This is a genomic window from Pseudomonas sp. FYR_2 (genome assembly GCF_043106425.1).
Lineage (GTDB): Bacteria > Pseudomonadota > Gammaproteobacteria > Pseudomonadales > Pseudomonadaceae > Aquipseudomonas > Aquipseudomonas monteilii.
In genome coordinates this window covers 1-56596 of the sequence record NZ_JBICMM010000040.1, presented here as the reverse complement: position 1 = coordinate 56596, position 56596 = coordinate 1, and the positions used below count along the sequence as shown (strand labels likewise).

50 protein-coding genes, 5 pseudogenes and 1 riboswitch (1 of these 56 cut by a window edge) are annotated in these 56596 nt (G+C 62.7%); of the genes and pseudogenes, 27 read left to right on the top strand and 28 right to left on the bottom strand.

Annotated elements, in window-relative coordinates; translation table 11 throughout:
* On the top strand, window positions 1–72 hold the 3' end of the coding sequence (locus ACF8R4_RS16520; protein WP_104834679.1) for a sigma-54 dependent transcriptional regulator. The gene continues 1356 nt to the left of window position 1, outside the view; only the last 72 of its 1428 coding nucleotides appear in the window; the start codon falls outside the window, past its left edge; its stop codon occupies window positions 70–72.
* A gap of 9 nt (window positions 73–81) precedes the next feature.
* Here ACF8R4_RS16520 and ACF8R4_RS16515 read toward each other — a convergent pair whose 3' ends face one another.
* The 3 genes from ACF8R4_RS16515 to ACF8R4_RS16505 form a co-directional block, all read right to left on the bottom strand.
* Window positions 82–381, bottom strand: a complete 300-nt coding sequence (locus ACF8R4_RS16515) for a hypothetical protein (RefSeq protein WP_060499879.1) — start codon at window positions 379–381, stop codon at window positions 82–84.
* An 84-nt stretch (window positions 382–465) separates the two neighbouring features.
* Window positions 466–1818 (bottom strand): GntP family permease, encoded by a 1353-nt coding sequence (locus ACF8R4_RS16510; protein WP_060499880.1) that lies wholly within the window; start codon window positions 1816–1818, stop codon window positions 466–468.
* Window positions 1819–1928: 110 nt separating this feature from the next.
* On the bottom strand, window positions 1929–2468 hold the full coding sequence (locus ACF8R4_RS16505; protein WP_060499881.1) for a gluconokinase: 540 nt from the start codon (window positions 2466–2468) through the stop codon (window positions 1929–1931).
* Window positions 2469–2675: 207 nt separating this feature from the next.
* On the opposite strand from ACF8R4_RS16505, the gene ACF8R4_RS16500 reads away from it, so the two are divergent.
* From ACF8R4_RS16500 to ACF8R4_RS16490, 3 genes and pseudogenes are all read left to right on the top strand, one after another.
* Window positions 2676–3695, top strand: a complete 1020-nt coding sequence (locus ACF8R4_RS16500; protein ID WP_060499882.1) for a LacI family DNA-binding transcriptional regulator — start codon at window positions 2676–2678, stop codon at window positions 3693–3695.
* A 171-nt stretch (window positions 3696–3866) separates the two neighbouring features.
* Window positions 3867–4688, top strand: a pseudogene (locus ACF8R4_RS16495) (PAS domain-containing protein); the annotation flags it as partial.
* Between the two features lie 39 nt (window positions 4689–4727).
* Entirely contained in the window at window positions 4728–5222 is a 495-nt protein-coding gene (locus ACF8R4_RS16490) for a methyl-accepting chemotaxis protein (protein WP_371105382.1), read from the top strand.
* Here the strand turns inward: ACF8R4_RS16490 and ACF8R4_RS16485 are convergent.
* From ACF8R4_RS16485 to ACF8R4_RS16450, 8 genes are all read right to left on the bottom strand, one after another.
* Entirely contained in the window at window positions 5197–8472 is a 3276-nt protein-coding gene (locus ACF8R4_RS16485) for a transporter substrate-binding domain-containing protein (protein ID WP_392492933.1), read from the bottom strand. The two genes, ACF8R4_RS16490 and ACF8R4_RS16485, sit on opposite strands and share 26 nt — an antisense overlap.
* A gap of 13 nt (window positions 8473–8485) precedes the next feature.
* Entirely contained in the window at window positions 8486–9100 is a 615-nt protein-coding gene (locus ACF8R4_RS16480; RefSeq protein WP_060499885.1) for a response regulator transcription factor, read from the bottom strand.
* A 221-nt stretch (window positions 9101–9321) separates the two neighbouring features.
* Window positions 9322–9564, bottom strand: a complete 243-nt coding sequence (locus ACF8R4_RS16475) for a DUF1272 domain-containing protein (protein ID WP_200929379.1) — start codon at window positions 9562–9564, stop codon at window positions 9322–9324.
* A gap of 65 nt (window positions 9565–9629) precedes the next feature.
* Window positions 9630–10382 carry a precorrin-4 C(11)-methyltransferase gene (gene cobM, locus ACF8R4_RS16470; RefSeq protein WP_164524561.1) on the bottom strand — a complete coding sequence of 251 codons (753 nt, stop codon included), beginning with the start codon at window positions 10380–10382 and terminating at the stop codon, window positions 9630–9632.
* 32 nt (window positions 10383–10414) lie between these two features.
* Complete coding sequence (locus tag ACF8R4_RS16465) at window positions 10415–10801, bottom strand: cobalamin biosynthesis protein (RefSeq protein WP_156866923.1); 387 nt, start codon at window positions 10799–10801, stop codon at window positions 10415–10417.
* Window positions 10801–11487 (bottom strand): CbtA family protein, encoded by a 687-nt coding sequence (locus tag ACF8R4_RS16460; protein WP_200929378.1) that lies wholly within the window; start codon window positions 11485–11487, stop codon window positions 10801–10803. Before ACF8R4_RS16460 ends, ACF8R4_RS16465 begins: the two co-directional genes overlap by 1 nt.
* A gap of 9 nt (window positions 11488–11496) precedes the next feature.
* Window positions 11497–11685, bottom strand: coding sequence for a CbtB domain-containing protein (locus ACF8R4_RS16455; RefSeq protein ID WP_060499890.1), 189 nt, complete (start codon window positions 11683–11685; stop codon window positions 11497–11499).
* Between the two features lie 92 nt (window positions 11686–11777).
* Window positions 11778–12002, bottom strand: a riboswitch (cobalamin riboswitch).
* 53 nt (window positions 12003–12055) lie between these two features.
* Complete coding sequence (locus ACF8R4_RS16450; RefSeq protein WP_060499891.1) at window positions 12056–13102, bottom strand: LacI family DNA-binding transcriptional regulator; 1047 nt, start codon at window positions 13100–13102, stop codon at window positions 12056–12058.
* 261 nt (window positions 13103–13363) lie between these two features.
* Between ACF8R4_RS16450 and ACF8R4_RS16445 the strand changes: the two genes are divergently transcribed.
* The 6 genes from ACF8R4_RS16445 to ACF8R4_RS16420 all read left to right on the top strand — a co-directional run bounded on the left by ACF8R4_RS16445 (window position 13364) and on the right by ACF8R4_RS16420 (window position 20732).
* Window positions 13364–15580: a TonB-dependent receptor gene (locus tag ACF8R4_RS16445; RefSeq protein WP_392492929.1), complete on the top strand. Its 2217-nt coding sequence runs from the start codon at window positions 13364–13366 to the stop codon at window positions 15578–15580.
* 70 nt (window positions 15581–15650) lie between these two features.
* Window positions 15651–16985: an LLM class flavin-dependent oxidoreductase gene (locus ACF8R4_RS16440; protein WP_392492927.1), complete on the top strand. Its 1335-nt coding sequence runs from the start codon at window positions 15651–15653 to the stop codon at window positions 16983–16985.
* Window positions 16982–18025 (top strand): L-glyceraldehyde 3-phosphate reductase, encoded by a 1044-nt coding sequence (mgrA, locus tag ACF8R4_RS16435; protein WP_060499894.1) that lies wholly within the window; start codon window positions 16982–16984, stop codon window positions 18023–18025. Before ACF8R4_RS16440 ends, mgrA begins: the two co-directional genes overlap by 4 nt.
* Window positions 18026–18028: 3 nt before the next feature.
* The gene (locus ACF8R4_RS16430; RefSeq protein ID WP_392492925.1) at window positions 18029–18958 is read left to right on the top strand and encodes an aliphatic sulfonate ABC transporter substrate-binding protein; all 930 of its coding nucleotides are present in this window, start codon (window positions 18029–18031) and stop codon (window positions 18956–18958) included.
* A 136-nt stretch (window positions 18959–19094) separates the two neighbouring features.
* Window positions 19095–20222 carry a hypothetical protein gene (locus ACF8R4_RS16425; RefSeq protein WP_392492924.1) on the top strand — a complete coding sequence of 376 codons (1128 nt, stop codon included), beginning with the start codon at window positions 19095–19097 and terminating at the stop codon, window positions 20220–20222.
* A gap of 126 nt (window positions 20223–20348) precedes the next feature.
* Window positions 20349–20732: a YkgJ family cysteine cluster protein gene (locus tag ACF8R4_RS16420; RefSeq protein WP_016501425.1), complete on the top strand. Its 384-nt coding sequence runs from the start codon at window positions 20349–20351 to the stop codon at window positions 20730–20732.
* Between the two features lie 94 nt (window positions 20733–20826).
* Here ACF8R4_RS16420 and ACF8R4_RS16415 read toward each other — a convergent pair whose 3' ends face one another.
* Window positions 20827–21306 carry a GNAT family N-acetyltransferase gene (locus ACF8R4_RS16415; RefSeq protein ID WP_392492922.1) on the bottom strand — a complete coding sequence of 160 codons (480 nt, stop codon included), beginning with the start codon at window positions 21304–21306 and terminating at the stop codon, window positions 20827–20829.
* 124 nt (window positions 21307–21430) lie between these two features.
* Between ACF8R4_RS16415 and ACF8R4_RS16410 the strand changes: the two genes are divergently transcribed.
* The 4 genes from ACF8R4_RS16410 to ACF8R4_RS16395 all read left to right on the top strand — a co-directional run bounded on the left by ACF8R4_RS16410 (window position 21431) and on the right by ACF8R4_RS16395 (window position 24431).
* Entirely contained in the window at window positions 21431–22060 is a 630-nt protein-coding gene (locus ACF8R4_RS16410) for a LysE family translocator (RefSeq protein ID WP_060499898.1), read from the top strand.
* A 21-nt stretch (window positions 22061–22081) separates the two neighbouring features.
* Window positions 22082–22954, top strand: coding sequence for an alpha/beta fold hydrolase (locus ACF8R4_RS16405; protein ID WP_200929376.1), 873 nt, complete (start codon window positions 22082–22084; stop codon window positions 22952–22954).
* Between the two features lie 96 nt (window positions 22955–23050).
* Window positions 23051–23938, top strand: coding sequence for a pirin family protein (locus ACF8R4_RS16400; protein ID WP_060499900.1), 888 nt, complete (start codon window positions 23051–23053; stop codon window positions 23936–23938).
* Window positions 23939–24170: 232 nt separating this feature from the next.
* The gene (locus tag ACF8R4_RS16395; RefSeq protein ID WP_200929375.1) at window positions 24171–24431 is read left to right on the top strand and encodes a DUF1652 domain-containing protein; all 261 of its coding nucleotides are present in this window, start codon (window positions 24171–24173) and stop codon (window positions 24429–24431) included.
* A gap of 58 nt (window positions 24432–24489) precedes the next feature.
* On the opposite strand, the gene ACF8R4_RS16390 is transcribed toward ACF8R4_RS16395, so the two are convergent.
* The 6 genes from ACF8R4_RS16390 to ACF8R4_RS16365 form a co-directional block, all read right to left on the bottom strand.
* Window positions 24490–24777, bottom strand: a complete 288-nt coding sequence (locus ACF8R4_RS16390) for a hypothetical protein (protein ID WP_016714040.1) — start codon at window positions 24775–24777, stop codon at window positions 24490–24492.
* A 146-nt stretch (window positions 24778–24923) separates the two neighbouring features.
* Window positions 24924–25571: a DNA oxidative demethylase AlkB gene (gene alkB, locus ACF8R4_RS16385; protein ID WP_104835455.1), complete on the bottom strand. Its 648-nt coding sequence runs from the start codon at window positions 25569–25571 to the stop codon at window positions 24924–24926.
* Between the two features lie 109 nt (window positions 25572–25680).
* Entirely contained in the window at window positions 25681–27126 is a 1446-nt protein-coding gene (locus ACF8R4_RS16380) for a curlin (RefSeq protein ID WP_392492920.1), read from the bottom strand.
* A 16-nt stretch (window positions 27127–27142) separates the two neighbouring features.
* On the bottom strand, window positions 27143–27616 hold the full coding sequence (locus tag ACF8R4_RS16375) for a curlin (RefSeq protein WP_104834689.1): 474 nt from the start codon (window positions 27614–27616) through the stop codon (window positions 27143–27145).
* 15 nt (window positions 27617–27631) lie between these two features.
* Window positions 27632–29863 (bottom strand): Ig-like domain-containing protein, encoded by a 2232-nt coding sequence (locus tag ACF8R4_RS16370; protein ID WP_392492918.1) that lies wholly within the window; start codon window positions 29861–29863, stop codon window positions 27632–27634.
* A gap of 32 nt (window positions 29864–29895) precedes the next feature.
* Window positions 29896–31224, bottom strand: a complete 1329-nt coding sequence (locus tag ACF8R4_RS16365; RefSeq protein ID WP_060499905.1) for a hypothetical protein — start codon at window positions 31222–31224, stop codon at window positions 29896–29898.
* 246 nt (window positions 31225–31470) lie between these two features.
* Between ACF8R4_RS16365 and ACF8R4_RS16360 the strand changes: the two are divergent.
* From ACF8R4_RS16360 to ACF8R4_RS16350, 3 pseudogenes are all read left to right on the top strand, one after another.
* Window positions 31471–31641: pseudogene (locus ACF8R4_RS16360) on the top strand (LysR family transcriptional regulator); the annotation flags it as partial.
* Between the two features lie 32 nt (window positions 31642–31673).
* Window positions 31674–32091: pseudogene (locus tag ACF8R4_RS16355) on the top strand (hypothetical protein); the annotation flags it as partial.
* Window positions 32092–32553, top strand: a pseudogene (locus ACF8R4_RS16350) (OprD family outer membrane porin); the annotation flags it as partial.
* A gap of 3 nt (window positions 32554–32556) precedes the next feature.
* Here ACF8R4_RS16350 and ACF8R4_RS16345 read toward each other — a convergent pair.
* From ACF8R4_RS16345 to ACF8R4_RS16315, 7 genes are all read right to left on the bottom strand, one after another.
* Window positions 32557–33696: a DUF6708 domain-containing protein gene (locus ACF8R4_RS16345; RefSeq protein ID WP_164524558.1), complete on the bottom strand. Its 1140-nt coding sequence runs from the start codon at window positions 33694–33696 to the stop codon at window positions 32557–32559.
* The gene (locus tag ACF8R4_RS16340) at window positions 33697–36375 is read right to left on the bottom strand and encodes a T6SS effector BTH_I2691 family protein (protein WP_200929372.1); all 2679 of its coding nucleotides are present in this window, start codon (window positions 36373–36375) and stop codon (window positions 33697–33699) included.
* Between the two features lie 10 nt (window positions 36376–36385).
* Window positions 36386–37264: a DUF4123 domain-containing protein gene (locus tag ACF8R4_RS16335; protein ID WP_392492915.1), complete on the bottom strand. Its 879-nt coding sequence runs from the start codon at window positions 37262–37264 to the stop codon at window positions 36386–36388.
* Window positions 37264–39444, bottom strand: a complete 2181-nt coding sequence (locus ACF8R4_RS16330) for a type VI secretion system Vgr family protein (protein ID WP_060499909.1) — start codon at window positions 39442–39444, stop codon at window positions 37264–37266. The genes ACF8R4_RS16335 and ACF8R4_RS16330 overlap by 1 nt, the downstream gene beginning before the upstream one ends.
* Before the next feature lie 13 nt (window positions 39445–39457).
* A complete protein-coding gene (gene icmH, locus ACF8R4_RS16325; protein ID WP_060499910.1) occupies window positions 39458–40306 on the bottom strand; it encodes a type IVB secretion system protein IcmH/DotU in 849 nt (282 codons plus the stop codon).
* 246 nt (window positions 40307–40552) lie between these two features.
* Window positions 40553–41371 (bottom strand): phosphatase PAP2 family protein, encoded by an 819-nt coding sequence (locus tag ACF8R4_RS16320; RefSeq protein WP_060499911.1) that lies wholly within the window; start codon window positions 41369–41371, stop codon window positions 40553–40555.
* A gap of 2 nt (window positions 41372–41373) precedes the next feature.
* Window positions 41374–42063 (bottom strand): histidine phosphatase family protein, encoded by a 690-nt coding sequence (locus ACF8R4_RS16315; protein WP_060499912.1) that lies wholly within the window; start codon window positions 42061–42063, stop codon window positions 41374–41376.
* A gap of 276 nt (window positions 42064–42339) precedes the next feature.
* Here ACF8R4_RS16315 and ACF8R4_RS16310 point away from each other — a divergent pair, with 276 nt between their 5' ends.
* The 8 genes from ACF8R4_RS16310 (at window position 42340) to ACF8R4_RS16275 (ending at window position 51496) form a co-directional block, all read left to right on the top strand.
* Window positions 42340–43089 (top strand): gluconate 2-dehydrogenase subunit 3 family protein, encoded by a 750-nt coding sequence (locus tag ACF8R4_RS16310; protein ID WP_060499913.1) that lies wholly within the window; start codon window positions 42340–42342, stop codon window positions 43087–43089.
* A 3-nt stretch (window positions 43090–43092) separates the two neighbouring features.
* Window positions 43093–44877 (top strand): GMC family oxidoreductase, encoded by a 1785-nt coding sequence (locus ACF8R4_RS16305; protein WP_060499914.1) that lies wholly within the window; start codon window positions 43093–43095, stop codon window positions 44875–44877.
* 12 nt (window positions 44878–44889) lie between these two features.
* Window positions 44890–46137: a cytochrome c gene (locus tag ACF8R4_RS16300; protein ID WP_060499915.1), complete on the top strand. Its 1248-nt coding sequence runs from the start codon at window positions 44890–44892 to the stop codon at window positions 46135–46137.
* Window positions 46138–46357: 220 nt separating this feature from the next.
* Window positions 46358–47377 (top strand): transcriptional regulator PtxS, encoded by a 1020-nt coding sequence (gene ptxS / locus ACF8R4_RS16295; RefSeq protein WP_060499916.1) that lies wholly within the window; start codon window positions 46358–46360, stop codon window positions 47375–47377.
* 66 nt (window positions 47378–47443) lie between these two features.
* A complete protein-coding gene (locus tag ACF8R4_RS16290) occupies window positions 47444–48217 on the top strand; it encodes a sugar phosphate isomerase/epimerase family protein (RefSeq protein WP_392492911.1) in 774 nt (257 codons plus the stop codon).
* Window positions 48210–49160 carry a sugar kinase gene (locus tag ACF8R4_RS16285; RefSeq protein ID WP_060499918.1) on the top strand — a complete coding sequence of 317 codons (951 nt, stop codon included), beginning with the start codon at window positions 48210–48212 and terminating at the stop codon, window positions 49158–49160. Before ACF8R4_RS16290 ends, ACF8R4_RS16285 begins: the two co-directional genes overlap by 8 nt.
* A gap of 58 nt (window positions 49161–49218) precedes the next feature.
* Window positions 49219–50511 carry an MFS transporter gene (locus tag ACF8R4_RS16280; protein WP_392492910.1) on the top strand — a complete coding sequence of 431 codons (1293 nt, stop codon included), beginning with the start codon at window positions 49219–49221 and terminating at the stop codon, window positions 50509–50511.
* A 10-nt stretch (window positions 50512–50521) separates the two neighbouring features.
* Window positions 50522–51496: a D-glycerate dehydrogenase gene (locus ACF8R4_RS16275; RefSeq protein ID WP_060499920.1), complete on the top strand. Its 975-nt coding sequence runs from the start codon at window positions 50522–50524 to the stop codon at window positions 51494–51496.
* A gap of 49 nt (window positions 51497–51545) precedes the next feature.
* Here the strand turns inward: ACF8R4_RS16275 and ACF8R4_RS16270 are convergent, their stop codons facing one another.
* Window positions 51546–52511, bottom strand: coding sequence for an endonuclease (locus ACF8R4_RS16270; RefSeq protein WP_060499921.1), 966 nt, complete (start codon window positions 52509–52511; stop codon window positions 51546–51548).
* Window positions 52512–52714: 203 nt separating this feature from the next.
* Window positions 52715–53899 (bottom strand): MFS transporter, encoded by a 1185-nt coding sequence (locus ACF8R4_RS16265; protein ID WP_060499922.1) that lies wholly within the window; start codon window positions 53897–53899, stop codon window positions 52715–52717.
* 254 nt (window positions 53900–54153) lie between these two features.
* Here ACF8R4_RS16265 and ACF8R4_RS16260 point away from each other — a divergent pair.
* A pseudogene (locus tag ACF8R4_RS16260) lies at window positions 54154–54272 on the top strand (alpha/beta hydrolase); the annotation flags it as partial.
* Window positions 54273–54287: 15 nt separating this feature from the next.
* Here the strand turns inward: ACF8R4_RS16260 and ACF8R4_RS16255 are convergent.
* Window positions 54288–55169, bottom strand: coding sequence for a LysR family transcriptional regulator (locus tag ACF8R4_RS16255; protein ID WP_392492909.1), 882 nt, complete (start codon window positions 55167–55169; stop codon window positions 54288–54290).
* A 170-nt stretch (window positions 55170–55339) separates the two neighbouring features.
* On the opposite strand from ACF8R4_RS16255, the gene ACF8R4_RS16250 reads away from it, so the two are divergent.
* Window positions 55340–56596 (top strand): acetolactate synthase large subunit (locus ACF8R4_RS16250; protein WP_392492907.1); only part of this gene is annotated, 1257 nt, incomplete at its 3' end.

Below are 56596 nucleotides of genomic sequence, written 5' to 3'. Positions count from 1 at the left end.
CTGTCGCGTGACATGCTGCGGTACCGGATCGAAAAACTGGGGCTGAGCCGGCCAGACAAGCGTCAGTGGTAGGGCAGGTGTCTAGTGCTGGCTATCGTCAGCTGCGCCATCTTGCCGGCGAGTGCCCTCCTGGCCGCTGCCCTCCATTCCCGGCAGGTCACGGTTGTCATTCAGCTCTGCCGGCGGGCTGTCCGGGTCGTTGCCCTTGATGCGCGGGTCGGTATCCCGCGGCACGGGCTTCTCGATCGGGTTGAGGGTGCTGTCCACGCCTGGCCTTGGCGCAGTGCTGTGCGGGTCGTCAGGGTAGGTCGGGCCGGTGCCGGCGGCCAAGGCCAGCGGCGAACCGAGCAGGGCGATCAGCAGGATGCTTGTGCGGGGCATAGCAGTCTCCATTGCGTTGGGTAGGGCTCATACCTTCCTTCGGCCCTACCCGACGCATCCAGGTGCCATTGCCCCGATCAACGGTTACACCACCAGCGACAACAGCATGATGAAGATGATGCCGACCACCGAGAGAATGGTCTCCATCATGCTCCAGGTCTTGAAGGTTTCTGCCACGGTCATGTTGAAGTATTGCTTCACCAGCCAGAACCCGGCGTCGTTCACATGCGAGAGGATCAGCGAGCCGGCACCGGTGGCCAGTACCAACAGCTCACGGTTCACCCCCGGCACTAGGTCGATCACCGGCGCAACGATGCCCGCACCGGTAATGGTGGCCACCGTGGCGGAGCCGGTAGCGATGCGGATCACCGCAGCCACCAGCCAGGCTAGCAGGATGGGTGAAATTTCCGCCTGCACGGCCATCTGCCCGATCACGTTGCCCACGCCGGTGTCCACCAGCATCTGCTTGAAGCCACCGCCAGCACCCACGATCAGCACGATGGCTGCAGTGGGGGCCAGGCTCTGGTCGAGCATCTTCATGATCTGCTGGCGGTTGAAGCCGCGAGCCGAACCAAAGGTGTAGAAGGCCAGCAACAGGGCGGCGAGCAGGGCGGTGATCGGGTGGCCGATCAGGTCCATCCACTGGCGCACGATGTGCTCGGCCGGCAGCACCACGTCGGCGAAGGTTTTCAGCAGCATCAACGCGACTGGCAGCAGTACGGTGATGAGGGTGATGCTGAAACTGGGCAGGTTGCCCTGGTCGGAGTCCTTGGCGATCTGGTCCATCAGTTCCTGCGACGGGTTGCCCGGGATGTAGCGGGAAATGAAGTTACCAAACAGCGGGCCAGCGATGATCGCGGTGGGCAGTGCGACGATCAGACCGTAGAAGATGGTCTTGCCGATGTCAGCGTGGAAAATGCCGATCGCCAGCAGCGGGCCCGGGTGTGGCGGGACCAGGCCGTGTACCACGGAAAGGCCGGCCAGCAGCGGAATGCCGATCTTCACCAGCGACACCCCGGAGCGGCGGGCAACGATGAACACCAGCGGAATCAGCAACACGAAGCCGATTTCGAAGAACAGCGGTATGCCCACCAGGAACGCGGCGAACATCATGGCCCAGTGCACGTTCTTCTTGCCGAAGGCGCGGATGAGGGTTTGCGCGATCTGGTCGGCGCCCCCGGAGTCGGCCATCAGCTTGCCGAGCATAGTGCCCAGGGCAAGCACGATGCCGACAAAGCCCAGCACGCCACCAAAACCGTCCTGGAACGATTTCATGACCTTGGCCACCGGCATGCCGGAGGTCAGGCCCAGGAAGCCGGCCGCGAGGGTAAGGGCGACGAAGGGGTGCACTTTGAAGTGGGTGATCAGCAGGATCAGCCCGACGATGGTAACCAGCGCGTCGAGCAGCAGGAAGGTATCAGTAGCCAGTCCGAACATGGTTTGAAGGCCTCGGTCTTATCGTTGTTTTGGGCGTAGCTTTTTGGAACTTTTCCCGCGTTTGCAGGTTGGGGTAGCGCTGTCTTTGGTGAGCCGGAAAACCGCCAGGGTCAGGCGGTTTGCGCCAGCCCCTGCTCACCGCAGCGCTTTAGCCAGCGGTCCACCGCTTCGGCAAGCGCTTCGACGGGTTGGGTAGCATCCAGTGGCAGGGTCAGTGGCTCGCCGCGTGGCGATTCCAGGGCAGCGAACTGGCTGTCGATCAGGCTGGCCGGCATGAAGTGACCGGGGCGGGCCCGCACGCGTTTTTCCGCCTCGGCCGGTGACAGTTCGAGGAACACGAACACCAGCCCGGGCATGGCATCGCGCAGGGTGTCGCGGTAGCGGCGCTTGAGTGCCGAGCAGGTCAGAATCGGGCGCTCCCCAGCCTGGGTGGTGGCCTGCAGCTCCTGACCGAGGCGTACCAGCCAGCCGGCGCGGTCGCCATCGTCCAGCGGGATGCCAGCGCTCATCTTGCGGATGTTTTCGGCAGGGTGGAAAGCGTCGCCTTCGATCAGGCGGCCGCCGCTTCTGGCAGCGATGGCGGCGCCGATGCAGCTTTTGCCGCAACCGGCCACGCCCATCACCACGATGGCGGACAGGGGAGAATTCATCAGTACCTCCTGCGGGGTGAGATAGCGCTGTCTCGTCATCGACGAACAGCCACCTCCCCGGTGTTATTGGTCTTGTCCCTACGCAGTATGGACGCCTGGTGGCGAGCGCGTGATGGCTGCTACCAAAGATTACATTGCCTGCGTCCTGAGACAGCGCTACCTTAGTGGCCGTTCCTTCTCCTTGCAAGTAGTAAAATTACAACATCCATGTCCCGCACCGGCTCCCGCACTACAGGTCGTCCCACCCTGGCAGAAGTTGCCAGGCTTTCCGGGGTTTCCCCGATTACCGCTTCGCGCGCCTTGCGCGGGGTCAGCACGGTTGCGCCGGAGCTGGTGGAAAAGGTTATCGCCGCAGCGGCAACCCTTGGCTATGTCGCCAACCCGGCGGCCCGGGCGCTGGCCTCGGCGCGTAGCCAGTCGGTGGTGGTGTTGATCCCTTCACTGTCCAACCAGCTGTTCATCGATACCCTGGAAGCCATCCACGAGGTCATGCGCCCGCGTGGGCTTGAGGTGTTGATCGGCAACTATCACTACGACCTTGCCGAAGAAGAGAACCTGATCCGTAACTACCTGGCCTATCAGCCCTGCGGCATGCTGCTGACCGGCTTCGAGCGCAGCGATGCGGCGCGCCAGATGCTGGCCGCCAGTGGTGTGCCTTGTGTGCACATGATGGAGCTCAACGGCGAGCCTGGGGCATTGTCGGTCGGGTTTTCGCAACAGCAGGCCGGGCGTGCTGCTGCCCGGCACTTGATCAAGCGCGGTCGCAAGCGCCTGGCATTCATTGCCGCGCAGCTTGACCCACGGGTGATGCAGCGGGCCGAAGGTTTCCGCCAGGCGCTGGCCGAGGCCGGTTTGCAGGCGACCGAGCTGGAGGTACTGGCGCCGGAACCTTCATCGATTGCACTGGGCAGTGCACTGTTCAGCCAACTGATGCATAAGGCGCCGGATGTCGACGGTATTTTCTTCTGTAACGACGACCTGGCCCAAGGCGCGGTGCTGCAGGCCTTGCGCCAGGGGGTGGAGGTACCACGCCAGGTGGCAATGGTCGGGTTCAACGATTTGCCGGCCTCGGCGCACATGGTGCCGCGGCTGACCTCGATTCGCACGCCTCGGGCTGCTGTGGGGCGTGGGGCGGCGCAGGCGTTGCTGGCGTTGCTCGATGGCAAGCGGGTGCCGAACGCGCAGCAGGACTTGGGCTTTGAGTTGATGGTGCGGGAGAGCTCCTGACTTCTACCCCCTGTGGGAGCGGGTCTACCCGCGAACACCGGTGCAGCCGGTGCCATATGTCGCGTTGCCTTCTTCGCGGGTGAACCCGCTCCCACAGGAATGGTGGTAATTTAAAGAATGTAGTAATTACAAAGTGATAGCACTGTGCTTGCATGCTAATGATGGCGATCTATGCTCATGAAACCGCGCATAAAGGAGCCCGGCGTCATGTTCGATTTCCACCGTAAGTCCGATTTGGTCGAGATCCAGCGCAGCCAAAAGGCTTTGGCCACCGCACAGGCCAAACTCGCCGCTATCAGCCGCTCCATGGCGATGATCGAATTCGCTCCCGATGGCACCATTCTCGATGCCAATGAGCGTTTCTGCCAGGCCATGGGTTACAGCGTTGACGAGTTGCGTGGCAAGCACCACCGGTTGTTCTGCGAGCCAGACTACGCAAAAAGTGCCGAATACCAACAGCTGTGGCGTGAACTGGGGCAGGGCAAGGCTATCAGCGGTACCTTCGAGCGCCTTGACAAGGCCGGGCGCGAGGTGTGGCTTGAGGCCAGCTACATGCCGGTGCTGGACGAGCAGCGTCAGGTTACCAGCGTGATCAAGGTGGCCGCCGACATCAGCCAGCGGGTGGTGCAGGAGCATGAAAGCGAAAACCTGCTCAAGGCCATCAGCCGCTCCATGGCGGTGATCGAATTCACCCCCCAGGGCCGGGTGATCAAAGCCAACCAGAACTTCCTCGACACCATGGGCTATCGCCTCGACGAGGTGGTTGGCCGTCATCATGGTCTGTTCTGCCTACCGCACGAACGCGAGTCGGCCGAGTACCGCGAGTTCTGGGCGTCGCTTAACCGTGGCGAATACCATTCGCACCGTTTCGAGCGTATCAACAAGCAGGGGCAAATGGTCTATCTGGAAGCCTCCTACAACCCCATTTTCGACAGCAAGGGGCGCTTGAACAAGGTCGTGAAGTTCGCCAGTGACATTACCCGCCAGGTCTGCACCCAGCAGAACGCCGCCGATGCTGCCCATGCCAGTTCCATGCAGACCGACGCCTGCGCGCGCAAGGGCACAGAAGTGGTGCAGCAGACGGTGCAGGTGATCGAACAGATTTCCCAGGAGCTTAACGATGCCGCACGCAGCATCGATGCGGTCAGCAAGCAATCGGATGTGATCGGGCAGATCGTGCTGACCATTCGCGGCATCGCCGACCAGACCAACCTGCTGGCCCTGAATGCCGCGATCGAAGCCGCCCGTGCCGGCGAGCACGGGCGAGGCTTTGCGGTAGTGGCCGATGAGGTGCGTAACCTGGCGGCGCGAACCAGCAAGGCCACCCTGGAGATTGTCGATGTGGTGCGGCAAAACCACGACCTGTCGCTACTGGCGGTAGCCAGCATGCAGTCGAGTCTGAATCGCACCGGTCACGGGGTGGCGTTGGCCAACGAAGCAGGTACGGTGATCATGGAAATCCAGCAAGGCTCACGTCACGTGGTGGATGCCATCAGCCAGATCAGCTCGACGCTGCAATTGCACTGAGCGCATCGCGCATTTCGTCAAGCAGGGCTTGCAGGCTGGTTTGCAGCAGCGCGCGCTGCTCGACCGTCGGCAGCCCCTGTGCGTGGGCGAGCTCGATGGCTTCGCAGTCCTTGACCACGGTGCGCACCCTGATCATCTTGGCGCCACCCTTGATGCGATGGGCCAGGGCCCGCACGGCCTCGTCGGCGGCGTCTGGTGCCAGGGCACGCAAGTCGGCCAGGTCTTCGGCGACGCTTACCGACAGTTGTTCGAGCAAATGCCGCGTCAGCTGTTCGTCGTCCTGGGTCAGGTGGCGCAGTTCAGCCAGGTCGAACCCGCTATGGCGTGTGGTCGGTGTTTTTTGTTGCTGAGGGCGGACCTGGGGCAGATGGGCCTTTAGCGAACGTAGGCCAATCGGCTTGAACAGGCATTCGTCCATGCCGCTGGCCAGGCAGCGGGCGCGCTCCTCGGCCTGGGCATTGGCGGTCACGCCGAGAATCCTGCACGCTGGCAGGCTGCGCTCACCCTCCAGGCTGCGAATGCGCCGGGTCAGTTCGTGGCCGTCCATGACCGGCATGCTGCAATCGGTAATCACCAGGTCGAAGCGCGCTGCCTGCCAGCGTGCCAGGGCGATTTCGCCATTTTCCGCCAGGGTCACGCGATGACCCAGGGTATGCAGTTGCCGCTCCAGCAACAACAGGTTGGCGGGGTAGTCGTCGACCACCAGAATGTTGAGCGGGCCGCTAGTGCCTTCATGAGCTGGCGGGTCTTGCTCGGCCTGTACCGGTGCAGCACTGGTGGGCAGCTGCAGGCAGACTTGCACGCGGGTGCCGACGCCTTCCACGCTCTGCAGGCTCAAGGCGCCGCCCATCAATTCGGCGAGGGTGCGGCTGATGACCAACCCCAGGCCTGCGCCTTGGCGGGCCCTTGGGCCGTCGGCCTGAACAAACGCATTGAACTGCCGGGCCTGGTCGACAGGGCTGATGCCGATACCGGTGTCGCGCACATTCAGCTCGATTGCCAGAATGCCCTGGCCGGCAACTTTGGGCAGTAGCAGGCTCGCCTGCACTTCACCGCGATCGGTGAACTTGATGGCGTTACTGACCAGGTTGGACAGAATTTGCTTGCACCGCAGCGGGTCAGCCAGCACCCAGACCGGCTCTGCCGGCAGTTCGCCGTGCAGGTGCAAGCCTTTGGCCCGTGCATTGCCCTCGAATACCCGCAGTGTGGCGCGCACCAGCTCTACCAGATCGGTGGGTACTGGCTGCAGGCTGATGTGGCCGGATTCTATGCGGGAAATGTCGAGAATGTCGCCAATCAGCTCAAGCAGGCCGGTTGCCGAATCGTAGGCGGTCTGTAAAAGCTGGGTGTCGCAGCGGCCGCCACGGCTGTCCTCCAGTGCCAGTTCCAGCAGGCCGATCACGGCATTCATCGGGGTACGGATTTCGTGGCTCATGGTGGCCAGGAACGTGCTTTTGGTCTGGCTGGCCTGTTCGGCGTCGTCCTTGGCCTGGCGCAATTGCTCAAGCAGCCCGCGGCTCAACGCCAACTGTGCCTGAAGCGCGTGCTGGGCCTCTGTGCGCTGGTTGATCAGCTTGCGCAGGTAGCTGTTCCAGAATATGACGCCAGCCAACAGCAGGGCCGACAGCACCAGCACCTGCAAGGCCAATGTGCGGTAGTCGCGCCAGGGGCTGTCGCTCACCAGCGTGCTGGTACGCCAGCGGTTGATCAGTTGATCGAGCTCTTCGGGCGGAATGCTTAGCAGCGCCTTGTCGAGAATGGCCTGTAGCTGGGGCAGGTCGGCGGCGACGGCAAAGGCGGCGATGGCCGGTTCGTCGTCGAGGACGCTGGCGATGCGCAAGCGGTCCTTGAACACATGGCTGATGTAGTAGGCGGCATTGATATGGCTGCTAAGGGCAACGTCGGCGGTACCGTTGGCCACGGCCTCCATCTGACCGAGCGGGTTATCCACTTCGACTATCTTTGCCTGCGGATAGCGCTGTTGCATCAGGGCCCGTTGCGGTGAACCACGCACCAGGGCGATGCGCTTGCCGTTCATGGCCTTGGCTTGTGCGGGAGATTCGACGTCGCTGCGGGTGACGAGCACGCGTGGGCTGACCAGATAGGGGCGGGTGAAGCGCAGTTGCTTCAAGCGGTCAGCGCCGTAGCCCAGTGCCCCAATCATTTGTGCTTCACCGCGGGCCAGGCGGTCCACCATGGCCTGTGCTGAAGCGCTGTCGACGGGGGTGAACTGCAGCCCTGTGCGCAGCGAGATCTGCTTGAGCAGGTCGAGGGTTATGCCACTGGGGCGATGCTGAGCGTCGTTGAAGGTCAAGGGGGCCAGCGAGGTATTGACCAGCACGCGGATGGTGGGGTTGGCGGCGATCCAGGCCTCTTCTTCTGCGCTCAAGGCCGTGAGATGGCGCTGCAGCAGCAGGCTGGTGTTACCACTGCTCCAGCGGCGCAGGATGTTCAGGCGTTCGCTTTCGCTGATGCGCGCCAGCGCTTTGTCGACCAGCCGATGCATGCGTGGGTTGTCGTTGGCCAGGGCAAAGGCGAAAGCCCCTGGGGCTACCTGGCAGAAGTGGTCAATCTTGAGCGTGCCTTGGTAACTCCTGCCAATCAGGAAGTCAGTGCTGATGGCATCGCCCAGGTACGCATCCGCCTCACCTAGCTCGACGGCTGCCAGCCCGGCTTGGGTCGAGCGGTACAGGCTCAGTTGCGCTTTGGGGTACAGCGTTCGAACGGCAGCGGCGGGCAGATAATGATCGACCATGGCCAGGCGCAGGCCGGCGAGGTCAGGTGTGCCTTTCAGGCTGTGCCCCTTGCGGGTGACGATGACCGGGAGGTCGTCAGCATAGGGGGTGCTGAGGCTAAGCTGAGCGTCAGCCGCCTCGAAGGCATTCGAACTGCCCAGCAGGTCGATGCTGCCTTCACGTAAGGCGATGATCGCCTCGTGGCGGCTGTCGTAGCGCCGTACCTCGACGGGAATGCCCAATTGCTCGGCGATAATCCCGGCGTAATCGGCGCTAAGGCCTTCGTATTCGTGCTGACTGACGTTGATTTCAAACGGTGGATAGTCGGGCCGAGAGCTGCCCAGCACCAGGTGCTGGCGGCGCTGCAGCCATTGCCGGTCTTCGCTGGACAACGCCAGGGGGGCGGCGGCACTGGCCGAGCGCGCCAGCAACTGGCGGGGCTCGCTGCTGGCCAACAGCTCGGCCGAGGCGAGTAAGCCGGTAGCCAGAAAGACGCTCGCCAGCAGGTGCTTCATGGTGTGCAAACGCTCAATACACGCTGTTGCGTTTGGCCAGGTCGACCATTTCCACCAGTGATTCAGTCTTGAGCTTTTCCATGATACGGCCCCGGTAGGTGCTGATGGTCTTGGCGCTGAGGTTCATGCAAGTGCCGATATTCTTGTTGTTCTCGCCGCGCGCCAGGCGTCGCAGTACCTCCATCTCCCGGTTGGAGAGGCTGGCCAGGCGCACGGGCTCGCTTTCCAACGAATTGCTGTTGACCGACATCTGCGGAAAGGTCGAATAACCTTTGGTCAGGGCCTTGAGGGCAAACAGCAGCGCCTCGTGGTCTTCTTCTTTGGTGACGAAAGCGCCGATACCGGCATCCAGGCAGCGACGTACATACAGGTCGGTGGCCTGGCCGGTCAGTACCATGATCTTCGGCACCGGTTCCAGGCACTGCAGGCGCTTGATGACTTCCATGCCGTCCAGCCCCGGCAGGCCGATGTCGAGTATGACCACGTCCGGGCGCAGGTCGCGGGCCACCTGCGCCACTTCACTGCCATTGCCGACTTCGCCGACGACGTGGAAGCGCTCGCGTTCGAGCAGCATGCGCAAGGACAGCCGGACGATAGGGTGGTCGTCGACGATCAGCACGGTTGTCATGAGAAAAACTCCTGTCAGGATGTGGTCCGCTTCCTGGATCACTCAGGAATACGTCTGCAAGTGGGTTAATCGGAAGCGCTGCAAGATACGGCCAATCCCGAAGTTTGGTAATGGCGAGTATAGAAGTGTTGAAAGTCCCTGCTCTTGTTGTTGAAGAATCCTACAAAAAACAGGAAATACATCACCCTGTCCAAGCGGTGATGCCGGTTTTCTTCGGTCGGTCAGGCGCAGGCAGTGTGCGCTTGGTTCACGCGCTTGGCCGAGGCGGGGTTGTTGGCCAATGCCTTGCCGACACGCGTCGGGCGGGCTACCAGCTGGCCCGAACAGTTCGGACAAAGGCCCTGCAAGCGGGTTTCGGCACAGGTGCGGCAGAAGGTGCATTCAAAGGAGCAGATCAGCGCATCGGGGCTGTCGCCGGGCAGGTCGGTATCGCAGCACTCGCAGTTGGGGCGTAATTCCAGCACGGGCCTAACTCCTGTTGGCAGGCGGGAACCTGGAGTCTGCTACGCCACGGCAAGGCTGGCAATGCTCAGTCGGCAGGGCGATACAGGTGGGCGTGCCCGGCACGGTACAAGGCCGACTCGGCGAATGGCGTATCCCCCAGCACATGACCCACCAGGATCAATGCTGTGCGCCGGAAAGCCTTGGCCGCGACGCGTTCGACAATGTCGCCCAGGTTGCCACGCACCCAGTCCTGGTCAGGCCAGGTGGCCCGGTGCACCACCGCTACCGGGCAGTGCGCGCCGTAGTGCGGCAACAGCTCTTCGACAATGCGCGAAAGGTGCTTGACCCCCAGGTGAATCGCCAAGGTGCTGCCATGGCGCGCCAGGTCACCCAGTTGCTCGCCGGGCGGCATGGGCGAGCTGTCGCCGTAACGGGTGAGGATCACCGTTTGCGCCACCTGCGGCAGGGTCAGTTCGCAGCCGAGCAGGGCGGCGCTGGCTGCTGTGGCGGTGACCCCGGGGATGATCCGGTAATCGATGCCCAGCGCCTGCAGGTGGCGGATCTGCTCGCCGATGGCGCCGTACAGTCCAGGGTCGCCGCTGTGTACACGGGCTACATCCTTACCTTGTTCGTGGGCGGTGCGCATGGCGCTGACAATCTGTTCCAGATGCAGTTCGGCGCTGTTGATCACGGTCTCGGCCTGGTGGCCTTCGAGTACGGCGGCGGGTACCAGTGAGCCGGCATAGATAATCACCGGGCACTGGCGAATCAGCCGTTGGCCCTTGACCGTGATCAGTTCCGGGTCGCCGGGACCGGCGCCAATGAAATAGACCGTCATGGAAAGTCCTTGGAGGAAAGAGGGGGAAGCGCTCAGCCGGCGAGGGCGAGGGTCGCCGGGCCCAGTACCTGGCGGGCCAGCAGCAATCTGGCCGTGCCAAGGTGCTGGCTGGCGATGGCCAGTGCCGCGCTCTCGGCCACACCCCAGCAGCCGCTGTGGGCATGGGCGGCGGCGGAGCGGTGGCTGAGCAGGGGTTCGTAAGGTTGCAGTTGCACGCTATGGTACAGCACCAAGGGCAAACCGAGGCGTTCGGCCAGCTGTAGCAAGCCAGGTTCGTCGGCCTTCAGGCTGATGCTGGCGATACCGCGCAGGTCGGCCAATGCCAGGCCCTGGTTGTCCAGGGCCTGGTCCAGCAAGCGTTGCAGGGTATCCGCCGGGCAACCCCGGCGGCAGCCGAAGCCGGCGTAGAGGGGCGGCATCAGGCCCGGCTGGAACGGCGGAACAGCCAGGCGCTGAGCAGGCCCAAGGCCAGCCAGAAGGCGGCGTTGGTCAGCCAGGAGGCCACTTTGAACTGGGTTTCCAGTGCTTCGGGGGCCAGGCTTTCATGCACGTCGGGTTGTGGTGCGCCAATCACATGGGGGATTACCAGCAGCACGGCGCCCAGCGCTTTCAGCAGCAAGTGACGAGCGAACACCAGCAAGGCCAGGCCCAGTGCGGTGGCACTGGCTGTGCCGATCCACCAGGCCTGGCGTTGCCCCAGGTCGGCCGCTGCCGTACCGGGCAGTTCGGGTGGCAGGCCCAAGGTCGGAGCAAGGCAGAAGACGGCGAAGCCGGCCAGCCCCCACCATGCACCCGTCCCGGCGCGCGTCGGCTCGCGCAGGCTGTACAGGGCGGCGAGGATCAGGGCAAAGCCGACCGCGACCACCAGGTTGCCGCCCGTAGTGGACAGCACACGTTGCCAGCCGTCTTCCGGCGACCAGGCTTCGGCACTGTGCTCATGGGCGGGCACATCGCTGCCATGCTCGTGGTGGGCGGCAGGGGCCGAGGACTCGTAGGTTTCCGCCTCAAGAATCAGCGGGGCGACCCAGAAGCTTTGCAGCAAGGTCAGCAACAGGGCCGCAAGCAGCCCGCTGAAGCCCGCGGTACGGGCAATGCGCGTGATCATCAGGCGTACTCAGTGGCAGGGGAAGGCGGCGCTGTGGCGGGTGTCGTGGGCGGCGTTGTGCACGGCCTCAATGTGCGAGAAGCCGGCAAAGTACACCAGGCACAGGCCCAGCAGGCTGGCGCCGACGGCGATGACGATGCGCTGGCTGAGGGTGACAGGCGTGGCAAGGTTGTGTTGCTTGGCGCTGGTGACGGGCATGACGCGTTCCTCTGCTTTTTTTGGGCAATGGGCAAGCGCGGCAGCCCCGAGCGTAGTCGCCCAGGGGAATGCAACAGCGCCCGCCCACCGCGGGGTGTTCATGAACGCCAGGCCGGTCTCCGGGCTTGCGAGGAAGAGCAGGGCTCCTGGAAAGCGTCACCTTCCCATGCCGCATTACAAGGGCACAGTGGTACAGACGCTTCGCTCGCTTACCGTTGCGGGGGCAGCACCGGGATTGTCCGGCCCTGTTGGAGAGCCTGCGACGCACCGGTTTCCCGTTTCACCCCCTAGGGGGCACCTGAACGTGAGGCATAAGGAGAGCATGGGGCGGCCTTGGCGTCAATGCCACCCTCGGTGGCCGCACCCTGAATCACGCGCTCTCGCGGGCAATCAACTTGCACGCCAACAGGTTCAGCCGCTGGACCTCACCGTCACACGCCAGCACACCCAGGTGCTGCAGCACCCGCAGCGCCGCCACTTCGCCAATCTCCCGGGAGGGCGGGCGCAGGGTGGTGAGGCTGGGTAGCAGCATGTCGGCAAAGGGGTAGTCACCAAAGCCGACAATGGCCATGTCTTCTGGCAGGCGTAAGCCGGCGCGCTGGCCGGCCAACAGGGCGCCGGCGGCCAGGTTGTCATTGGCGAAGATGATCGCCTCGGGCCGTGGATTACGGCGGATCAATGTTTCCATCGCCTGCTTGCCCGCCTCGAACGGCGCGCAGTCTGCCGAGGGCACGAACACCCAAGGCTCCAGCCCGGCCTCACCCAGTGCCTCGACATAGCCGTCGCGCCGCTCCAGCGCACTCAGGTCGCCGGCTGCACTGTTTTGCACGAACGCGATGCGCCGGTGGCCCTTGTCCAGCAAGTAGCGGCAGGCCTGCACACCCACCTGATGATGAAGGAAACCTACTTGCAAGGGCGCCCGCTCCGGGCGGTAATCCCATATTTCCACCACGGGCACATCTGCGTCGGCCAGCATCTTTTCCGTGGCCGGGCTGTGGAAATGGCTGGTCACCACCAACGCTGCCGGCGACCAGCCAAGAAACGCTCGCACCGCGCTTTCTTCCTGCGCTTCGCTGAAGTAGCTGGACGCCAACAGCAACTGGTAACCATGCCGGCTGAGGGTATCGCTGAACGCCTGGATGGTCTGGGCGAAGATCGGCCCGGAAATGTTCGGGATCACCATGCCCACGATGCGCCCGCGCGCCGAGGCCAATCCCCCGGCGACCAGATTGGGGACATAGCCCAGCGCCTGTACAGCGGCCTCGATACGTTCACGCAACGGCGGTGACACCTGGTCTGGCTGGTTGAAGTAGCGCGACACGCTGATGGCTGAAACCTCAGCAGCCCGCGCCACCTCGGCGAGGGTGACACGGCCTGCGCCGCGTCGCTTGCGGGGGGGATCCTTGGCTTGGCTCACCGGGCTGCCTCCTGTGGAAATGGCGCGATGGTAGCGCTAACGGATGCGCGATTGGCAAATAGCTATATCGCATATAAATCTGACTTTTAAGTATTTGACGTGCTAAACGGTGGCCGCAGATACTTGTTAATGTTAGCGCTACCAAGCGCTGCTGTTGGCAAGCGCCTGCCACTCGCACGAGCGAGACCAGACAACCACAGCAACTTCGTGTCGGCCCCGTCAAATGGGGGCCTGGTCTGGTTTCCCGAGGCAGTGAGCACCATGCAGAAAAACCGTACACCTTTTCCCGCTACGCAACGCCGGCCGCTGGCCGCAGCCATCCTGCTGGCCGCTTTCGGCCAGGGCGCCCAAGCAGCCGAGCCTGCTGAAACGGGGGCTGCGCAGGCCACTGCACTGGGGGCGGTTACCGTGACAGCCACACGCCGCGAAGCCACATTGCAGGAAGTGCCGGTGGCAGTGTCGGTGATCGATGGCGAGCAGCTGGAGCGAGACAACCGCAACAGCGTGGCCAGCATCGTCCAGCAGGTGCCTACCCTCAACTATCGCGCCGGGGCCTCGAACAAGGACACCTCGCTGTTCATCCGTGGCGTTGGCACCATTTCCACTTCGCCGGGCGTCGAGCCAACGGTGGCGACGGTGGTCGATGGTGTGGTGTTCGGTCGCCCGGGCCAGTCGACCCTCGATTTGCTCGACCTGGAACGTATCGAGGTGCTGCGCGGGCCGCAGGGCACACTGTTCGGCAAAAACGCCTCGGCCGGCGTGCTGAACGTGGTCAGCAAGGCCATCCCTGAACAGACCCAGGGCTATGTGGACTATTCGCACTTTGGTGGTGGCGACGAGAACCGCCTGCGCTTTGGCATTGGCGGGCGCCTGAGCGAGCAGTTCAAGGGGGCGTTGAGCACCTTGTGGGGCGACTACGACGGTAATGTCGAGAACGTTGCCAATGGCCACGACGTCAATGGCTACGAGCGCAAAGGCGCCCGCGGCAAACTGGAGTTCGAGCCCAACGAAGACGTGCGCCTGACCCTGATCGCCGACTACATGAAAGGCGAAGACACCCTGCCCAGCGGTGTGATCACCAGCGCCAGCGCCGCCTTCGCCAGCCAGTTGGGTCCGGTGACGCCAAGCGCCCACAACCGCGACATCAACAGCGACTTCAAGACCCACGTCGAGGACGAGAACCAGGGGCTGTCGGCGCAACTGGACTGGCAGCTGGGCGACTACACCCTGACGTCGATCAGCGCCTGGCGCGGCTGGGACAACACCCAGTACCAGGACGGCGACCGCCGCGCCTTACTGCCACTGACCGCGTCCCACGACAAAGGCACGGTGGACTATGACCAGTACAGCCAGGAGTTTCGCCTGACCTCGCCCAAAGGGCAGTTCAACGAATATGTGCTGGGCGCCTTCTACATGCATGGCACGTCCAAAGAGACCTACCAACGCCTGTCGGTCAACGGCGGTGTGGCCAACAGTGGCCGTGCCGACTACTCCACCACCAACGACAGTGTCGCGCTGTTTGGCGAGAACACCTTCAATTTCACTGACGACTTGCGTGCCATTTTGGGCCTGCGCTGGACCCACGACGACCTCGAATACGACCACCGCCGCGTCTCCACCTCGGCCACTGCTGTGGCCGGTATTCAGCCCTCTACCGCCAGCTCGGGTTCGGTGGATGAGAACGGCTGGAGCGGGCGGACCGGCCTGCAATACGACTTCAACGACAACCTGACCGGTTACGTCACCTATTCGCGCGGCTACAAAGGCCCGGCCTACAACGTGTTCTTCAACATGCAGCCGCGCGATACCGAGGCGCTCAAGCCCGAGACCTCCGATGCCTATGAAATCGGTTTGAAAAGCACGGCGCTGGACAATCGCCTGACCGCCAACCTGGCCGTGTTCCACACCGACTACGACAACTATCAGGCCAACTTCTACGACACCGTGGCCAACCAGGTGGTGACCCGCCTGGTCAACGCCGGCAAGGTCAAGACCCAGGGGGTGGAACTGGATGCCAGCTTCCAGGCCACCTCGCGTCTGAAGCTGTCGACCGCCGTGGCTTACACCAAGGCGCGCGTCGATCACTTCAACTGCCCGGCGGGTGCGGCGGCCAGTTGCAACATCGATGGCGGCCGCTTGCCGTTCACGCCGGACTGGAAGACCTACCTACGCGCCGATTATGTAATCCCGCTGGACAATGGCCTGGATGTGGAACTGAGCAGCGATTACAGCTGGCAGGACGCGGTGCAGTTCAGCCTCGACCAGAACCCGGACACCGTGCAGGGCGCCTACGGCATCTGGAACGCCAGCATCGCCCTGGCCGACTACAACGACGGCTGGCGCGTGGCGCTGCTGGGCAAGAATCTGGGCGACAAGTCGTATGCGCAGATGCTGGCCAGTGGCGGTGACTACATCTACCGCTCGGTACCACGGGATGACGGACGCTACTTCGGCGTGCAGCTGCGCAAGGATTTCTGAGTAGCGATACCTGTGGCTTGCCGGCGATGGGCCGCAAGGCGGCCCCAATCAAGCTTTCAAGGAGAACAACATGCCCCGCCAAATGAACCTGGGTGCCTTCCTCATGGCCACCGGTCACCATGTGGCCGCCTGGCGCCACCCGGCCGTACCCGCCGACCCGCTGGATTTCGCCACCTACAAGCGCACCGCACACATCGCCGAAGCGGCCTGCTTCGATGCCTTGTTCGTCGCCGACAGCGTTGCCGCGCCCAGTGACCCGCTGGCCAGCCACAGCGCCCGCTCGGTGTACTTCGAGCCACTGACCCTGCTGTCGGCGTTGAGTGCGGTCACCGAACGCATCGGCCTGATCGCCACTGCCACCACCAGCTACAACGAGCCGTATCACGTGGCACGCAAATTCGCCTCGCTGGATCACCTGTCCGCAGGCCGTGCCGGTTGGAACATGGTCACCTCCGACGCTGCCGCCGAAGCCGGCAATTTTGGCCGCCAGGCGCATATCCCGCACGCCGAACGCTATGCCCGTGCCGGGGAATTCCAGCAAGTGGTGCAAGGCCTGTGGGACAGCTGGGCCGATGATGCGTTTGTGCGTGACAAGGCCAGCGGCCTGTTCCACGACCCGCAAGCCGTGCGGGCTATCGACCATGTCGGCGAACACTTTCGTGTCAAAGGCCCGCTCAATGTCGCCCGCTCGCCACAGGGGCGACCGGTGCTGGTGCAGGCCGGTTCGTCCGAAACCGGCCGCGAGCTGGCGGCCCAAAGCGCCGAAGTGGTGTTCACCGCCCAGCCCAGCCTGGCACGCGCACAGGCCTTTTACGCCGACCTCAAGGGCCGACTGGCCCGCCATGGGCGGGATGAGCATTCGCTGAAGATCATGCCCGGCGTGTTCGTGGTAGTGGGGCAAAGCCAGGCGCAGGCCGAGGACAAGTACGAACAGTTCCAGGCGCTGGTCGACCCGCGTGTCGGGGTTGGCCTGCTTGGGCGAATGCTCGGCAACTTCGACCTTTCCGGCTACCCGCTGGATGGCCCGCTGCCCGATTTGCCGCCCACCGAAGACGGCCAGCGCAGCCGCCAGCAGTTGCTCACCGAACTGGCCGGCAACGATCAGCTGACCCTGGCCCAAATGGGGCGGCGCATTGCCGGTGGGAGAGGGCACTACAGCCTGGTCGGTACCCCGGTGCAGATTGCCGATGAGCTGCAAGCCTGGTTCGAAGGCAGTGCCGCCGATGGCTTCAACGTGCTCGTGCCGCACCTGCCCCTGGGCCTGGAAGACTTCGCCCGCTATGTAGTGCCCGAGTTGCAGCAGCGTGGGCTGTTCCGCCGCCAGTACCAGGGCCACACCCTGCGCGAACACCTGGGCTTGCAGCGCCCAGCCAACCCTTACTTTGCCGAACGAGACCAACCATGAGCTACACCGCCAACCCCGAGCGCTATGCGCGCATGCCTTACCGACGTGTAGGCCGCAGTGGCCTGGTGCTGCCGGCCCTGTCCCTGGGCTTGTGGCACAACTTTGGTGATGCCACGCCTATCACCACGCAGCGTGCCTTGTTGCACACCGCCTTCGATGCCGGCATCAACCACTTCGACCTGGCCAACAACTATGGCCCGCCCTATGGCAGCGCCGAGATCAACTTCGGCCGGCTGCTGCGTGAAGACCTGCGCAGCTACCGCGACGAGCTGATCATTTCCAGCAAGGCCGGCTGGGACATGTGGCCGGGGCCATACGGGCAGGGCGGCAGCTCGCGCAAATACCTGATCTCCAGCCTGGATCAGAGCCTGGCAAGGCTGGGGCTGGATTACGTCGACATCTTCTATTCGCACCGCTTCGATGCCGACACGCCGCTGGAAGAAACGGCCATCGCGCTGGCCGACATCGTGCGCCAGGGCAAGGCGCTGTACATCGGCATCTCGTCCTATTCCGCCGGCAAAACCGCAGAAATTGCCGCATTGCTCGATGAGCTGAAGGTGCCGCTGCTGATCCACCAGCCGTCGTACAACCTGTTCAACCGCTGGATCGAGCGCGATCTGCTCGACACCACGGATGCCTTGGGTGCCGGGGTGATCGTATTCACAGCGCTGGCGCAGGGCCTGCTCAGCGACAAATACCTGAATGGCATCCCGGCCGACGCCCGGGTGAACCGCGCGGGCGGCGGGTCTTTGCTACCCCGGCACTTGTCGGAAACCAACATCGCCCGTGCACGCGCCCTGAACGACATCGCCCGTCAGCGTGGCCAGAGCCTGGCCCAACTGGCCTTGGCCTGGACACTGCGTGACCCACGGGTGACCTCTGCCTTGATCGGTGCCAGCCGGCCCGAGCAGATCACCGAGAACGTTGCGGCGCTCGACAACCTGGCGTTCACCGCCGAGGAGCTGGCTGCCATCGACCAGTACGCCGTGGAAGGCGGGATCAACCTGTGGGAAAAACCCTCGACCGACTGGAAGGAGTGACCGATGCGCGTGCTACACCTTGCCATGCTGTTGTGGGTGGCCCTGGCCGGAGTGGCCCAGGCTGCAGACCCGGCTACCTTGCGGATTGGCTACCAGAAGGGCTCGATCAGCCTGGTGCTGGCCAAGCAGCATCGTCTGCTGGAGCAGCGATTTGCCAGTACCCGCGTTGAGTGGATCGAGTTCCCGGCCGGCCCCCAGATGCTGGAGGCATTGAACATCGGCAGCCTCGACATCGGCTCGACCGGTGATATCCCGCCTATCTTCGCCCAGGCTGCCGGTGCCGACCTGTTGTACATTGGTGCCGAGCCAGCCAAGCCCCAGGCCGAGGTGATCCTGGTGCCGAAAGACAGCCCGATCAGCGCGGTGGGCGAGCTCAAGGGCAAGCGCATTGCCCTGCAGAAGGGGTCCAGCGCACACAACCTGCTGTTGCGTGCCTTGGCCAAGGCGGGGCTTGGAATTCGCGATGTTCAGCCGGTGTACTTGGCACCCGCCGATGCCCGGGCGGCGTTCGAGCGGGGCAGTGTGGATGCCTGGGCGATCTGGGACCCGTTCTACTCTGCCATCGACCTGGAGGGTAAGGCGCGGCTGTTGGCCGACGGCCAAGGGTTGGGGCTGATCGGGCCGTTCATGCTGGGCTCACGGACCTATGTTGAAGCCCATGGCGCCTTTGTCTGCCAGTTGCTCGATGAAATCAGCCGGGCCGAGGCGCTGACCCGCAGCGATGAGGCTGGGAGCATCCGCTTGCTGGCGCAGTTCATGGGCTTGCCGGAGGCGGTGGTGCAGCGCAGTTTCAGCCACCGGCCGGCATCACCGGTGCTGCCGGTGAGTGATGAAATCGTGGCGGCGCAGCAGCGCACTGCAGCGTTGTTCTTCGACAACAAGATCCTGCCCAAACGGGTCGACATTGCCGGGGCAGTGTGGCAACGGGAGTAAGTTACCCAAGCGGCCTTGCGTCGCGAAGGGGCTGCAAAGCAGCCCCCGACAGCCTCACAGGTTACCTTTCCGCCTGCGTTCTTCCCGATCTACCCGTCTATTTTCAGCACTCATTTCTAACTTCAGAGATTTACAAATGAGTGTATTTACCGCCTATTTCTGCGGCACCGGCTCCCACCGCTTCGACAACGCCAACCCCGATTTCTGGAACGGCGAACTGGTCTCGACCCTGGCCAGCAACGATCAGGGTCGCGAATTCGCCCACTGGATCGCCGTCGACGGTCCCGGCAGCGGTAACCTTCAGGATGACAACCTGTTCGTCGAACCCGGCGGCTATTTCAACTGGACCGGCCAGTTGTTCGGTCGTGGTTGGGAAGAAAACGTCAACCATGTGTTGCAGGTGATCAAAGGCGAAAGCAGCTGGCAGCGCACCCAATTGAGCCAAGAAGGGTACGAGCGACTGAAGGACGCTGGCGTACCTATCCCGGATGCTTCCGCCACAGCCTCCTGGTTCTGGCGTACCTACGACTACGGTAACCGCCACCCGACACCGCAGGAACTGCAAGAGCGCATCATCAGCATGTTCCGCAAACCGCGCCTTCCGCTTCAGGTCAACCTGGTGGGCTGGAGCCGGGGAGGGATCAGTTGCCACATGCTGGCCAACGCCATGGCACAAGACCCGGCGCTGCGGGACATACCGGTGAACATATTTGCTATCGACCCGGTACCCGGGATTGGCAATGTGCAAACCGAACGCACCACACTGGCGGCAAACGTGCGTGAATATGTCGGCTTCTATTCGCGGGATGAGCGTTCCAAAGGGTTTGCCTGCGTGATCCCGTCCGTGGACAGCCGTACGCAGATCTCCATTTATCCGATGTCGGGTCGCCATGCCACGCTGGTGGGCAACGCGTCGGCCGATGGTGCGAGCGGTGGCGAGGCGTTCAAGGAACCTGGGCTGGTCGTTCGTCATTTCGCTGAAGTCTGCCTTACCCGCTGGGGTGTTGCCCTGGACAAGCGACTGGCCTTGAGCGATCGGCAGCTCATGGAGTATCACCGGGCGATGACCGCTGCCGAAAGGCAGTACCACGCCATGCGCAGCCAGTCTTACACGGTGCTGACCGAGGGTGAGCGAGATGATCGGCTGGTGCATTGCGGCGAGGCTTGCACGCACTTCAGCAAGGTGTGCGGTGATGACTATGATCCGACCGAAGGCCTGGCTTTGACGCGTTGGGACGCGACTACCTACAAGGCGCTGCGGTAGCCGATGCGGGCGGCCGGATCAGCGGAAAAATATTTTGCATGGTCCCTCTATCCAACCGCCCCGAGTTCGATTGAAAATGGCGCCGCGGGCCAGCCCCGATAACAACAACCTTCCCTCCGTGACATCATGTCTGAATATAACCCTTGCCTTGACTGCGGCGCCTGCTGCGGGTACTTCCGTGTGTCCTTCTTCTGGGGCGAATGCCAGTCTGCCGGGGGGGTCGTGCCAGATGACCTGGTGGTGCAGATCAACCCCACCCGCGTTGCCATGATCGGCACCGATGCCAAGCCATGCCGCTGTGTCAGCCTTGAAGGCGAGATCGGCAAAGAGGTGGCTTGTACCATTTATGCCAACCGTTCCAGCCCTTGTCGCGAGTTCGAGGCGTCGTGGGAGGGTGGGGTGCACAACCCCAGCTGTGACGACGCGCGGGCGGCGTATGGGCTGCCGCCACTGACGCCGCCAGGGGCGAATGAACCGCATTGGCCGGATGACGGGGCAGAGGTGGCCTGATCGGCTGCATCGGTGCCTGGCAGCGTTCGGGGCCGCTTTGCGGCCCATCGCGACGCAAGACTGCTGCTGCAATTGATCGCGTAAACCCGAGGGATCACCCTTGGGCAAACGCCGTCAGCTTCTCGCCATCCAGCCGGTAGCGCACCCACTCATCCTGCGCCTCGGCACCGAGCTTCTCATAGAAGCCTATCGCCGGCTCGTTCCAGTCCAGCACGCTCCATTCCAGGCGGCCACAGTTGTTTGCCACCGCTTCGCGGGCAATGTGCCGCAGCAGTTGCCGCCCGGCACCGTCGCCTCGCTTCTCAGGCGTCACGTACAGGTCTTCCAGGTAAATGCCGTTGCGCCCGAGCCAGGTCGAGTAGCTGTAGAAGTACACGGCAAAGCCGACTGCCTGGCCATCGCGCTCGCACATGAGGCTGTGCACCGTGCTGCCCTCGCCAAACAGGCTGTGCTCGATGTCGGCGAGGGTGGCAACCACCTCGTGGCGGGCGCGTTCGTATTCGGCCAGCTCGGTGATAAAGGCCAGAATCTGCTCGGCATCGGAACGAACGGCAGGGCGAATGGTGAGGCTCATGGTAACGGCTTCCTTGATCCAGGTCTGCAGTACAGTGATGTGTATTCACAAAATTTAATGCAACTGTACAGGTCGCAGGGAAGGGCGACTCCGCTAGTGTGACAGCACCTGTAACGAAAGTGGAATGCCCGCCATGCTTGCCTCTGCCGACCTGCTGACCGCTTTCGTGCTGTTTGCCTTCGTGTCTTCTATCACCCCTGGCCCGAACAACACCATGTTGCTGGCCTCGGGGGTGAATTTTGGTGTGCGCCGCTCTATCCCTCACGCCTTGGGCATAAGCGTCGGCTTCATGGTGATGGTGCTGGCCGTCGGCCTGGGCCTGGGTGAGGTGTTCAAGGCCTGGCCGCCGCTGTACACGGTACTGCGCTACGCCGGCGCCGCCTACCTGCTTTACCTTGCCTGGAAAATCGCCACCTCCGGGCCGGTCGGCACGGCCTCGTCCAGCGCCCGGAAACCGCTGGGTTTCTGGGGGGCGGCGGCGTTCCAGTGGGTCAACCCCAAGGCCTGGGTGATGGCGGTGGGGGCGATCACCACCTACACGCCTGCGCAAGGCTATGTGACGAACGTGATTGTGATCGCGGCCTTGTTCGCGTTGGTCAACCTGCCCAGCGTCGGCGTGTGGGTGATGTTTGGCAGCGCCTTGCGCACTCTGTTGCAGAACCCCCGCTGGCTGATGCTGTTCAATGTCCTGATGGCCTTGTTGCTGGTGATTTCACTGTACCCGCTGCTGTTTGTAGAATCAGCGTTTTCCTAGCCCCGCGAGTACAGCAAACCGATGCAGTTGATTCCCTGGTCCCACGAATGCGCCGAAGGTTTTACCCTGCGTGGCTGGCGAACCCCGGCCAGTGGCAAGCCGCTGCTGCATTTCTTGCACGGCAACGGCTTCTGTTGCCTGGCCTACCAGCCATTGCTGATGGGCCTTGGCGAGCATTTCGACCTGTGGCTTTGCGACGTTCAGGGGCACGGCGACAGCGATCACGGTGGCGTGTTTCGTGGGTGGAACCGTACAGCCGAGCTGGCAGTGGAGGCTTTTCAGGCCGAGCGTGGCGAGTATGGCGATGTTCCCCGGTTTGCCGTGGGCCACAGCTTTGGTGGCGTGCTCACCGGGCTGATCCTAGCCAGTGAGCCGCAACTGTTTGCCCGCGCGGTGCTGCTTGACCCGGTACTGTTCAGCCGACGCATGATCGGTGTGATGGGGGCGGCTGCTCTGGTTGGCCTGCACCAACGCCATGCCCTGGCGCGCAAGGCTGCCAGCCGTCGCAGCCACTGGCCCGATCGCGAGGCAGCGCTGGCCTCGCTGAAAGGGCGGGGCATTTTCAAGGGCTGGGCCGATGCGGCGCTGCAGGCCTATGTCGAACATGCCATCGGCGATTGCGGTGATGCGGTAGTACTCAAGTGCCGGCCCAGCCGGGAAGTGGAAATTTTCAGTTCGTTCCCCAGACGCATGTGGGCAAGCCTGACCGCAATCAGAACGCCGACGCGGGTGTTGTATGGCGAGCAGACTTATCCCTTCGTGCCGCACTCAGTAAACCGTCTGGCGGCGCTCAACCGCGCCGTGACTGCACATCAAGTTGCAGGTGGGCATTGTTTCATGCAGGAAGATCCGGCTGCGGCGGCTCAGCAGGTGCTCGCTTTCTTGCAGGGCTAACTGTTCCATGCATGGAACGATGCATGCCAATTCAGCTGGCTACCGCCAGATTGTCGTCATTGATAAGGTTAACTCAGCCAAGAGAGGAGCCTTCTCATGAAACAGATTCTGGGTATCCACCGCAGCCCGCACGCCCATTGGGTGGGTGACGGCTTCCCGGTGCGCAGCCTGTTCACCTACGACAACCTGGCCAGCCGAATCAGCCCATTCCTGCTGCTGGACTACGCCGGGCCCCATGACTTCAGCCCCACCAACGCACGGCGTGGCGTTGGCCAGCACCCGCACCGCGGCTTCGAGACGGTCACCATCGTCTACCAGGGCGAACTGGAGCACCGTGACTCCACGGGCGCTGGCGGCCTGATCGGCCCTGGCGACGTGCAGTGGATGACCGCAGCCAACGGCATCATCCATGAAGAGTTCCATTCCCCGGGCTTTGCCCGCAGTGGCGGTACGCTGGAGATGGTGCAGCTGTGGGTCAACCTGCCGGCGCGAGACAAGCGTGCAGCGGCCGGTTACCAGACGTTGCTGGCGCAGGACATCCCTGAAGTCACGCTGGACGGCGAGGGCGGTAGCTTACGGGTAATTGCCGGTAGCTACCGTGGGCATACCGGCCCTGCGCGGACGTTCACCCGCATGGATGTATGGGACCTGCGGCTGAACGCCGGTGTAGCCCTGCAACTGCCGGTGGCCGCCGGGTGCAACGCGGCGCTGGTGGTGTTGCGCGGTAGCGTGCAGGTCAACGGTGAGCGCGAAGCCGGGCCCTCAAGCCTGGTGCTGCTGGACCGGGGTGGCGAGGATGTAACGGTCGAAGCGCTGGAAGGTGCCAGCGTGCTGCTGCTCAGTGGCGAGCCTATCGATGAGCCGATCGTCGGTTATGGCCCGTTCGTGATGAATAGCCAAGCGGAAATTGCCGAGTCGTTCGACGACTTCCATGCCGGGCGGTTTGGGCAGATGCAGGATGCGCGTCGTGATGCGGCGCACTGAGCGGTAGCCCGCCATACTGAACGCTGCCAAGACCACTCGTCGCCTAGTGTGCGATTGCGATCGAACACACGGCCCCTGCTGGCAATCTTCCACTAAGGTGCTAAGGGATTCCCCGCATCATCATTGCCCCGGCGCATGGACGCCCGCCCCGGCATGCGCAATATCAATTGGCGCCTCGCCTCACAAAGGCGTAATTCCACACAACAGACCATCCCACAGAGAGGGTCGTACCATGTCGTTGATTGGAGTTTCGATGCTAGAGATGCGGCAGTTGATCGAGCAGGCCTGCTTGCCTGATCGCTGTGAAGTCAGCTGCCTGGATGGCACCAACCTGACCATCCGCCTGGGTCAGGGTCAGAGTCTCGACGACGGCGTGACCCTGAGCGGGGTCCCGCTGCAAAGCCTCAACAGCTGCCGTGACCTGGTCCACCTGGTGGGGCAGCTGCACGCGCTGCGTGACAGCCACCCGGTGCCACTTAAGGCCATTGCCTGAGTGAGCCGATGTATACCCGGCCGGCTTGAGCTGGCCGGGTTTATTTGCGTTATCCGGCCTACTGCAGCTCCAGCAACAGGTTCAAACCCCCATCCCCGCACTTGCCTTGGTCACGTACGACACCGTGGTAACTGCGCCCGTCCCAAACGAATGCCACGCTGTGGGCTCGGTCGACCTTGTCGGGCAGTGGCGGACAAATGTGCAAACGCAACGCTGGCCGGCCCTGCAGGTTGAGCGCGGCGAGTTGGCACTGGCACTCCACGCTTTGCGCCACCGGGCCAAACAGGGTGTCGCGCACGTAATCGAGTTGCAGCGAGGCATTGGGTGCACGGCCGGGCATTTTCATGAGCGTGCGGCTGATGAGTCGTGTGGGGGCATCGGGCAAGGCAAGTACGGCATGGCAGGCTCCTGGGTGTGAGAACGCGGCTTATTGTTTGAAGCTTGCCAGACCAAGATGTTCAACGTGTTTCATGCACGTTCATCGTGTTTGTGTCAGCTACCGGCCTTGCGCAACGTGAGGTTGATCCGCCGCTCGCCCATGCGCGGATGCACGCCGGGCTTGATGGGCTGCACCCCGTGAAAGCGCAAGCGGTCTTCGCCGCCCCAGATCAACACATCGCCATGGCTCAGGGGTACGCGCTGGGTCTTGTCGGCGCGCTGCAGGCCCCCCAGCAGAAAAACGGCCGGTAACCCCAGCGACAACGACACGATCGGCTGGCTGAAGTCCTGCTCGTTGCGGTCCTGGTGCAGGCTCAGGCGGGTGCCGGGCAGATAATGGTTTACCAAGCAGGCGTCGGGGACAAAACCCTCGAAACCGGCCATTGCCGCAGCGCGGGTGGCCAGGCTCAGTATCACCGGGGGCAAGGCGGGCCAGGGCCTGCCGCTGAGCGGGTCGGTGGCACTGTAGCGATAGCCGTGTTCATCACTTACCCAACCCAGTGCGCCGCAATTGGTCAAGGCGACGGCCATGTGCAGGCCTCCCGGTGTGCGCATGTGCCGGAACGGCGCGGCGCGCAGTACCGGGCGCAAAGCGTCCAGCAGGGGTTCGATTTCGCCCAGCGCGAAGCCGGGCAGCAGCACGGTATGGCTGGCCAGGCGTTGTGGCTGAGGGCCGAACAGGTCGAGGTCGGACTGGATCATGGCACTGCACAGGTTCAAGGGTTACGGCATTGTATCCCGGCATGTGCAATCGAGAAAAAGGAACCGCGGCACCAGGGAGAGGAGCACCGCGGTTCAAGGGGGGAGTCGTTTACTTCTGGGTCACGGTGGCCAGGTTCGCGCTGCCCAGCTGGGTGATGGTGGCGGTTTGGGCGATACCGCTCTGGTCGACGTACGCCTTGTTGCCCTGGCCTCCCTGGGTCACGTAAGCGACGTTGATGCTGTCAGTCTGCTTGATGGTGGCTTCGTTGCCGCTACCGTACAGCTGGTTGGTATAGCTCTGGTTGCTGTACCCGGACTGGTCCAGCGTGATGGTGTTGCCAGTACCCTGGCTGTTGCCGTAGGCGTAGTTGTCGGTACCGCGCTGGTCGGCGATCAGGATGTTGTCCGTACCGTTCTGATCGAAATACAGCTCGTTGTTGCTGTCGGCCTGCTTGGTCTGCATCTGGTTGCCTTTACCCGTCTGGGTCAATGTGGCCAGATGGTCAGATCCGTTCTGGGTCAGGTTGACGCCGTTGCCGTTGCCGTTCTGGTTGATGGTGGCGTGCTGATTGGTGCCGAACTGGCCGCCCATCTTGGCGCCTTTCCAGTTGCTGGCGGTGATGCTGTTGCCATTGCCTTTGGTATTGATGGTCAGGTTGAGGTTTTCACCATTCTGATAGGTGAAATGCAGGTTGTTGTTACCCGTCTGGGTGATGGTGGTGGTCGAGTTGTTGGTCTCGAACTGGTCCGACCAACTGGCGTTGGCGTTGCCTTGCTGCGACAGGCTGACCTTGTTGCTCATGCCAAAGCTCTGGTCGATATAGCCTTCGTTGGACTGGCCGGTCTGGACCACGGAAGCCTGGCTGCCAATCTGGGTGTCCTGCCACACTTCAACCGAGTTGCCGCCACCGTATTGGCCAATGCCAATGGTGCCACCGGTACCTTCGCGCTGGTCGCCGTAAGCCCAGTTGTCGTGGCCATCCTGGTAGACCTGGGTGTCGCCGGCGGCATGGTTCAGGTGCTCGGCGGTGGCGTAGTTGTCTTGGCCGGTCTGGTTGACGGTACTGCGGTTGTTGCTGCCACCGAAGGTCTGTTCGATGAAGGCCTCGTTGCGCTGGCCGGATTGCCAGGTGGTGGCTTTGCTGCCTTCCTGGCTGTCCTGCCACACGGTGGATTTGTTACCGACACCTTGCTGGGTTTGCAGCGATTCGTTGTTCAGCCCCACCGACTGGCTGGCGAAAGCGTCGTTGTAGCTGCCTGCGGCTTGCTGTTTGATCCGGCTGCCATTTTCGAACAACTGCTCGGCATAGCCGGCGTTGTACTGGCCGGTGGCACTCTGCTGGATATCACTGGTGCTTTCGGTTTGCACGGCCAGGTGATTGTGGCCCTTGCCGGTCTGGTTCTGGGTGGCCGAAGCGAAAGACGCCTGGGTCTGGCTGACTTCGGCGATGTTTTCCTTGCCGTCCTGGGTCTGGGACGAGGTGCTGTCAGCAGCCATGGCCTGACCAGCGAGGGCCAGGACGATAGCGGCACTTAACGGAGCGAGCTTGTACATGGTGGTGCCTCCAGGTCTATCGGTATTGGGTGATCTGAACATGCTGGCCATTGCCGGTCTGGGTCACGGAGCTGTTGAGGCCCGAGCCGGACTGCACGATGCTGGCGCTGTTGTCGTTGCCGATCTGCTCGATGGCTGCGCTGTTGCTGCTGCCGCTCTGGCGGATCGATGCGCTGTTGCCATTTCCCTGTTGGCTGATGCTGGCCATCAGGTCACTGCCTTCCTGCAAGATGTACGCTTCCTGCGTACCGCCGGCCTGGACGATGCGGCCCAGCAGGGCCTGGCCGTTCTGGTCGAGGGCGGCGCGGTTGCCCGACCCTTGCTGCTCGATCACCGCAGCCTGACCGGCACCGACCGGTAGCAGGCGGATGATCACCGGGTCACCGAGGTCGTTGCCGGGCGCAAGGTCGGCATTGTCCATCAGGTCGTCGGCCCAGCTGGCCTGGCCCACGAGGGCCAGGCTGAGAAGCAGTGGATACAGGCGTTTCATGGCGTTTCCCCGCCTTTACTGCACAACCACGTTGACGGTGCGGGTAGTACCCGGGCTGGTGGTGATGGTTGCCGTCGGCGCGGCGGTCGGGACTATCGTGGTGCTGTTGCTGACGGCCAGGCGCCAGCGGCCGTTAACCGGCACTGTGGTGGTACCCAGCGTCTGCACCCCGGTGGTGGTGGTGACCCGGACCGTGACAACGTTGCCCGTGGTAACCGATGAGGTACCGCTGATATCCCAGTTGTAACGGTTGTTGGAGCGTGCCGTGACGGTGGCTGCCGTAACCGTGAAGGTTTCGGCGGCTGGCCGTGGCGACACGTTGACGGTGACCGTACCCGGGGTGGACAGCGCCCCCAGCGAGTCACTTGCCTGGTAGGTGAAGGTGGTGGTGAAGGCTGCGGTTACCGTGGCCGGTGGGGTGTAGGTCACCGTGGTGCCATCGGTGCTGACAGTGCCTCGGCCTACCGCCGGTTGTGTGACGGCCGCAACAGCCAACGGCACGTTGCCTTCCGGATCGGTGTCGTTGGCCAGCACGTTGATGGTCAAAGGCACGCCCAGGGTGGCGACCGTTTCCGGGTTGGCGGTGGGTGCCTGGTTGGGTGCAACGTTGATGGTGACCGTAGCCGGTTCCGACTTCAGGCCCTTGGCGTCCACCGCGCGGTAGCTGAAGGTGGCCACCAGTGGTTGCGTAGCCCCGGCTGGCGGGGTGTAGGTGACCGAGGTGGTACCGTTGAGCACCACGCCGCCAAGGCCGGTGCCTGGTTGGGTGAGGTCACTGATGGTCAGCGGCACGTTGCCGTCCGGATCGCTGTCGTTTTGCAGCAGATTGAGGGTAATGGGCACACCGACACTGGTGCTGCCAACATCGGCCTGGGCCAGCGGCGGCTGGTTGGCCGCTTCAACCGGTGCGTTGCCGACCACGATCACCGGTTCTACATCGCTGCCCCCGTGGGCAGACTTGACCGTAACGGTGGCCGGCGGTTGCGCCACATCGTTGACCGTGATGCTTTGCAGCGTGCCTGCTTTCGACATGCGGCCGTAGCCTTGGGCGAGCATGTCGGGGATGACGACCTCATCACTGGACCTGGCCTCGATCAGCAGGCGTTTGTTGGCCCAGTCATAGCGTGCAGTGCTGACCTTGACCACATCGGTCAGCTTGCTCGACAGCGCGGTCGGTTGGGTGCCGCCAGCACTGTTGCTGGCGGTAACCACCACCACCGCAGGCGGTACGGCCTGGCTAAGTTGCTGGCTGAAGAACAGGCCGTTGTTGTCCGCCGTCAGATTGAACTCGCAAGGCGAAGGGGGCGTGCCGATCAAGGCCAGGCCATTGCGCATGCACAGGCTGGCCTCTCTCGGAGCCTTGGCGAACACTTCTACACGGGTGCCGCCACCGTTGCGCGAATAGGTGGCTCGCTCCAGCGTGACCGGCGTTTGCGCGCGTTGGTCCAGCACCTTGCCCGAAACGGTGAACAGTGCGGTCTCGATGCGCCCGGGCGGGCCGTCGATGCGGATGAAGTTGGTGTTGAACGGGCTGCCGACCACGGCTTCCGGGCGATTCGGGTCGCCGATGAACGTTTCAGTGGCGCCGGTATCCGGGTTGACCTCGGTATAAGGGCCGCCAACCCCGCGCAGCCATGGCCCGAGTGCACCGTTGAGTGCCCCGGTGAAGTTGCCCGGTGCGCCGATGCCGATGTCGCGGGTGATGTTGATCGCCCGCCGGCCTGGCGTGGTGACGTTGACCGTTTCCACACCATAGGGGTGGGTAATGGTGTAGGTACCGGCGCGTGGCACCGAGACGCGGATACGAATGCGGGCGAAGCTCTGCTGGTCGCCGTCTACCGGGTTTTCGGCGGCAAAGGCCGCTTCCAGGCCGGCAACGTAGGCATCCAGTTCATAGCCGCTGTTGCCGACTGCCGGGATGGTGGCCTCGGCCAGGAACCAGAACATCTCTGGCGGCCAGTTGTCGGGGAATACCAGCGGCAGTGCATCGTCGTAGATGCCGGGCTCTGGCAGCAGCGTGCACATGTAGGATGGCGCGGCGGGGGTGCCGGGTACCCGGGTGCTGGTGGCGCGTGACTGGCACAGCTCCAGCGACTGGTTGAGGCTGTCCTTGTACCACATGGGGTAGCCGCCCGTGGCGAAGGTGTAAGGCCCTGGGTCGACTTCAGACAGCGCAGCGAAGGCGGTGCTGGTAACGGTGAGGGAAAAACCGGCGGCGAACAGCGCACGGCGCGACCAAGTGTTCATGCGGCCTCCTTGAAGGCTGAGCCTTTGTCTGTTCATGGCACCAGCACCACGTCTTCGGTGTCGCTACCGCCATTGGCACTGGTGACCTGCACCTTGGCCGGCGGGATGGGCGAGAGGGTCATGCTCAACGTTTTCACGGCGCCGGTGCCGCCAAGGTTGCCGATCAACGTGCCGTTGCCGGTGTGTGCGGTCAGCACTGGCGGGGTGGTTTCGTCGCTGGTACTGGCCACCAGGGTCAGTTCGCCCGTGGACAGGCGGTATTGGGCCTGGGTAATGGTCACCAGGTCGGTCAGCGGCACATTGCGGGTTGTCAGGCTGCTGGTCGGGATCGCCACGCTGTTGTCGGCGGTTAGCGTCAGGATGCTGCCTGCCGCCGGGTTGAGGGCCGACTGTGCATACCAGGCACCGGTGCCGTTGGCCTCGGTGAGGTTCAGGCTGGGTGTTTGACTGGTCAGGCTGACGCTGGCCGGTGGTGGCGGGGCCATCACGAAAATGTCTTGCTGGGCGCGCAGGTTGCCGTTTTCGGCGTGCCGCGAATAGGTACTGCGCTGTGGCATCAGCGGGGTTGGCAGGGCGACGGTCGAGAGCTTGCCGGATATCGAGAACAGCTCGGTACGCAGGTCGATGCCACCGGGACCTTCGATGCGTACAAAGTTGGTATTGAACGGGCTGCCGGTTACCCGTTCATCCAGGTTCGGGTCACCGATGAAGCGCTCGCTGCCTTCGGTGTAGGGGCCGTTGACACTGCGCAGGAACGGCCCGACATCGCCCTTGAGCGCGCCGGTGAAATCGCCTGCGCCGGCAATGCCGATGTCGCGGGTCATGTTGATCGCCCGGCGGCCGGCGGCGGGCACGTCGAACACTTCGACGCCGTAGGGGTGGGTGACCACGTAGGTGCCAGCGGTAGGTACATCGACCCGGATGCGCACCCGGGCGAAGCTGACCTGGTCACCCTCGACCGGCTCTTCGGCGGCGAATGCCGCTTCGATCGCGGTACCGTAGCTGAGGTCGATGCCGCGGGCGGCGTCGACGATGGCGGCGTCTGCAGTGAACCAGAACGCTTCGTCAGGGAAGTTGGTGGGGAAGACAATAGGTTGCGTATCGTCGAACACGCCCGGCGTGGGCAGCAGCGTACACATGTACGCCGGTGCGCCGGGTGCGCCGGCAACCCTGGAGCTGACCGCCTTGGTCAGGCACAGGTCGAGGGTACGACCGTGACTGTCCTGGTACCAGGCAGGGAAGCCGCCGTTGGCGGGGACGTAGGCGCCTGGGTCGACAGCGTTCAGGGCAGCCTGCGCCGGTAGCTGGAGCATGCCGGCGAAAATCGCCACTGCCAGCGGGTGGGGTATCGGTCGGTGCATGAGTCTATTCCTCCTGCAAACGGGCCCATGAACTTGGGGCGTCTGGGAGGAGATCGGCAAGAGCTGTGCCAAAAGCTGGAAACTGCCTTGCAGGCCTTACGGCACAAGGGATCCAGTATCTAAGCGGGGCATTTCACACGCTGTTGACGGTGGGCAGCCTTCCCCAGGATTGGGGATTGGGGGGAGGCCTTTGCGACCCGATAGGCGGGTGCAGTCCCAACTTTGCTACAGTGCACCGGCCTTCCCCCGGCAGGGCTGGCCCTGCTGCGACATGCCCGGGAAATGACCCGCGCCATGGAGCGCCTGGACAGCGAACTTAGCGAATACGCCGAAGGGGCACGTGGCCATGTGCGGGTACTGGCAAACGTGTCCTCGATCATGGAGTTCCTGCCCGAAGAAACCTCGGCGTTCATGCTGTAAAACCCGCTGATCCAGGCTGAGAAGTCGACATGCGCGATGGCTTGCAGAGCCTGCAGACAATCATGCCGACGGCCGCCAAGCGCCGCTGGATCGACGCCGCCTACGTCGTTGGCGTGCGCCGGACGCGCTTGAGTCCGGCGCCCACCGCATCGTCGCCCCGGTATCGGTCAGCATGGCACACAGCCTGGCCACAGCCTGGTTGCAGTGCAACAGGGCATCCGCGAGCTGGACGCCTCGCTGGCTGGCCTGGGAGGCTGCCCGTTTGCCCCTGGTGCGTCTGGTAATACCGTCACCGAAGACCTGGTGTTTATGCTGCAGGGCATGGGCTACGACACGGGGATCGACCTGCCTGCGCTGATCGCGTCGCGCCGGGTACTGAGCGAAGCGCTGCCGGACGAACCACTTTACGGTTGCATTGCCCGCGCCGGATTGCCGCTCGACTTCGCCCTCAGCACCAACGTCGGCTACAGCATTCAGGGCCACATGTTCAGCGGTGGTTATCAGAAGGTGAGCGGTGACACGGCGTATGCCTATGTGGGCGGTACCGATACCTACCTGTTCAGTGAACAGCAGGTCAGCACCTTTGCCCTGGCCAACGAGCGTGCGTGGATGCTGCGCTATGACTACAACTTCGCCGCCTTGGGTATCCCGGGGCTGACGCTCAATGTGCGCTATGTGAAGGGCGATCAGGTGAAGCCTCAGCGTATAACCAGCGCGAAGGGCAGGGCGCTGGCGGCAGGCGATGGAGAAGGGCGGGAGTGGGAGCGCACCACGGATATCACCTACGTGGTGCAGTCGGGGCCACTCAGGCATGTGTCGCTACGTTGGCGAAATGCGAGCATGCGCTCGAACTTTGCCGATGCGGCGGATGAGAACCGGGTGATTGTGGGGTACACGTTCGAATTTTGAACGTCATGGGGTCGGAGCACCCTTTGACTTCGCCGTACGCGGTTTGCGTGGTTTTTTCTCCGGACGCTTGCCAGGCTTGAGCTGCCAGCGATCTGCGTTGGCGAGCAGGCGCTCTTGAATGGCGGGCGGGTAGTCGCTGAGGGTCGTCACCGGTGGAACGGGTTTGCCAGGCATACCTGCCTCGCGGATCACCTTTGGCCAGCGTGGTCGCCAGCACAGCAGCAGGCTGAGCCAATGGCCGGTACCTACGATGACGAAGGCGGGCCAGACCATGAGCAGGACGACTTTGAACAGCCAGCTGCTCTTGCGGAAGAAGCGGCCAAGGCCTTCGAACTGGGCGCTGAAGGCCTGGATGGGTGAGGGTAGCTGGGTACTCAGGCGAGGGCGGGGGACGGCGTGCGGGCCTTCTTCCATGTAGCGCCGGATGAACTCCCACTCGTCGCGGAGTTCACTGCCGCCTTGGCCTTGTTTGCCGAGCAGGGCCATCTCCATATGCGGGAGGCCCGTGCGGCTGGGGTGCCAGACCAGGCCGAGTCGCATGCCCACGCTGAGTGAGTCATCTTCTGGGTCAATGGCAGTACTTCCGGTTGTTCTCCATGGGAAGGTTACGATTCCGCCACAGTATTTCGGTCTATGGAGGTAAACTTGTTGAGTTACTCGATTGAAGCGAATGAGTAGGTGGCGGCTCGTAAGCATTTCCAGTCGGGTTAGATGAATTCCATACTTCGAGTAAAGGTAGAGTATGGTCGAGGAAACTGAGAGCATTATAACTGTGCTGAGGAGCGTGACTACGGATCGCCCCTCAGGATCCGTAATATCCATCCATATAAAACCAAGGGTGATGTATAGTCCGACAGCAATGGCCGGGGCGATAGCGCCGAGCGTTGCGAGCGTAATTAGACCACGTTTTTCTTCTGAACCGCCACAGCGAACTTCCAAGAAGATGTCGTTAAAAGCGAACACGGGGCCTCTTGCGCAAGGCTTTTCACTGACGGACTGGAAATGCATTTCTTCCTGCAAATCGCCCTCATAGAAGTCTTTATTTCCGCGCTTTTCTTTCGATGTCAGTTCTGCTTCATATGCTTCTCGCTCAGCCTTGGACTCTTTGGTCATTCTCCAAAAACCCCATTCGATCAAATACATTTACAATACCTCGCTGAATGCCGAGTGCAGGGTCTTCAGTTCTTCAAGATCTTCAAAAGGCTTTGAGTTTTTTGCAAGGCGGAACGTGCTGCGCTTGCACCACTTTTCCAAAGCATCGTCCTCAAATATGTAAATTATTACAGTCAGAGCCAGGCTGACCCAGAAAGTGCCAAGAATTAGACGAGCGAGTAATAAACGAGCAGCTTGTGTGCCGAGTTTTTCTGCGATCGCTCCCAAGGACGTGGATACCATCCTTGCCAGCTTGGTTTTGGCATTTTGAGAGAGGTAGTCGAAGAGAGGCTTTGCAATCGCAACTGCTGTCCCTAACTCTGCCAGCGAAAGGGTTATTGTGGCCATCCCTCTTACAAAATACGTAGCGGCTAAGAGTCTGGATTTTTTTTCAGCCTGCTTGGAAGCGCCACTCTGGCTACTATTGAAATGCTCAACTGAATCAGTGAAATCCCACCACGCTAGCAGCGAACCTCCGATACCCGCCAATCCAGCGCCCCATAGTTTCAACCTTCCCAATGTCGCTGCTGCCCCTTTCCCGGTCACACTCTTAGCGCCGTATCGGGCTACCACCTGGTCCACATAGCTGGCTCCGACTTCAAAGCCTGCCGCTGCCGTGGTCATCGCGGCCGCCAACAGTTCAGTCTTCACCCGCGCATCACTGTCGGGCAGTTCGCGAGCCTTGAATGCCATCAGCATGCCTTCCAGCAGGCAGACCAAGCTGGCGGCACGCACTTTGTAGAAGTCACTTTTCTTGCCGTCTGCCTGCATCAGGCTTTCAGCCCAGGCCTGGTCCAGAAAGCGTGCAATCTGGCCACCGCTGCGTTGAGAACTAATCGGTTGCCCGCTACGTGCAGCTTCACTCAGGCGTACGTCGACAGCGGTTTCATGTACCGAAGCAAACAACGCCAGGCGCAGGCCATGGTGCAACGCTCGGTCTGCACTGTTCGGGGCTCCGCTACGCAGGACCTGTCGCCCAAGCGCGACGAACCATCCATACAAGCCGATGCTGGCGCTGTTGTTCTGCTTTTGCAGTTCCTCGTACAGCGAGTTGATACGCCCGAAGGCATTCGTTGCCGCGTGTGCGCGCTTGGCAAGGCCTTCGGCCAGCGTGTAGTTGAACTCCGAGGGCGGTTCCGCCTTGGCGGCCTCAATCAGCGCCGCCAGCTCTTCCCGGATGTCGTCCTGGTTGTAGCTGATGCCGCGCATCGCCAGGTTGCCCCGGTCCGCCACGTCACTGCGCCACCAGTGGTCCAGCACTTTCGTGCCCCAGTCACTCAGTTCCATGCCGATCACGCACTGGCCGGTCTGCTCGGCAAAGGCCAGGCCGCTGATCAGGTCGACGTTGTCATAGCGGTCCAGGGCTTGCAGCAAGCGTTCGCTGATCACCCAGCGGGCGTGGTCCTTGGCGCGGTCTTCGGCGGCTTGCTGGGCCTGTTGCATGGCCTGCTCGAACGCGTCGAGCTGATCGTGCATGGCCTGGCGGTCTACCAGGTGGCCGTATTTCTGGTCGAACTTCTTGCTGAATTCGCCGGCGTCCTGGCGCGCCTGGACCTTGGCGCGGATGTCGCGCTCGAACTGCGCCATGTGCGGCTTCATGCGTTCGTCATGGGCGTCGGCTTGCTGCCTGGCCCGTTCGGAAAAAGCGTAGATCTCCGCATGCAGGTGAGGCTGGTTGCGCACTTTCTCGGCCATGACTTCGCGCTTGACGATCTGCTCGGTCACCATCTGCGGGTAGAGCTTTTCGATCTCCAGAAACGATTGCGCCACCAGCAGCTTGCGCTCGTTGTCCACGCCGGGTTCCACGGTGCGTTCCAGCCATTTCGTTTTCACATCATCGACCGCGGCATTGCGCCAGGCGTTGAGCTCCTGGGTAATGCCGATGGCGTCTTCGATCACGATGGCGGCGCCACGGGGTTTGGTCTGGTTCACTGGCGGCGCCAGGGCCTGGCGTGAGGCGTGGGGTGAGACGATCTGGTCGTTGTTGAAGGGTTGCCGGTCCAGCAGCGCCTGCAGGTCGGCATCGTCCCGGGCCTTGAAGTCGGCTACCCAGTTCAGTTGGTCGTGCTTGAGCACATGGGGCTGCGGCGGGGCGTCGGAGGGCTGGATGAAGCGGGCGATATCAATGGCGGGCAGGCTGTTGCGGTATTCGTCTTCGAGCAGGCGGTAGTTGTCGAGCAGGCGCGGGGTGAGGGGGGAAGGGCTGAACAGCGGACGCAGTTCCTGGATGTCGTCGAGGTCGTAGAGGGTGATGGTCCAGCCGAAGCTGCGGATGATCTCATCCAGATTACCAGTGAGGGGAGCGGGCGCCCACGGTGCGTCGGCGCTGATGTACTGCAGTGACCCGTTGGGTGCCACGCGGTACTGGCTGTGCCATTCGTAGGCATCTGCGCTGTGGCGCTTGATCAGCAGGTAAAGAAAACCTTCACGCAAGGGGCGGATAGCGTAGCTGGAGTGGGTCATCTCGCCCACGTCCTGGAACGGGCTGAGATAACCCGGCAGTTTGGGCAGGCGGGCGCGTTGTGCCGGGTTGCCGCCCACAGCGGCGTAGCGCAGGGGCAGCAGCTCGAAGCGACGGGTGCAGTCGGCGACCGGGCTGTTGCGCAGGGCAGGGCGGTAGCCGGTGGTGATGCGCCGGCACAGCTCAAGGGTTTCGGTAAGCGAGTCCATGTTGTGTACCTCAGTCCTTGGCGTGCAAGCATCGCTGCACGTTGTCGATCAGGGGTGTTTGCTGCGTGCGGGTAGCCGCGATTGCGTCTTGCCAGGCAGGCGTTTCAGATAGTTGTTCACCGTTGCGGGCCATCATCAGCACATAGCTGATCAAGTCCTGCTCGCGGTCCAGCCCTTGTTCACGGGCCTGATTCAGGTGGTGTTGAATCAGCTCAACCCGCGTACCGTGGCAGACAGCCGTCAAGGCCGGGCAGGACGGCTCGTGCTTCAGCATTTCGGCAAGTTGATAGCTCAGCGGGTCGCCGGCCAAGGCTGCCCAGCAGTCTTCGCTCAGGGTGATGGGCGGGACAGGGATCATGCGAGGCTGGTCGCCGCCAGCGATTTGCACCCACAACCTCTTGTGCGGATGCGCCACCGGGGCCCACCAGCAATGAATGGGCGCCAACCACTCGGCCACGCCAGGCAACTCGCGGCAGGTATCCAACACTTGCAGGACGGCTGCGGTGTGGTAGCGCAACAGGTAAGCGTGGCCATCCGGCCCGGTAACGGAGTTGGCTTGGCTCAAGTGCTGTACAAGCTGGGCGGCTGGCAGCGCGCTGACGATCCAGCCACTCACCGCACCCGTTGCACGTTGCTCCAGCTGCCAGTGGAAATCGTACTGGCCTGAGACATCGGAACCTGGCCTGGAGCCGAACAACCAGGGGCCTACCGCGCGTAAATTGCTGAATTGAGCTTGTTGCAACAAAGGCCAGCAGCGCCCCGTGTAATGTTGGGTCAGCGTTTCCCGGGCCCGGGGTGAAAGGTTGGCCATTTCAACGACGGCACTTAGGCGATAGCGGTCGGATGTGCGTAGCACTTCTACCATTGCTCTGATAAATGGGCTGGGCATCAGCTGGCACCCTCCATGGGAATCATGTTGTGGCCGTCGGCGATGGCTTTGAGCAAGCAACTCAAACAAATCGGCTCCCCAGGCTCAGGTACGCCCGCAGTGGCAGTCATGCGCTGGCTGCCCTTGGCCTGCTGGCTGATCGGCCCCTTGAAGTCCAGCGCAAGGCCGTCCAGCGTGATGCCGGCGCCGTCGATTCGCAGAAGACCTGCCGGGCTTCTGATCGTCAGGCTTTCGCTGACCTGGATGTCGTAAACCTTGGTGGTATGCCGAATAGCCTCGCCGGTCTGCAATGTGCTGTGACCGGCCACGACTTGTTCTAGATGGCCACCGATCTCTACCGTGTGGTTGGCCTTGGTGAGGTCCTGCCGGTGATTGCCGACGTGTTCGATTCGGTCCTTGCCTGTGGTGATGGTGTGGGTGCGGCCAATGCTCAGGCTGTCGTCATTGCCAACTTCATGTGTCCGGTTCTGGCCGATGCTTACGGTCTCGTTCCGGGCAACGTCTTCAAGACGGTCCTGCCCAATCGAAATCGTTTCGTCCCGTTCGACGCGTTCGGTGCGATCGTTGCCCACCTGCGTGGTCTCGTCGTGCTTGACGATGTTGTTCTGGTCCCGCTGGGCATGGATGAACACTTCCTCTTTGCCCAGTTCGTCCTCGAAACGCAGTTCGTTGTAACCATCACCTTTATGGGTCTGGCTCTTGATGGTCATGCGTGTCTTGTGTTCGGGCAGGTCGTAGGGCGGTAACTGATCACCGCAGTAGGTGCGCCCGGTGATCATCGGCTGGTCCGGGTCGCCGTTGACGTACTGGATGATCACGTCCTGGCCGATGCGCGGAATGGCCATCGAGCCCCAACTGCCACCGGCCCAGCCCTGCGACACGCGTACCCAGCAGGAGCTGAACTCGTTGTTCTGGCTTTCACGGTCCCACGGGAAGCTGACTTTCACCCGGCCCCATTGGTCGCAATAGATTTCTTCGCCCTTCGGCCCGACCACCGTGGCCATGTGCGGCCCGTCGATGCGCGGCCGGGGCAACGGGGCCGGCCGCCATTCGGTTCTGCCGGGGACCAGCACGGCGTCCTGCTTGTAGCGTGTGCCTTGCCGGGCAGCTGCGGCTTCCTCTTGCAAGCTGGTGAACTGGACGCCTTCGTGGTGCACGCGGTTGACCCGCCAATGCAGGTTCAGGTCTTCGCGCGGGTGCTCGATCAGGGTGAAACTCAGGCCCGGTTGCAGGCGTACATCGTCGCCTTCCACCTCGGCCATACGGGCGTCATGGCGCAGGGCGGTGATGCGGGTGGCGGTGAAGGGTACGCCGACCGCCTCACGCTTGTAACGACCGGGATAGTCGAAGCGTTCGTAGGCGGTGGACTGGTGCGTCAGGTCGTTGCCCTGCGCACGCTGTTCCAGGCGGTACGCCGGGTGGGTGAAGGTGTAGTCGCGCTGCACCTGGCGGGCGGTACGCACCTGTTCGCTGTAGCGCAGGCGGCGCAGGCAAGGCCTGGGCTGATTGCCGCCGCTGGTGGCATGGTACAGCACCTGGTTGGGGTCGATGTCGTCCGGCTCGAAGAAGCCGCCGTCATCATCGTCGGCCTGAATGGCGCCCCGGCTAATCTGCCCCAGCGCCAGCAACCGGTCGGTGATGATCAGCGTGTGGCCTTTGGGCGTGTGTTCGAAGCGGTAGACGAAGCCCTCTTCGGCAGCCAGCCGGGCGATGAAGTCGAGGTCGGTTTCACCGGCCTGCACGCAAAACTCGCGCACCTCGTGTTTGTCGATGCTCTTCAGCGTGTAGCCGGTGATGCCCTGGCGCTCGAGCATGATCTGCAGAATCTGTGGCACGGTTTTCTGCTGGAAGATGCGCCAGTTCGAGCGCAGCCCCGCGCGGGCCAGCACGGGTTCGACCAGAGCCCGGTAACGGGTGCGGTGAAAGCCCGTTTCGCCCTGGCTGAAGGTGCTGACCAGCCCATGCACATAGCGCAGCGGGCGCTCACCACGCCAGATCGTGAACAGCACCGGCTTGTCGAGCAACTGGCCGAAGTCGACATCGTCTTCGAAGCTGATCAGTTCCAGCTGCAACTGGAATGGCGTGCTGATGGCCTCGTCCAACTCGAACGACACCACCTCAAACTCGCTGCGGCCAACCAGCGGCTGGAAGGTAAAACGCAAATCGGTTTGGCTAGGCATGTGGCGTCCCCCACTACTGCTGCAAGATGGCGTCGAGCGATTGCAGGACTTCGGCGGTGATCAGGTCGAGGCGGTAGCTGTAGTAGCTGTAGGTGCAGACCATGGCGATGGCCGAGAGCACCAGCGGGCTCCACCAGGGCCACTCCCAGCGCCGCCCGCGGTAGGGGCGATGGACGACGTTGGTGTAGGGATCGCAGACGGCTTCGGGGGTGGGACCGCGCAGTTCGCGGATGACCTTGTGCATGCGCGAGATCAGGGCCTTGATGATGTCGTCACACTTGGGGTCGAGGGCGTGCTTGCCGCGCAGGCCCAGGCAAATGCAGAAGTACAGGAACTCCAGTACATCCTGGAATTCCTTGGGCGACTGCATGACCCGCTCGAGCAGCACGAAGATTTTTTCGCCGCCCTGGGTTTCGTCGTGGAAGATGCTGAGCAGGGGCTCGTGGCTCCAGCACGAATTGTTGCCCCAGGGGCGGCTCATCACGGCCTCGTCCAGGAACAGACACAGGGCGTAGGAGTAGACTTCCTGCTGGGCAACGGGGTAGCCGTGCTGCCGGATTTCTTCGCGGATGTTGCGGACCTGGTTCTGCACGGTCTTGTGCACGTAGGCGATGTTGGGCAGGTCATCCAGTGTGTTCAGGCGAATGGCCAGGCCGAACAGCGGGGTGGCGGCGTCGAGCATCAGGTTCTCAAAGCCGCCGCGTAGCTGGAACTGCGGGTCGGCGGGGTAGCCGAGCGGTTCCGTGGCGTGTTCAGGGCCTGCCCCGCTGTGAGGCTCCTGGACAGCCTCTATATCCTCGAGCAGAATTGGCTTTTTCATGGCGGGCACAGGCTTGTCAGTGCCGTCGGACTGTCTGGACATCCTTAATCCTCGTCAGTTAACAGATCAGGCTCACGCAATGACCCCGCACTTTCCATGCGGTCGCGCACAAGTATCTTGCGAAAGCCTGAAGACTAACGAGGATTCAATAGGCAGGGGAGATTGAAACTTCCTAAAGCGCTGTAGGAAGTTTCGCTAAGTTTTATTTTACAAGTATTATTAGCAACTAAGTGGATGACAGGTGCCTGTCAGATTCCACTATCCCCGTGGCTGGGAGACAAGGCCGCTCTACAAGGGCTGCGCCATGGCAGCTTCATGAATGACCGGGCTGTGTTCTGACGCCTGCAACGCGGTGCGGCCATAGAAGAACAACGCCGTTACCCAGGTTGTCAGCCAGACAAAGATCCCCGCCCAGAATGTATGCGACATATAGTGCCAGCCCTGCAGTACCCGTGTTGTGCCATACACGAACCCGATCAGCAGAATGACCGCCAGCAACTTGCGCGCCTGTGCCCAGCGATGACGCAATGCCACGAAATACAGCGCCAGCAAGGTAAACCCGCTGGAGGCATGGCCGCCCGGCCAGCAGCGGCCATCGCCGGCCTTGTTCCACCAGGAGAAGTTCTCGAACCATTCAACGCGGGCCTGCGTACCGCCATACAGTGTGGTCTCCACCGGGCAATACACACTGGTATGGCTTTTCAGGTAATGAATCACGGTCGTGCTCAGGGCAAACGCCACAACCACGAACAGCAAGTCGCGCCGGTGTTGGGTGGTGAAGCGCAGCACGGGTGCGATACGGGCTTTTTCCAGCGCCCGGGTCAGGCCCAGTTGGGGGCGGTTGGCCAGGCGCGGCCAGATGAACGACAGCAAGCTGCCGATGACGGCCAGTTCACCTGTCCAGTCCGGCAGGATGCGCGGCCACTTGTGGGTGACCTTCTCGAACCACTGATTGTGCAGCAGCGGGAACTGACCGGTGGCGGGGTCGAGCAGCAGGTTGCTGATCCAGCGATCGAGCTCGGTGAGGTCGAATGCCATGAACACGATAGCGGCCAGCAACAGCGGCAGTAGCAGGTTATTGCGGTAGAACGCGGCGCGGGAGGGCATGTTCACATTTCCTTGGCATCAACGAGTTTGCGCCATTCACTGGCAGCCATCTGGCCCAGCAGCGTTGTCTTGCCATCGCTGCCCTGGGTGATGAACAGGGCACTGGCATAGCTGTTCGACGTCGCGCTGGCGGGCACCTGGAGCGCTTGCTCCAGCTGCTCCATGCAACCGCTGTGGCTGACCAGCACAAGGTTGTGGCCGGCCCGCTTGTGGCCAAAGGCGTTATCGGCAAAGTGCCCGTCACACTGGTTAAGCCAGCCTTGCGTGGCAACGGTTTTACCAAACATGGCTTGTGCGGTTTGTCGGGTGCGCACCTCCGGGCTGCTCCACACGTCGGATGACGCCAGGCCAAGGTGTTGCAGGCTTTGGCCTACAGCGGCGGCCACCTGGCTGCCCGCAACCGTAATGCCGGTGGGGTCGCCCAGGCAGGCACCTCTGGACCGGTCGCAGCGTTCGGCATGGCGCAGCACCACAATCACCGAGCCTTTTGCCCAAGCGGCCTCCAGCGCACTGCGTTGCAGGTGGTGCGGGTTGCCCAGGTTGGGGACGGCCGTGCGGGCATGCGCCCAGGCTGCTGCCACGCCCAGGATGAACAGCAGGCACAAGACTGCGAATAGCGCTGTACCCCAAGGTAACCGGTATACCTGCACACGGTGTGAGGCGGGGGATTTGTCGATAACGCCTTGCAGCATGTTTGCCACTCCAGTCAGCTCGCTCCATTACGAGAGCGTCGGCACTGTAGGTAGCAGGATGTCGGTAGAGAGTGAGGCAGATGTGAAAAATGCCTTGGCCCGACAGATCTCTAGCGTTGCTGCAGAGATGAGAAGTCAACCATGAAACCGGTTTCAAAACATTTCTGAACGCGCTAGATTATTCGGCTGTCTTCTTGATGGCCTATCAAGATCACCTCTCCAATGAAAATCAGATGGCGCTTATCAAGGCCGCCCCAAAGCCGATGAGGATTCCCAATGCCTGAGCATGCCCCAGACAACCCGCGCAGGGATTTTCTGCGCAAGACCTTGACCCTGATCCCTGTCGTTACCGTGGCCAGCACAGGGCTGGGCGTGGGTGCCAGCCAACTGCTTGCGGCCCCGCAACCGCAGCAACAGCCAGCGAAAGTGCCGGCCACGCCACCGGCGGGTAACTATCAGCCGACATTTTTCAGCGCCGAAGAGTGGGCGTTTCTGCAAGCCGCCGTGTCCCGCATCATTCCGGCCGACGAGCTTGGCCCCGGCGCGCTGGAAGCCGGCGCTGCCGAATTCATCGACCGGCAGATGAACACGCCGTACGCCACTGGCGCACAGTGGTACATGCAAGGCCCTTTCAACGCCGACGCAGCGCCAGAGCTGGGCTATCAGTTGCAGCTCAGCCCGCAGCAAATCTACCGCCTGGGCATCGCTGCCGTGGACGGCTGGTGCAAGGCCAATTCCGGGCAAGTTTTTGCTGAGCAAGATAGCGCTACCCGAGACCGTATTCTCGGCAAGATCGAGGCCGGAGAGCTGGTTTTCGACACCGTGCCGGCCAAGGTGTTTTTCAGCTTGCTGGTGCAGAACACCCGCGAAGGGTTTTTCTGCGACCCGATCCATGGCGGCAACAAAGGCATGGTCGGCTGGACCCAGATCGGCTTCCCCGGCGCCCGCGCCGACTTCATGGACTGGGTCGAGCGCAACGAGCCTTACCCGTTCCCGGCTGTATCGATCCGCGGCGAGAGGGCCTGAGGCATGGCGACTGTGTTGAACAAAGTGGATGCGGTGATCGTCGGCTTCGGCTGGGCCGGTGCGATCATGGCCAAGGAACTGACCGAGGCCGGGCTGCAGGTGGTGGCGCTGGAACGTGGGCCGATGCAGGACACCTACCCGGAAGGCAGCTACCCGCAGGTGATCGACGAGTTGACCTACAGCGTGCGCAAGAAGCTGTTCGTCGACGTGTCTAAAGAAACCGTCACTGTCCGCCACAGCATGAACGATGTGGCACTGCCCAATCGTCAGCTCGGCGCTTTCTTGCCGGGCAAGGGTGTGGGCGGCGCGGGCTTACATTGGTCGGGTGTGCACTTTCGGGTAGACCCGGTCGAGTTGCGCATGCGCAGCCATTACGAAGAGCGATACGGGCGAAAGTTCATCCCCGACGACATGACCATCCAGGACTTTGGCGTCACTTACGAGGAGCTGGAGCCGTACTTCGACTTCGCTGAGAAGGTGTTCGGCACCTCTGGCCAGGCCTGGACCGTCAACGGCCAGGTCGTGGGCGAAGGGAAGGGCGGCAACCCCTATGCGCCGGACCGATCGAGCCCGTTCCCGCTGCCTGCGCAGAAGAACGTGGTGTCGGCCAGGTTGTTCGAAAAGGCCGCCACCAGCTTGGGCTACAAGCCTTACAACCTGCCATCGGCCAACACCTCCGGGCCATACACCAACCCTTACGGGGCACAGATGGGGCCGTGCAACTTCTGTGGTTTTTGCAGCGGGTACGTGTGCTACATGTACTCCAAAGCCTCGCCCAACGTGAATATTTTGCCGGCGCTGCGCCAAGTGCCCAACTTCGAGCTGCGGCCCAATGCCCATGTGCTGCGGGTGAACCTGGACGACAGCAAGCGCAAGGCCACCGGCGTCACCTACATCGATGCCCAGGGGCGCGAGGTAGAGCAGCCTGCGGAGTTGGTGATACTGGCGGCGTTCCAGTTCAATAACGTTCGCCTGATGCTGCTTTCCGGCATTGGCAAGCCTTACGACCCGGTGAAGAACGAAGGCGTGGTCGGGCGTAACTTTGCCTATCAGAACATGGGCACGGTCAAGGCGTTCTTCGACAAGGACACCTACACCAATAATTTCATCGGCGCGGGTGGCAACGGCATCGCCATCGACGATTTCAACGCCGACAACTTCGACCATGGCCCGCACGGCTTCGTCGGCGGCTCACCGATGTGGGTGAACCAGGCTGGCAGCCGGCCGATTGCCGGCACCGCCAACCCGCCGGGCACGCCGGCATGGGGCAGCGCGTGGAAGAAAGCCACTGCCGACTACTACACCCACCAGGTATCGATGGACGCCCATGGCGCCCACCAGTCGTACCGCGGCAATTACCTGGACCTGGACCCGACTTACCGCGACGCCTATGGCCAACCGCTGCTGCGCATGACCTTTGACTGGCAGGAAAACGACATCAGGATGAACCAGTTCATGGTCGACAAGCTGAGCAAGATCGCCCAGGCGATGAATCCCAAGTCCATTGCGGTACTGGGCAAGAAGGTCAAAGACCACTTCAACACCGCCAGCTATCAGACCACCCACCTGAACGGCGGCGCGATCATGGGCACCGACCCCAAGACCAGCGCACTGAACCGTTACCTGCAAAGCTGGGACGTGCATAACGTGTTTGTCCCGGGCGCTTCGGCGTTCCCTCAGGGCCTGGGGTACAACCCGACCGGGCTGGTGGCCGCGTTGACCTACTGGTCGGCCCGCGCCATCCGCGAGCAGTACCTGAAAAACCCCGGCCCGCTGGTCCAGGCTTGAGGAGCGATGAGCATGAAGACAATGTTGATCGCAACCCTGCTGCTCGGGGCCACGACGGCTGTGCAAGCCACCGCGAATGATGATGCCCAGGTGCGCCAGGGCGAGTACCTGGCCCGTGCCGGTGACTGTGTGGCCTGCCATACCGCCAAGGGCGGCCAGCCCTTCGCCGGCGGGCTGCCGATGGAAACGCCGATCGGCACGGTGTACTCCACCAACATCACCCCGGCGGCCAGCGGCATTGGCCAGTACAGCTTCGAAGACTTCGACCAGGCCGTGCGCAAGGGCATCCGCAAGGACGGCAGCACCCTATACCCAGCCATGCCATACCCGTCTTATGCGCGCGTCAGCGAGCAAGACATGCAGGCGCTGTACGCCTACTTCATGAAGGGCGTGGTGCCCGTCGAACAGGCGAACAAGGCCAGCGACATCCCCTGGCCGCTGAGTATGCGCTGGCCGCTGGCTGCCTGGCGCGGCCTTTTCGCGCCCGAGGCCAAGCCGTGGCAGGCAATGGCTGCTGCCGACCCGGTGGTGAACCGTGGTGCGTACCTGGTCGAGGGCCTTGGCCACTGTGGTGCCTGCCATACACCGCGGGCGCTGACCATGCAGGAAAAGGCGCTGAGCCCGGCAGATGGCGAGCAGTTTCTGGCCGGCAGCGCTCCGCTGGAAGGCTGGATTGCCAAGAACCTGCGTGGCGACCACAAGGACGGCCTGGGCAGCTGGAGCGAAGCGCAGCTGGTGCAGTTTCTCAAGACTGGGCGCAGTGATCGCAGCGCCGTGTTCGGTGGCATGAGCGACGTGGTCGAGCACAGCATGCAGTACCTGAGCGATGCCGACCTGACCGCGATCGCCCGTTACCTGAAGACCCTGCCGCCGAGCAACCCTGAAGACCGGCCGCACGTCTATGACAAGCAGGTGGCAGATGCGCTGTGGAAGGGCGATGACAGCAAGCCAGGGGCGGCGGTGTACATCGACAATTGCGCAGCCTGCCACCGTACCGATGGCCAGGGTTACACCCGCGTGTTCCCGGCTTTGGCCGGCAACCCGGTGGTGCAGACGGCGGATGCCACGTCGCTGATCCATGTGGTGTTGGCAGGGGGCACGGTACCGGCGACGCACACGGCGCCTTCGAATTTCACCATGCCGGCGTTTGGCTGGCGCCTGAGCGACCAGGAGGTTGCCGAGGTGGTGAATTTCATCAGGAGCAGCTGGGGCAACCAGGGAAGCGCCGTCACGGCCGGTGATGTGAAGTCGCTTCGCTGACTCCTCTAGCTGCACCCAGATCCACTGTGGGAGCGGGTGAACCCGTTCCCACAGTTTTTTGGTTGAAATTGCATTTGCATCAATCAGTTAATTTACTTATCTAACCTCGAATATTATGTTTGTTTCAACATTGCCGACCAACGGAAGGTTGACGAACTGCCGCAGTTTTGCTGTATTGAAACCGGTTTCATCGCAATCACAACAATCATAAGGACTGCCTATGACCGACGCGCCTGCCCATGCCCGCGAACGGGTCACCATCAGCGAAGTAGCGCGTGTCGCTGGCGTTTCAAAAGCCACCGTTTCCCGTTACATCGGTGGTGACCGTCAGTTGCTGGCCGACGCCACGGCCAAGCGCCTGGAAGAAGTCATCGAGCGGCTTGGCTATCGCCCCAACCAGATGGCCCGAGGCCTCAAGCGCGGCCAGACGCGACTGATCGGCATGCTGGTAGCCGATATTCTCAACCCCTATTCAGTGGCCGTGATGCATGGCGTGGAAACCGCCTGCCGTCAGCACGGTTACAGCCTGGTGGTGTGCAACACCAACCGCGACGACGAGCAGGAGCGTCACCACCTGGTGGCCCTGCAGAGCTACAACGTCGAAGGGCTGATCGTGAACACCCTTGGCCATCACCCCGGCGAACTGCTCAACCTGCAGCGTGACATCCCCATGGTGCTGGTCGATCGCCAATTGCCCGAGCTGAATGTCGACCTGGTTGGCCTGGACAATGCCGATGCGGTCGAGCAGGCCCTCGACCACCTGCAGGCACAGGGCTACCGCGATATTTTGGCGGTCAGCGAACCCCTCGATGGCACCAGCTCACGCCTGGAGCGGGTGCAGGCATTCAGCACGTCGGTCAGCCGTCGTGCCGGCATGCGCCAGCAGGTGCTGGAAATCGATGCCGGGCTGGAGGGGCAACTGGCGTCATTCCTGGCCAGCCGTGGCCATGGCCCGCAAGCCATCTTCACCTTCAACGGCGTTGCAACCCTGGCAGTGACCCGGGCCTTGCACGAGGCCGGGCGCAACCTGTTTGCCGACGTCGGGCTGATCGCCCTCGACGACCTTGACTGGTACCCCTTGGTCGGTAATGGCATCACTGCACTGGCGCAACCCACCGAGCGTATCGGTGTGGCGGCTTTCGAAAGCCTGCTTGGCCGCCTGCGTGGCGACAGCGGGGCGGCCCGGCGCATCGACTTCAAGGCCGAGCTGATCATCCGAGGTTCAACCCAACCCCAATAAGCAACGGCAGGCTGGCGCCTGCTGCTGTCGACTAAAAATGAAACCGGTTTCATAAGGACAAGAACAATGCACACGAACCCCGTTTCCATCAGCCTCTCCAGCTACGGCGCCGACTTCGTGCGGCAACGTGGTCAGGAGCAGTTCCTTGACCTGCTGGCAGCCGCTGGCGTTAGCCGTGTGGAGTTGCGCGAAGAACTGTTTGCCAGTGCGCCGGACGCGACAGCGCTGGGTGCTGTCATTGCCGCATTGCGCCTGGAATGCCTGTACTCGACACCCCTGGAGTTGTGGACCGCGCAAGGCGTACCCGACCCGCTTGTGGTGCAGAAGCTGGCGCTCGCCCGTGCGTTTGGCGCGGTAGCGCTCAAGGTGTCCCTGGGGCACTTCAACGCACGTTGCGATGTCGCCGCCCTGGCAGCGCTACTGCCCGCAGAAGGGCCGCTGTTGCTGGTGGAAAACGACCAGACGGAACACGGTGGCAGGATCGAACCCCTGCTGCAGTTCTTCCGGCATGCCGACCCGCTTGGGCTGCGCCTGGGCATGACCTTCGATATTGGCAACTGGCAATGGCAAGACGAGTCTGCAAGGCAAGCCGCGCGTCAACTGGGCCGCTGGGTGCGCTATGTGCATTGCAAGGCTGTGGAGCGCCGGGCCGATGGCCGACGGGTTGCCATACCGCCGCAAGCAACTGACCTGCAAGTATGGGCAACGCTGATGGCCGAGTTCGCCCCCGGCGTGGTGCGCGCTGTCGAATACCCCCTGGTTGGCGACGACCTGCTGGCGCTGACCCGTGCCCAGGTGCGTAGCCTGTCTGCGCTGGGTGCGGAGGTGGCCCATGCATGAGCATGACGTGCTGTGTTTTGGTGAAACCATGGCCATGTTCGTTGCCGAGCAAACCGGCGACCTGGCCAGTGTCGGCCAGTTTGGCAAGCGCATTGCCGGCGCAGACAGCAATGTGGCGATCGGCCTGGCGCGGCTGGGGTTCAATGTGCGCTGGTTGAGCCGGGTCGGTGACGATTCACTGGGCCGTTTCGTGCTCGACAGCCTGCAACGCGAAGGCCTGGACTGCTCCGGCGTGGAAGTGGATAGCCACTGCCCTACGGGCTTTCAGCTCAAGGCCCGCTGCGATGACGGCAGCGACCCGGCTGTGGAGTACTTCCGCCGTGGTTCGGCGGCCAGCAAGTTGTCACCCGAACGGCTACGTGCAGAACTGTTGCAAGCGCGTCACCTGCACGCCACTGGCATTCCGCTGGCGCTGTCGGACAGCTGCCGGGCTCTGTCCCACGCGTTGGTTGACGCCATGCATGCAGCCGGTCGCAGCATCTCGTTCGACCCCAACCTGCGCCCCTCGTTATGGCCTGATCAAAACACCATGGTGCGCGAAATCAATGCCCTGGCGGTCAAGGCCGACTGGGTTTTACCGGGCCTGGAAGAGGGCCGGTTGCTGACCGGCCGGCACACCCCGGCAGATATCGCCGCGTTCTACCTCGACCAAGGGGTTGAGTTGGTGGTGGTCAAGCTGGGCGACGCCGGTGCCTACTTGCGCAGTGCCAAAGGGGAAGGCCAGGTAGCAGCCGTGCCCGTCAGCCGTGTCGTGGACACCGTCGGCGCCGGTGATGCCTTTGCCGTCGGCGTGCTCAGCGCGCTGCTGGAGGGCCGCGCAGTGGCCGAGGCGGTGGCGCGCGGCAACTGGTGCGGCAGCCGTGCCGTGCAGTCACGAGGCGACATGGAAGGGCTGCCGCTGCGCCACGAGCTGGAGGCCTTCGACCTGCGCAGAAGCGCGTGACCTCTTAACCCCGAATCACCTGTTGCAACAAAAACAACAAGCTCAGGAGAAACAAACCATGCAAAGCCAAAGCCTGGCACCTCGCCGCTGGTGGTACATCATCCCGATTGTGTTCGTCACTTACAGCCTGGCGTATCTGGACCGCGCCAATTACGGTTTCGCTGCCGCGTCCGGCATGGCCGAAGACCTGCACATCACCCCGGTGCTGTCTTCGCTGCTGGGCGCACTGTTCTTCCTCGGTTACTTCTTCTTCCAGGTACCTGGCGCCATCTACGCCGAAAAGCGCAGTGTGAAGAAGCTGATTTTCGTCTGCCTGATCCTCTGGGGTGGCCTTGCCACACTCACGGGCATGGTCAGCAACGTCTACATGCTGATTGGCATCCGCTTCCTGCTCGGGGTGGTGGAGGCCGCCGTCATGCCGGCGATGCTGGTATACCTGTGCCATTGGTTCACCCGTGCCGAGCGTTCGCGTGCCAATACCTTCCTGATGCTGGGCAACCCGGTGACCATTCTGTGGATGTCGGTGGTGTCGGGTTACCTCATCAAGCATTACGACTGGCGCTGGATGTTCATCATCGAAGGCCTGCCAGCCGTGATCTGGGCGTTCTTCTGGTGGCGCTTGGTCGACGACCGCCCGGCCCAGGTGAACTGGCTGAGCGAGCAGGAAAAAGAAGCCCTGCGGCAGGTACTGGCTGCCGAGCAGCAGGGCATCAAGCCTGTGAAGAACTACCGCGAAGCGTTCCGTTCGCCGCAGGTAATCATCCTGGCGCTGCAGTACTTCTGCTGGAGCATCGGCGTCTATGGCTTTGTGCTGTGGCTGCCGTCGATCCTCAAGCAGGCGGCCAATGTCGATATCGTGCAGGCCGGCTGGCTGGCCTCGGTGCCGTACCTGGCGGCGGTACTGGCGATGGTGGGCGTGTCCTGGGCGTCGGACCGCCTGCAAAAGCGAAAGCGCTTTGTCTGGCCGCCGCTGTTGGTGGCCGCGGTGGCGTTCTATGGCTCGTACGCCTTGGGCAGTGAGCATTTCTGGCTGTCGTACGCGTTGCTGGTGCTGGCCGGCGCCTGCATGTATGCACCCTATGGCCCGTTCTTCGCAATCGTGCCCGAGATCCTGCCGGCGAACGTCGCAGGCGGGGCCATGGCGCTGATCAACAGCATGGGCGCGCTGGGTTCGTTCGGCGGCTCGTGGCTGGTGGGCTACCTCAATGGCGCCACCGGCGGGCCGGGCGCTTCTTACCTGTTCATGTGCGGCGCGTTGCTGACCGCCGTGGCGCTTACCGCCGCACTCAATACGTCACAGACATCCGGCCGGGCCAAGCGCAACAGCACGCGGCTGGCCATGAACCCTTAGGAAACCTGCAATGAAGAAGCGAATCGTCCTGTATAAACGCCTGTCTGACGACTTGATGACCCGCCTGCAAGATCGCGTCGAGGTCACCTGGGTGGATACCGCCCGGCCCGACGGCCTGGCCCGCCTGCGCGACGCGTTGCCGGGCGCGCATGGCTTGCTGGGTGCCAGCCTGCGCCTGGATGCCAGCCTGCTCGACCTGGCGCCGCAGCTGGAAGTGGTGTCCAGCGTATCGGTCGGCGTGGACAACTATGACATTGCCGAGCTCAGCCGGCGCGGCGTGATGCTGACCAACACGCCCGACGTGCTGACCGAGACCACTGCCGATACGGGGTTTGCCTTAATCCTGGCCACTGCCAGGCGGGTGGTGGAATTGGCGAACTGGGTACGTGAAGGCCACTGGCAAGCCAACCTGGGGCCGGCGCATTTTGGCTGTGACGTGCATGGCAAGACACTGGGCATCATCGGCATGGGCCGCATCGGCGAGGCCTTGGCCCGGCGAGCGGCTGCCGGCTTCGGGATGCGCGTGCTTTACCAAAGCCAGCGGCCCAAGCCCGAGGTGGAGGCGCGCTATGCCGCGCGCCAGTGCAGCCTGGATGAGTTGTTGCAGCAGGCGGACTTCGTGTGCCTGACCGTGCCGCTGAGTGCCAGCACCGAAGGCCTGATTGGCGCCCGGGAGCTGGCGCTGATGAAGCCTGAGGCGATCCTGGTGAACATCTCGCGAGGGCGTGTGGTGGATGAGCCTGCGCTGGTCGATGCGCTGCGGGCCAAGCGCATACGGGGTGCGGGGCTGGATGTATTCGTGCAGGAGCCGCTGTCCACAGATTCGCCGCTGCTGCAGCTGGATAACGTGGTAGCGACTCCCCACATCGGCTCGGCAACCCAGGAGACACGCCAGGCCATGGCGCGTTGCGCGGTAGACAACCTGCTCAGCGCGCTGGCCGGCGAACGGCCGGCGAACCTGGTGAATGAGGTGTGCAGGTCGTGAGAGCAAGGGGCCGCCATACGGCCCCGTTGCTGTGCAGCTGAGCGGGCGCTTATCGGCAATTACCGGCTTTGCGATAGCCCGCAGCCTGCGCCTCACCCTCGGTGGCGAAGGTCACCTGGTTCTTCGCGGCTACCTGGTTGTAGCCCGGGCAGCCAACAGACAGGTGATACACATGGCTGTTGCGGTTGCCAAGCACAGCCCCGACTGACTCGGCGCTGGCCAGGCTCGGTTTGGCCTGTGCCTTGGTCGCTTTAGCCGGCACCGCTTGCACCACACCACTGCCCGCCGGCTTGTAGTCGGCAGTCCATTTGCGTTCTCCACTCACGAACGGGTTGGCATGGCCCATGATCGCGGCAATCCGGCGGTCGCGTTCTTTTTCCCAGGCCGACACCGGGTGCTGCTTGTCCCACGCCATCAACAGCTGTTGCTGCTGGCGCGACATGCTTAGTTGGTAGCGGTCGAACATGTAGAACGTGGTACGCGCCACCAGACCTTTCACTTCATCACGCGGCTCTGCAGCGCGCTGGACGAAATCGACCTTGGTGGTGCACTGGCCGTATTCGCCGGCATTGCCGGCAACCATGCCGTAGTTGAAGTTGCTGCGGTCACCATTCACCTCGCCCACTGCCGGGTACAGGTTGAACAGGTCGGCTTCCATGGCACGAAACACCGGGTCGTTGTCCACGCAGTGCTCGCGGCCGCCGTTTTTCCAGCACTGACGCTGGTTGCCGAAGGTGTAGGCGGGCACGATGTGTTCCCACTCGGTACGCTCGGCGCGGTTCTGCTGCTTGCGGGTCTGGTAACCACACGAGGCTGCATCGATGCGCCCGCCGGACTTGCCCACCCAGGTCCACTTGCAACCGCAGTACAGGTCGCCCATGGCGCTGCTGGCCTGGTCCAGGTACACCTTCTCCTTGGCCACCACCTTGGCTTCGGTGAAGGTTGCCGGCGGGTTGGCCAAGGCGGGTAGGGTAAAGGAAAACAGTAAGGTTACGGCGTAAAGCAGTGATTTCATGAGAAAAACATATTTCAGGATGGGGCGCGCATTGTAATGGTTTCCCCGGGGCTGGCCAGCTCGCGGAGCCACACCAGGGGTCGGCCTGGGTCGTCGCTGGCCATAACGCTCCAGCATCTGCAACTCTGTGGCCAGCAACGAGCGCAGTGCCGGCGTATCACCCCGCCAGTCAGCGTTTCGCGCACCCGGTGGGCGCGGGTATTTCAATGGCCGCCTTTCATCCGTCGTGCCACCAGATAAATCCCCAACCCGACCAGTGCCGTCGCCGCGCCAATGAAGCCGGTACTTGTCCAGCCCATGCCTGCGGTAATCGCCATGCCACCCAGCCACGGCCCCAATGCATTGGCCAGGTTGAACGCCGCATGGTTCGATGCCGCTGCCAGGCTGGGTGCTTCATGGGCAATGTCCATCAGGCGGATCTGCAGCGGCGCTGCCAGGGCGATCATGGTACCCACCAGGCCGATTCCCAACAGCAGGCTCCACAGCGCCTGGGCGGCGAAGGTGAAGAACAGCAGTACGGCAATCGACCACACCAGCACCAGCCCCACCGCGCGGAACTGCAGGCGATCAAACAGATTGCCGCCCGCGATGTTGCCGACGATACCGCCCACGCCGAACGCCGCCAGGCCGAACGGAATCCACTGTGGTGACACCTGGGTTACTTGCAGCATGGTCGGTGCCAGGTAGCTGAATACACAGAACATGCCGGCAAAGCCGATCGAAGCGATGGCCAGCGCCATCCATACCTGTGGGAGGGCGAAGGCTTGCAGCTCCTTGCACGGGTCGCTGCGGACTTCGTCGTGGCGCTGGGGCACGAAGCGCCACACCAGGGCGATGGTGCACAGGGCAATCGCGCCGACCAGCACGAATGCCGAACGCCAGCCGAAGTACTGGCCCAGGAAGGTGGCCACCGGGTTGCCCAGCAACATGGCCAAGGTCAGGCCCATCATCACCCGGGCAACGGCACCCGCTCGGTGGTCCTTCGCCACCATGCTCGAGGCCACCACTGCGGCAATGCCGAAGTAGGCGCCGTGGGGCAGGCCGCTGATGAAGCGGAAGGCGACCAGGCCGCTGAACGAGGGGGCAAAGGCCGTTGCCAGGTTGCCCAGCGCATACAGCAGCATCAACAGCAACAACATGTGCTTGCGCAGCAGTCTGGCACCCAGAATCGCCAGTGTCGGTGCGCCAACCATCACCCCCAGTGCATAGGCGCTGATGGCGTGGCCCACCTGCGGCTCGCTCAATTGCAGGTTGTTGGCGATGTCGGGCATCAGGCCCATGATGGCGAACTCGCCGGTGCCGATGGCGAAGCTGCCCAACGCCATGGCGGCTTCCATCTTGGCGACGGTGGTTGTGCTGGGGAGAGGGGGGGGGGCCTGGACTGACATCGGGATCCTTACTGAAACATGCTGAAACGTTCAAGGCGGGATCATAGTCAATCTACGGCCGTAACGTCGAGAAAGCCGGCCGGCTTCCTCGCGCGTCTGTTGGGTTCAGGCAGGTTCTGCGTACAGCCATTTTTTACCGGAGTGGACGGCAGGAGTACAAACGTACTCCAATACTTGTGCCTGCTCTTTTAGACTGCCGCTTGCGTGCGCCGACATCCGGCCCGCCTTTCATTTGGCTTGCATGGACAAGAACGATGTCGGATACACCACGTAACTCGTTACTGATCGATGGGCCGGTCGGCCAGATCGAACTGCTGATCGACCATCCGGCCGGACCACCCAAGGGGGGGTGTTGGTCAGTCATCCACAGCCCCGCAACAGGCTGGCCTCAACGTTCCAGGTAATGTGTATGCGCGGCAAAATCGATGAACCGCTTGCTGGCCAGCGACAGGTATTCCCCCGACCGCCAGCACAGGCGGAAGCTCATCAGCTGCGCTGGCCGGAACGGCACCCCGACGATGCCGGGTGTGCGCTGCTGTACCGAGCGCAGCAGGGTCGCCACGCCCATGTTGTCCAGCGCGGCCTGCACCACCAGCGAGACAAAGTTGCTCTGCAGCGCCACCTGGTAAGTAATGCCATGTTCGGCGAAGAACGCGTCCAGCAGGTGACGTTGCACGAACGTTCGGTCGAACACCACCATGTCGGTATTGCGCAGGTCTTCCGCCGTGAGGAAGGCTTTGCCGGCATAGGCGTGGTCGGGGTGCATGCACGCCAGCATCTCGTCACTGCCCAGCAGGATCGACTCCTTGTCGGGCGGCACGCGCCTGGATTCCAGCAGTGCCAGGTCGATCTCACGCTGTTCCAGGCGGTGGCCAATGTCCTCGGCACTGCCTTCGAACACGGTCATGGCAATGCCGGGGTACAGCTTGCGAAAGGCATTCATCAAGCCGGGCACATAGTGCAGGCCGAACATCGGAGGAATACCCAGACGCACTTCGCCGCGTTTCAGGTCGGCCATGTCGCGCAGCTCTTGCCGGGCGACATCCATCTCACGCAGGGCCGATGCAATGCGCGGCAGAAACTGTTCGCCTTCGGCGGTGAGGATCACTTTGCGCGTGGTGCGGTTGAACAGGGTCACGCCCAGTTCTTCTTCCAGCCGGGTTACGGCCATGCTCAGTGCCGGCTGGGCGATGTGCAGGTGCTGCGCGGCTTTGGTGAAGCTGCCCTGGCGCACGATCTCGACGCAGCAGCGCAATGCCTTGAGGTTCATTGAGGCGTTCTACCATTCATAACAAGCTGTGATGCTAAGCATCATAACAATATATTTATTATTATTAACCAGAGGGCCTACGATGCGCGCCACTGAGACATCCTGCAACATCTCAGTCACGCAGTGGAATAACGCTGCAATCCCACAAAGATTTTGAGGTAGTACCCCAAATGGCCAAGGCCGCCGATGTCGTTGTGCAATGCCTGGAAAACGAAGGTGTCGAGTATGTGTTCGGCATTCCTGGTGAGGAAAACCTCGACCTGCTCGAATCCCTGCGCAAGTCGAAGATCAAGCTGGTACTGACCCGTCACGAGCAGTCTGCAGGCTTTATGGCCGCCACCTATGGCCGTCTGACCGGCAAGACCGGCGTCAGCCTGTCGACCCTCGGCCCTGGCGCCACCAACCTGGTTACTGCCAGTGCCTACGCCTACCTGGGCGGCATGCCGATGATGATGATCACCGGCCAGAAGCCGATCAAGAAGTCCAAGCAGGGCCGCTTCCAGATCATCGACGTGTGCGGCATGATGGACCCCATCACCAAGTACACCCACCAGTTCGCCTCGGCTGACAACATCCCGTCACGCATGCGCGAAGCCTTCCGGCTGGCCGAAGAAGAAAAGCCGGGTGCGGTACACCTGGAGCTGCCGGAAGACATCGCCGCCGAGCAGACCGATGCACTGCCGATCCCGCGCAGCCTGCACCGCCGCCCGCTGGCCGAGCATGTGGCCATCGAAGCCGCCGTCGAGAAGCTGCTCAACGCCCGTAACCCGATCCTGGTGATCGGTGCTGGCGCCAACCGCAAGATGACCGCCAAGGTTCTCAAGCAACTGATCGACAAGACCGGCATCCCGTTCATCACCACCCAGATGGGTAAAGGTGTGGTCGACGAGCGCCACCCACGCTTCCTGGGCAACGCCGCGCTGTCGTCCGGCGATTTTGTGCATCGTGCGGTTGAAGCCGCCGACCTGATCATCAACATCGGCCACGATGTGATCGAGAAGCCGCCATTCTTCATGGTGCGTGGTGGCACCGAAGTCATCCACATCAACTTCCGTTCCGCCGAAGTCGATGCCGTGTACTTCCCGCAGGTCGAAGTGATCGGCGATATCGCCAACGCCGTGTGGCAGATCAGCGAAGCGCTGAACGACACCTCGCACTGGGACTTCACTCGCCTGATGGCCATCCGTGAAGCCAACGAAGCGCAAATCGCCGAAGGCGCCGACGACAACCGCTTCCCGGTCTACCCGCAGCGCCTGGTTGCCGACATCCGTCGCGTGCTGCCGTCCGAAGGCATCGTTGCCCTGGACAACGGCATCTACAAGATCTGGTTCGCCCGTAACTACAAGGCGCACAAGCCAAACACCGTGCTGCTGGACAACGCCCTGGCGACCATGGGTGCCGGCCTGCCATCGGCCATGGCAGCACAC

Coding starts and splice junctions, on each gene's coding strand:
- ACF8R4_RS16515 (WP_060499879.1), bottom strand. CDS start 381: ATGCCCCGCACAAGCATCCTGCTGATCGCCCTGCTCGGTTCGCCGCTG.
- ACF8R4_RS16510 (WP_060499880.1), bottom strand. CDS start 1,818: ATGTTCGGACTGGCTACTGATACCTTCCTGCTGCTCGACGCGCTGGTT.
- ACF8R4_RS16505 (WP_060499881.1), bottom strand. CDS start 2,468: ATGAATTCTCCCCTGTCCGCCATCGTGGTGATGGGCGTGGCCGGTTGC.
- ACF8R4_RS16500 (WP_060499882.1), top strand. CDS start 2,676: ATGTCCCGCACCGGCTCCCGCACTACAGGTCGTCCCACCCTGGCAGAA.
- ACF8R4_RS16490 (WP_371105382.1), top strand. CDS start 4,728: ATGCAGACCGACGCCTGCGCGCGCAAGGGCACAGAAGTGGTGCAGCAG.
- ACF8R4_RS16485 (WP_392492933.1), bottom strand. CDS start 8,472: ATGAAGCACCTGCTGGCGAGCGTCTTTCTGGCTACCGGCTTACTCGCC.
- ACF8R4_RS16480 (WP_060499885.1), bottom strand. CDS start 9,100: ATGACAACCGTGCTGATCGTCGACGACCACCCTATCGTCCGGCTGTCC.
- cobM (WP_164524561.1), bottom strand. CDS start 10,382: ATGACGGTCTATTTCATTGGCGCCGGTCCCGGCGACCCGGAACTGATC.
- ACF8R4_RS16465 (WP_156866923.1), bottom strand. CDS start 10,801: ATGCCGCCCCTCTACGCCGGCTTCGGCTGCCGCCGGGGTTGCCCGGCG.
- ACF8R4_RS16460 (WP_200929378.1), bottom strand. CDS start 11,487: ATGATCACGCGCATTGCCCGTACCGCGGGCTTCAGCGGGCTGCTTGCG.
- ACF8R4_RS16455 (WP_060499890.1), bottom strand. CDS start 11,685: ATGCCCGTCACCAGCGCCAAGCAACACAACCTTGCCACGCCTGTCACC.
- ACF8R4_RS16445 (WP_392492929.1), top strand. CDS start 13,364: ATGCAGAAAAACCGTACACCTTTTCCCGCTACGCAACGCCGGCCGCTG.
- ACF8R4_RS16440 (WP_392492927.1), top strand. CDS start 15,651: ATGCCCCGCCAAATGAACCTGGGTGCCTTCCTCATGGCCACCGGTCAC.
- mgrA (WP_060499894.1), top strand. CDS start 16,982: ATGAGCTACACCGCCAACCCCGAGCGCTATGCGCGCATGCCTTACCGA.
- ACF8R4_RS16430 (WP_392492925.1), top strand. CDS start 18,029: ATGCGCGTGCTACACCTTGCCATGCTGTTGTGGGTGGCCCTGGCCGGA.
- ACF8R4_RS16425 (WP_392492924.1), top strand. CDS start 19,095: ATGAGTGTATTTACCGCCTATTTCTGCGGCACCGGCTCCCACCGCTTC.
- ACF8R4_RS16420 (WP_016501425.1), top strand. CDS start 20,349: ATGTCTGAATATAACCCTTGCCTTGACTGCGGCGCCTGCTGCGGGTAC.
- ACF8R4_RS16415 (WP_392492922.1), bottom strand. CDS start 21,306: ATGAGCCTCACCATTCGCCCTGCCGTTCGTTCCGATGCCGAGCAGATT.
- ACF8R4_RS16410 (WP_060499898.1), top strand. CDS start 21,431: ATGCCCGCCATGCTTGCCTCTGCCGACCTGCTGACCGCTTTCGTGCTG.
- ACF8R4_RS16405 (WP_200929376.1), top strand. CDS start 22,082: ATGCAGTTGATTCCCTGGTCCCACGAATGCGCCGAAGGTTTTACCCTG.
- ACF8R4_RS16400 (WP_060499900.1), top strand. CDS start 23,051: ATGAAACAGATTCTGGGTATCCACCGCAGCCCGCACGCCCATTGGGTG.
- ACF8R4_RS16395 (WP_200929375.1), top strand. CDS start 24,171: ATGTCGTTGATTGGAGTTTCGATGCTAGAGATGCGGCAGTTGATCGAG.
- ACF8R4_RS16390 (WP_016714040.1), bottom strand. CDS start 24,777: ATGAAAATGCCCGGCCGTGCACCCAATGCCTCGCTGCAACTCGATTAC.
- alkB (WP_104835455.1), bottom strand. CDS start 25,571: ATGATCCAGTCCGACCTCGACCTGTTCGGCCCTCAGCCACAACGCCTG.
- ACF8R4_RS16380 (WP_392492920.1), bottom strand. CDS start 27,126: ATGTACAAGCTCGCTCCGTTAAGTGCCGCTATCGTCCTGGCCCTCGCT.
- ACF8R4_RS16375 (WP_104834689.1), bottom strand. CDS start 27,616: ATGAAACGCCTGTATCCACTGCTTCTCAGCCTGGCCCTCGTGGGCCAG.
- ACF8R4_RS16370 (WP_392492918.1), bottom strand. CDS start 29,863: ATGAACACTTGGTCGCGCCGTGCGCTGTTCGCCGCCGGTTTTTCCCTC.
- ACF8R4_RS16365 (WP_060499905.1), bottom strand. CDS start 31,224: ATGCACCGACCGATACCCCACCCGCTGGCAGTGGCGATTTTCGCCGGC.
- ACF8R4_RS16345 (WP_164524558.1), bottom strand. CDS start 33,696: ATGTATTTGATCGAATGGGGTTTTTGGAGAATGACCAAAGAGTCCAAG.
- ACF8R4_RS16340 (WP_200929372.1), bottom strand. CDS start 36,375: ATGGACTCGCTTACCGAAACCCTTGAGCTGTGCCGGCGCATCACCACC.
- ACF8R4_RS16335 (WP_392492915.1), bottom strand. CDS start 37,264: ATGCCCAGCCCATTTATCAGAGCAATGGTAGAAGTGCTACGCACATCC.
- ACF8R4_RS16330 (WP_060499909.1), bottom strand. CDS start 39,444: ATGCCTAGCCAAACCGATTTGCGTTTTACCTTCCAGCCGCTGGTTGGC.
- icmH (WP_060499910.1), bottom strand. CDS start 40,306: ATGTCCAGACAGTCCGACGGCACTGACAAGCCTGTGCCCGCCATGAAA.
- ACF8R4_RS16320 (WP_060499911.1), bottom strand. CDS start 41,371: ATGCCCTCCCGCGCCGCGTTCTACCGCAATAACCTGCTACTGCCGCTG.
- ACF8R4_RS16315 (WP_060499912.1), bottom strand. CDS start 42,063: ATGCTGCAAGGCGTTATCGACAAATCCCCCGCCTCACACCGTGTGCAG.
- ACF8R4_RS16310 (WP_060499913.1), top strand. CDS start 42,340: ATGCCTGAGCATGCCCCAGACAACCCGCGCAGGGATTTTCTGCGCAAG.
- ACF8R4_RS16305 (WP_060499914.1), top strand. CDS start 43,093: ATGGCGACTGTGTTGAACAAAGTGGATGCGGTGATCGTCGGCTTCGGC.
- ACF8R4_RS16300 (WP_060499915.1), top strand. CDS start 44,890: ATGAAGACAATGTTGATCGCAACCCTGCTGCTCGGGGCCACGACGGCT.
- ptxS (WP_060499916.1), top strand. CDS start 46,358: ATGACCGACGCGCCTGCCCATGCCCGCGAACGGGTCACCATCAGCGAA.
- ACF8R4_RS16290 (WP_392492911.1), top strand. CDS start 47,444: ATGCACACGAACCCCGTTTCCATCAGCCTCTCCAGCTACGGCGCCGAC.
- ACF8R4_RS16285 (WP_060499918.1), top strand. CDS start 48,210: ATGCATGAGCATGACGTGCTGTGTTTTGGTGAAACCATGGCCATGTTC.
- ACF8R4_RS16280 (WP_392492910.1), top strand. CDS start 49,219: ATGCAAAGCCAAAGCCTGGCACCTCGCCGCTGGTGGTACATCATCCCG.
- ACF8R4_RS16275 (WP_060499920.1), top strand. CDS start 50,522: ATGAAGAAGCGAATCGTCCTGTATAAACGCCTGTCTGACGACTTGATG.
- ACF8R4_RS16270 (WP_060499921.1), bottom strand. CDS start 52,511: ATGAAATCACTGCTTTACGCCGTAACCTTACTGTTTTCCTTTACCCTA.
- ACF8R4_RS16265 (WP_060499922.1), bottom strand. CDS start 53,899: ATGTCAGTCCAGGCCCCCCCCCCTCTCCCCAGCACAACCACCGTCGCC.
- ACF8R4_RS16255 (WP_392492909.1), bottom strand. CDS start 55,169: ATGAACCTCAAGGCATTGCGCTGCTGCGTCGAGATCGTGCGCCAGGGC.